Annotated in this window: 55 protein-coding genes and 5 tRNA genes (2 of these 60 only partly in view); 34 read left to right on the top strand and 26 right to left on the bottom strand. The window is 59.1% G+C overall.

The annotated features are described in order from the left end of the window. Both hypB and hypA read right to left on the bottom strand, forming a co-directional pair. Positions 1-652: the 5' portion of a hydrogenase nickel incorporation protein HypB gene (gene hypB, locus ACHH0Z_RS09375; protein ID WP_045408559.1), read on the bottom strand. 212 nt of this gene lie to the left of the window's left edge; the window shows 652 of its 864 coding nt (coding positions 1-652); its start codon is at positions 650-652; the stop codon falls past the left edge of the window. Between the two features lie 3 nt (positions 653-655). After that, positions 656-1,006, bottom strand: coding sequence for a hydrogenase maturation nickel metallochaperone HypA (hypA, locus tag ACHH0Z_RS09370; protein WP_008499580.1), 351 nt, complete (start codon positions 1,004-1,006; stop codon positions 656-658). 210 nt (positions 1,007-1,216) lie between these two features. Here hypA and hycA point away from each other — a divergent pair, with 210 nt between their 5' ends. The 9 genes from hycA (at position 1,217) to hycI (ending at position 8,996) form a co-directional block, all read left to right on the top strand. Next, a complete protein-coding gene (gene hycA, locus ACHH0Z_RS09365; protein ID WP_023294428.1) occupies positions 1,217-1,681 on the top strand; it encodes a formate hydrogenlyase regulator HycA in 465 nt (154 codons plus the stop codon). Positions 1,682-1,752: 71 nt separating this feature from the next. Next, on the top strand, positions 1,753-2,361 hold the full coding sequence (locus tag ACHH0Z_RS09360) for a 4Fe-4S dicluster domain-containing protein (RefSeq protein ID WP_045408561.1): 609 nt from the start codon (positions 1,753-1,755) through the stop codon (positions 2,359-2,361). After that, positions 2,358-4,172, top strand: a complete 1,815-nt coding sequence (gene hycC, locus ACHH0Z_RS09355; protein ID WP_045408563.1) for a formate hydrogenlyase subunit 3 — start codon at positions 2,358-2,360, stop codon at positions 4,170-4,172. Before ACHH0Z_RS09360 ends, hycC begins: the two co-directional genes overlap by 4 nt. A 1-nt stretch (position 4,173) precedes the next feature. After that, a complete protein-coding gene (locus ACHH0Z_RS09350; protein WP_045408566.1) occupies positions 4,174-5,097 on the top strand; it encodes a respiratory chain complex I subunit 1 family protein in 924 nt (307 codons plus the stop codon). Between the two features lie 15 nt (positions 5,098-5,112). Next, the gene (gene hycE / locus ACHH0Z_RS09345) at positions 5,113-6,822 is read left to right on the top strand and encodes a formate hydrogenlyase subunit HycE (RefSeq protein WP_025912384.1); all 1,710 of its coding nucleotides are present in this window, start codon (positions 5,113-5,115) and stop codon (positions 6,820-6,822) included. A 9-nt stretch (positions 6,823-6,831) separates the two neighbouring features. Then, positions 6,832-7,374, top strand: coding sequence for a formate hydrogenlyase complex iron-sulfur subunit (locus ACHH0Z_RS09340; protein ID WP_008499573.1), 543 nt, complete (start codon positions 6,832-6,834; stop codon positions 7,372-7,374). Continuing rightward, positions 7,374-8,141: an NADH-quinone oxidoreductase subunit B family protein gene (locus tag ACHH0Z_RS09335; RefSeq protein ID WP_021241938.1), complete on the top strand. Its 768-nt coding sequence runs from the start codon at positions 7,374-7,376 to the stop codon at positions 8,139-8,141. Before ACHH0Z_RS09340 ends, ACHH0Z_RS09335 begins: the two co-directional genes overlap by 1 nt. Continuing rightward, positions 8,138-8,548, top strand: a complete 411-nt coding sequence (locus tag ACHH0Z_RS09330; RefSeq protein WP_023294422.1) for a formate hydrogenlyase maturation HycH family protein — start codon at positions 8,138-8,140, stop codon at positions 8,546-8,548. The genes ACHH0Z_RS09335 and ACHH0Z_RS09330 overlap by 4 nt, the downstream gene beginning before the upstream one ends. After that, positions 8,541-8,996 carry a hydrogenase maturation peptidase HycI gene (hycI, locus tag ACHH0Z_RS09325; RefSeq protein ID WP_032664243.1) on the top strand — a complete coding sequence of 152 codons (456 nt, stop codon included), beginning with the start codon at positions 8,541-8,543 and terminating at the stop codon, positions 8,994-8,996. The genes ACHH0Z_RS09330 and hycI overlap by 8 nt, the downstream gene beginning before the upstream one ends. Positions 8,997-9,077: 81 nt before the next feature. Here hycI and ACHH0Z_RS09320 read toward each other — a convergent pair whose 3' ends face one another. Both ACHH0Z_RS09320 and ascF read right to left on the bottom strand, forming a co-directional pair. Further along, complete coding sequence (locus tag ACHH0Z_RS09320; RefSeq protein ID WP_045408569.1) at positions 9,078-10,502, bottom strand: 6-phospho-beta-glucosidase; 1,425 nt, start codon at positions 10,500-10,502, stop codon at positions 9,078-9,080. Between the two features lie 18 nt (positions 10,503-10,520). Then, positions 10,521-11,972: a PTS cellobiose/arbutin/salicin transporter subunit IIBC gene (gene ascF / locus ACHH0Z_RS09315; RefSeq protein ID WP_045408572.1), complete on the bottom strand. Its 1,452-nt coding sequence runs from the start codon at positions 11,970-11,972 to the stop codon at positions 10,521-10,523. Positions 11,973-12,185: 213 nt separating this feature from the next. On the opposite strand from ascF, the gene ACHH0Z_RS09310 reads away from it, so the two are divergent. The 4 genes from ACHH0Z_RS09310 (at position 12,186) to ACHH0Z_RS09295 (ending at position 17,125) form a co-directional block, all read left to right on the top strand. Continuing rightward, positions 12,186-13,199 carry a LacI family DNA-binding transcriptional regulator gene (locus ACHH0Z_RS09310; RefSeq protein ID WP_023325960.1) on the top strand — a complete coding sequence of 338 codons (1,014 nt, stop codon included), beginning with the start codon at positions 12,186-12,188 and terminating at the stop codon, positions 13,197-13,199. Between the two features lie 134 nt (positions 13,200-13,333). Further along, positions 13,334-13,879 carry an electron transport protein HydN gene (gene hydN, locus ACHH0Z_RS09305; RefSeq protein ID WP_008499565.1) on the top strand — a complete coding sequence of 182 codons (546 nt, stop codon included), beginning with the start codon at positions 13,334-13,336 and terminating at the stop codon, positions 13,877-13,879. A 5-nt stretch (positions 13,880-13,884) separates the two neighbouring features. Further along, complete coding sequence (gene hypF / locus ACHH0Z_RS09300) at positions 13,885-16,101, top strand: carbamoyltransferase HypF (RefSeq protein ID WP_045408576.1); 2,217 nt, start codon at positions 13,885-13,887, stop codon at positions 16,099-16,101. Position 16,102: 1 nt separating this feature from the next. Beyond that, on the top strand, positions 16,103-17,125 hold the full coding sequence (locus ACHH0Z_RS09295; RefSeq protein ID WP_023325958.1) for a HoxN/HupN/NixA family nickel/cobalt transporter: 1,023 nt from the start codon (positions 16,103-16,105) through the stop codon (positions 17,123-17,125). Between the two features lie 81 nt (positions 17,126-17,206). On the opposite strand, the gene norW is transcribed toward ACHH0Z_RS09295, so the two are convergent. Continuing rightward, the gene (gene norW / locus ACHH0Z_RS09290; RefSeq protein WP_045408579.1) at positions 17,207-18,340 is read right to left on the bottom strand and encodes an NADH:flavorubredoxin reductase NorW; all 1,134 of its coding nucleotides are present in this window, start codon (positions 18,338-18,340) and stop codon (positions 17,207-17,209) included. Next, positions 18,337-19,779 carry an anaerobic nitric oxide reductase flavorubredoxin gene (gene norV, locus ACHH0Z_RS09285; RefSeq protein ID WP_045408581.1) on the bottom strand — a complete coding sequence of 481 codons (1,443 nt, stop codon included), beginning with the start codon at positions 19,777-19,779 and terminating at the stop codon, positions 18,337-18,339. The genes norW and norV overlap by 4 nt, the downstream gene beginning before the upstream one ends. A 187-nt stretch (positions 19,780-19,966) precedes the next feature. On the opposite strand from norV, the gene norR reads away from it, so the two are divergent. Continuing rightward, positions 19,967-21,478 (top strand): nitric oxide reductase transcriptional regulator NorR, encoded by a 1,512-nt coding sequence (gene norR, locus ACHH0Z_RS09280; protein ID WP_045408584.1) that lies wholly within the window; start codon positions 19,967-19,969, stop codon positions 21,476-21,478. Here the strand turns inward: norR and gutQ are convergent. The 7 genes from gutQ to srlA form a co-directional block, all read right to left on the bottom strand. Continuing rightward, the gene (gutQ, locus tag ACHH0Z_RS09275) at positions 21,475-22,440 is read right to left on the bottom strand and encodes an arabinose-5-phosphate isomerase GutQ (protein WP_021241948.1); all 966 of its coding nucleotides are present in this window, start codon (positions 22,438-22,440) and stop codon (positions 21,475-21,477) included. The two genes, norR and gutQ, sit on opposite strands and share 4 nt — an antisense overlap. Then, the gene (locus ACHH0Z_RS09270) at positions 22,433-23,206 is read right to left on the bottom strand and encodes a DNA-binding transcriptional repressor (RefSeq protein WP_008499558.1); all 774 of its coding nucleotides are present in this window, start codon (positions 23,204-23,206) and stop codon (positions 22,433-22,435) included. The genes gutQ and ACHH0Z_RS09270 overlap by 8 nt, the downstream gene beginning before the upstream one ends. Before the next feature lie 63 nt (positions 23,207-23,269). Then, positions 23,270-23,629, bottom strand: coding sequence for a transcriptional regulator GutM (gutM, locus tag ACHH0Z_RS09265; RefSeq protein ID WP_008499556.1), 360 nt, complete (start codon positions 23,627-23,629; stop codon positions 23,270-23,272). A 92-nt stretch (positions 23,630-23,721) separates the two neighbouring features. Then, positions 23,722-24,501: a sorbitol-6-phosphate dehydrogenase gene (srlD, locus tag ACHH0Z_RS09260; RefSeq protein WP_008499555.1), complete on the bottom strand. Its 780-nt coding sequence runs from the start codon at positions 24,499-24,501 to the stop codon at positions 23,722-23,724. Between the two features lie 14 nt (positions 24,502-24,515). Next, the gene (gene srlB, locus ACHH0Z_RS09255) at positions 24,516-24,878 is read right to left on the bottom strand and encodes a PTS glucitol/sorbitol transporter subunit IIA (RefSeq protein WP_008499554.1); all 363 of its coding nucleotides are present in this window, start codon (positions 24,876-24,878) and stop codon (positions 24,516-24,518) included. A gap of 12 nt (positions 24,879-24,890) precedes the next feature. Further along, a complete protein-coding gene (locus tag ACHH0Z_RS09250) occupies positions 24,891-25,850 on the bottom strand; it encodes a PTS glucitol/sorbitol transporter subunit IIB (RefSeq protein WP_395149527.1) in 960 nt (319 codons plus the stop codon). Further along, positions 25,847-26,410: a PTS glucitol/sorbitol transporter subunit IIC gene (gene srlA, locus ACHH0Z_RS09245; RefSeq protein ID WP_003862164.1), complete on the bottom strand. Its 564-nt coding sequence runs from the start codon at positions 26,408-26,410 to the stop codon at positions 25,847-25,849. Before srlA ends, ACHH0Z_RS09250 begins: the two co-directional genes overlap by 4 nt. A gap of 251 nt (positions 26,411-26,661) precedes the next feature. Here srlA and mltB point away from each other — a divergent pair, with 251 nt between their 5' ends. The 19 genes from mltB (at position 26,662) to ACHH0Z_RS09150 (ending at position 41,105) form a co-directional block, all read left to right on the top strand. Further along, on the top strand, positions 26,662-27,762 hold the full coding sequence (gene mltB / locus ACHH0Z_RS09240; RefSeq protein ID WP_032635345.1) for a lytic murein transglycosylase B: 1,101 nt from the start codon (positions 26,662-26,664) through the stop codon (positions 27,760-27,762). A gap of 300 nt (positions 27,763-28,062) precedes the next feature. Beyond that, positions 28,063-28,716: a metal ABC transporter ATP-binding protein gene (locus ACHH0Z_RS09235; RefSeq protein WP_023294409.1), complete on the top strand. Its 654-nt coding sequence runs from the start codon at positions 28,063-28,065 to the stop codon at positions 28,714-28,716. Continuing rightward, positions 28,713-29,573 (top strand): metal ABC transporter permease, encoded by an 861-nt coding sequence (locus ACHH0Z_RS09230; RefSeq protein ID WP_021241951.1) that lies wholly within the window; start codon positions 28,713-28,715, stop codon positions 29,571-29,573. Before ACHH0Z_RS09235 ends, ACHH0Z_RS09230 begins: the two co-directional genes overlap by 4 nt. A 14-nt stretch (positions 29,574-29,587) precedes the next feature. Next, complete coding sequence (locus tag ACHH0Z_RS09225) at positions 29,588-30,472, top strand: metal ABC transporter substrate-binding protein (protein WP_021241952.1); 885 nt, start codon at positions 29,588-29,590, stop codon at positions 30,470-30,472. 130 nt (positions 30,473-30,602) lie between these two features. Next, positions 30,603-31,100 carry a nicotinamide-nucleotide amidase gene (pncC, locus tag ACHH0Z_RS09220; RefSeq protein WP_008499547.1) on the top strand — a complete coding sequence of 166 codons (498 nt, stop codon included), beginning with the start codon at positions 30,603-30,605 and terminating at the stop codon, positions 31,098-31,100. Positions 31,101-31,189: 89 nt separating this feature from the next. Next, the gene (gene recA / locus ACHH0Z_RS09215) at positions 31,190-32,248 is read left to right on the top strand and encodes a recombinase RecA (RefSeq protein WP_008499546.1); all 1,059 of its coding nucleotides are present in this window, start codon (positions 31,190-31,192) and stop codon (positions 32,246-32,248) included. 68 nt (positions 32,249-32,316) lie between these two features. Further along, on the top strand, positions 32,317-32,817 hold the full coding sequence (recX, locus tag ACHH0Z_RS09210; RefSeq protein ID WP_023325951.1) for a recombination regulator RecX: 501 nt from the start codon (positions 32,317-32,319) through the stop codon (positions 32,815-32,817). Between the two features lie 131 nt (positions 32,818-32,948). Further along, a complete protein-coding gene (alaS, locus tag ACHH0Z_RS09205; protein WP_023325950.1) occupies positions 32,949-35,576 on the top strand; it encodes an alanine--tRNA ligase in 2,628 nt (875 codons plus the stop codon). A gap of 241 nt (positions 35,577-35,817) precedes the next feature. After that, a complete protein-coding gene (csrA, locus tag ACHH0Z_RS09200; protein WP_000906486.1) occupies positions 35,818-36,003 on the top strand; it encodes a carbon storage regulator CsrA in 186 nt (61 codons plus the stop codon). Between the two features lie 342 nt (positions 36,004-36,345). Beyond that, positions 36,346-36,438: transfer RNA gene (locus tag ACHH0Z_RS09195), tRNA-Ser, on the top strand. A gap of 4 nt (positions 36,439-36,442) precedes the next feature. Next, a tRNA-Arg gene (locus ACHH0Z_RS09190) sits at positions 36,443-36,519 on the top strand. Between the two features lie 64 nt (positions 36,520-36,583). After that, positions 36,584-36,660: transfer RNA gene (locus ACHH0Z_RS09185), tRNA-Arg, on the top strand. Positions 36,661-36,689: 29 nt separating this feature from the next. Beyond that, positions 36,690-36,766, top strand: a tRNA-Arg gene (locus ACHH0Z_RS09180). A 27-nt stretch (positions 36,767-36,793) separates the two neighbouring features. After that, positions 36,794-36,870 (top strand) — tRNA-Arg (locus tag ACHH0Z_RS09175). Positions 36,871-36,987: 117 nt separating this feature from the next. Continuing rightward, positions 36,988-37,554 carry a fructose-1-phosphate/6-phosphogluconate phosphatase gene (gene yqaB, locus ACHH0Z_RS09170; protein ID WP_008499542.1) on the top strand — a complete coding sequence of 189 codons (567 nt, stop codon included), beginning with the start codon at positions 36,988-36,990 and terminating at the stop codon, positions 37,552-37,554. Further along, positions 37,551-37,979, top strand: a complete 429-nt coding sequence (locus tag ACHH0Z_RS09165; protein ID WP_021241956.1) for a YqaA family protein — start codon at positions 37,551-37,553, stop codon at positions 37,977-37,979. The genes yqaB and ACHH0Z_RS09165 overlap by 4 nt, the downstream gene beginning before the upstream one ends. An 83-nt stretch (positions 37,980-38,062) precedes the next feature. Beyond that, entirely contained in the window at positions 38,063-39,607 is a 1,545-nt protein-coding gene (gshA, locus tag ACHH0Z_RS09160; RefSeq protein ID WP_045408739.1) for a glutamate--cysteine ligase, read from the top strand. 153 nt (positions 39,608-39,760) lie between these two features. Continuing rightward, positions 39,761-40,276: an S-ribosylhomocysteine lyase gene (luxS, locus tag ACHH0Z_RS09155; protein WP_008499539.1), complete on the top strand. Its 516-nt coding sequence runs from the start codon at positions 39,761-39,763 to the stop codon at positions 40,274-40,276. Between the two features lie 64 nt (positions 40,277-40,340). Further along, entirely contained in the window at positions 40,341-41,105 is a 765-nt protein-coding gene (locus ACHH0Z_RS09150) for a helix-turn-helix domain-containing protein (protein ID WP_032638030.1), read from the top strand. Here ACHH0Z_RS09150 and leuA read toward each other — a convergent pair. The 13 genes from leuA to ACHH0Z_RS09085 all read right to left on the bottom strand — a co-directional run bounded on the left by leuA (position 41,092) and on the right by ACHH0Z_RS09085 (position 55,928). Continuing rightward, complete coding sequence (leuA, locus tag ACHH0Z_RS09145) at positions 41,092-42,747, bottom strand: 2-isopropylmalate synthase (RefSeq protein ID WP_023344781.1); 1,656 nt, start codon at positions 42,745-42,747, stop codon at positions 41,092-41,094. The two genes, ACHH0Z_RS09150 and leuA, sit on opposite strands and share 14 nt — an antisense overlap. A gap of 204 nt (positions 42,748-42,951) precedes the next feature. After that, entirely contained in the window at positions 42,952-44,499 is a 1,548-nt protein-coding gene (gene emrB / locus ACHH0Z_RS09140; protein WP_008502580.1) for a multidrug efflux MFS transporter permease subunit EmrB, read from the bottom strand. A gap of 16 nt (positions 44,500-44,515) precedes the next feature. Continuing rightward, a complete protein-coding gene (emrA, locus tag ACHH0Z_RS09135; RefSeq protein ID WP_021241959.1) occupies positions 44,516-45,688 on the bottom strand; it encodes a multidrug efflux MFS transporter periplasmic adaptor subunit EmrA in 1,173 nt (390 codons plus the stop codon). Between the two features lie 126 nt (positions 45,689-45,814). Further along, positions 45,815-46,345, bottom strand: a complete 531-nt coding sequence (mprA, locus tag ACHH0Z_RS09130; protein WP_008502578.1) for a transcriptional repressor MprA — start codon at positions 46,343-46,345, stop codon at positions 45,815-45,817. A gap of 314 nt (positions 46,346-46,659) precedes the next feature. Then, positions 46,660-47,844 carry an MFS transporter gene (locus ACHH0Z_RS09125; protein ID WP_023325947.1) on the bottom strand — a complete coding sequence of 395 codons (1,185 nt, stop codon included), beginning with the start codon at positions 47,842-47,844 and terminating at the stop codon, positions 46,660-46,662. A gap of 186 nt (positions 47,845-48,030) precedes the next feature. Further along, the gene (gene proX, locus ACHH0Z_RS09120; protein WP_045408742.1) at positions 48,031-49,026 is read right to left on the bottom strand and encodes a glycine betaine/L-proline ABC transporter substrate-binding protein ProX; all 996 of its coding nucleotides are present in this window, start codon (positions 49,024-49,026) and stop codon (positions 48,031-48,033) included. Between the two features lie 9 nt (positions 49,027-49,035). Continuing rightward, positions 49,036-50,100, bottom strand: a complete 1,065-nt coding sequence (gene proW, locus ACHH0Z_RS09115; RefSeq protein WP_008502575.1) for a glycine betaine/L-proline ABC transporter permease ProW — start codon at positions 50,098-50,100, stop codon at positions 49,036-49,038. Continuing rightward, positions 50,093-51,295, bottom strand: a complete 1,203-nt coding sequence (gene proV / locus ACHH0Z_RS09110; RefSeq protein ID WP_008502574.1) for a glycine betaine/L-proline ABC transporter ATP-binding protein ProV — start codon at positions 51,293-51,295, stop codon at positions 50,093-50,095. The genes proW and proV overlap by 8 nt, the downstream gene beginning before the upstream one ends. 330 nt (positions 51,296-51,625) lie before the next feature. Next, a complete protein-coding gene (gene nrdF, locus ACHH0Z_RS09105) occupies positions 51,626-52,585 on the bottom strand; it encodes a class 1b ribonucleoside-diphosphate reductase subunit beta (RefSeq protein ID WP_023344780.1) in 960 nt (319 codons plus the stop codon). Between the two features lie 9 nt (positions 52,586-52,594). Beyond that, positions 52,595-54,739 (bottom strand): class 1b ribonucleoside-diphosphate reductase subunit alpha, encoded by a 2,145-nt coding sequence (gene nrdE, locus ACHH0Z_RS09100; RefSeq protein ID WP_023344779.1) that lies wholly within the window; start codon positions 54,737-54,739, stop codon positions 52,595-52,597. Then, positions 54,712-55,122, bottom strand: a complete 411-nt coding sequence (gene nrdI, locus ACHH0Z_RS09095; RefSeq protein ID WP_045408746.1) for a class Ib ribonucleoside-diphosphate reductase assembly flavoprotein NrdI — start codon at positions 55,120-55,122, stop codon at positions 54,712-54,714. The genes nrdE and nrdI overlap by 28 nt, the downstream gene beginning before the upstream one ends. Continuing rightward, positions 55,119-55,358 (bottom strand): glutaredoxin-like protein NrdH, encoded by a 240-nt coding sequence (gene nrdH, locus ACHH0Z_RS09090; RefSeq protein WP_008502570.1) that lies wholly within the window; start codon positions 55,356-55,358, stop codon positions 55,119-55,121. Before nrdH ends, nrdI begins: the two co-directional genes overlap by 4 nt. 243 nt (positions 55,359-55,601) lie before the next feature. Continuing rightward, the gene (locus tag ACHH0Z_RS09085) at positions 55,602-55,928 is read right to left on the bottom strand and encodes a DUF883 domain-containing protein (protein WP_008502569.1); all 327 of its coding nucleotides are present in this window, start codon (positions 55,926-55,928) and stop codon (positions 55,602-55,604) included. 160 nt (positions 55,929-56,088) lie between these two features. Between ACHH0Z_RS09085 and ACHH0Z_RS09080 the strand changes: the two genes are divergently transcribed. After that, positions 56,089-56,137 carry the 5' end (the start) of a DUF2002 family protein gene (locus ACHH0Z_RS09080; protein ID WP_008502568.1) on the top strand. Its footprint extends 296 nt past the window's final position, so only the first 49 of its 345 coding nucleotides appear in the window; its start codon is at positions 56,089-56,091; its stop codon lies beyond the right edge, outside the window.

Raw genomic sequence — 56,137 nt, 5'->3', positions numbered from 1 at the left:
TGTCTTCGCCCTCGGTCACCGAAAGCACCGCCACCTTGTGTCGTTCACCCAGATCGAAGCTCGCCGGGCAGACGAGGTTGCCGACGTTTTCAATAAACAGGATGCCGTTATCCGCCAGCGGCAGGCGCGGGGCGGCGTCGGCAATCATCTGCGCATCCAGATGGCAGCCTTTGCCGGTGTTAACCTGAATTGCCGGGGTGCCGGTTTCGCGGATGCGCGCCGCGTCGTTTACCGTTTGCTGGTCGCCCTCGATCACCGCGCAGGAGACGCGCCCGTTGATGCGTTTGAGCGTTTCGGTCAGCAGCGTGGTTTTGCCGGAACCGGGGCTGGAGACCAGGTTCAGCGCCAGCTGTTTGCGGGTGGCAAAGCGGGCGCGGTTGCGGGCGGCGATCTGGTTATTTTTGTCCAGCACGTTGATTTCCACGTCCAGCATCTGGCGCTGGCTCATGCCCGGCGCGTGGGTACCCGCTTCGCCGTGGCCGTAATGCAGGTCGCCCGCGTCGGAACGCTGCGGCGCAAAGGTAATGCCGGTCAGGGCTGCCGCAGGGCGCGGGGCAGGGGAAAAGGGCGCGGAGCGAAACGCGGAGTGGGGACGGTGCTCATCCCCTTCTATATACAGGTTGCCTTCGGCGCAACCGCAGGTACTACACATACTTTACTCCTTCTCGATTTCGAGGCGTTGGATCTGCATGCCGTCATCCGCCACGATGCGCAGCCCGGTGCTCTGACACTGCGGACAGCGCTGTACCTTTGATGAGAGCAGGGTGACGTACTGCTGACACTGTTCGCACCAGCACTCCGCCTGCTGCTCCTCAATATGCAGTTCGCAGCCTTCCGCCAGCGTGCCGCGGCACACCAGCTCAAAACAGAAGGTCAGGGCGCTGGTCTCGACGCAGGAAAACGCCCCGACCTTCAGCCAGACGCCGGTGACGCGTTTCGCGTGGTTTTGCACAGCCTGCTGTTCGATAAGTTCCAGAGCCCGCTGGCAGAGGGTGATTTCGTGCATGACGCCTCCTCAATGAATTGCCCCGGTAATGCAATAACAGTGCCAGCTTGATTTTTGTTAAGGCGTGTCGATGTCACCGCTGTCGAAATGACACGTCGACACCGCGATGTTGACAGCGAATTTTTAATTAAATGTATTAAAAATCATAAGCATAAAAACTGGCATGGAATCTGCTTAACAGCCGCTATCTCCATTAAACGGATACCTTTTATGACTATTTGGGAAATCAGCGAAAAAGCGGAATATATCGCGCAGCGTCATCAGCAGTTACAGGACCAGTGGCACCTTTACTGCAACTCTCTGGTTCAGGGCATTACCTTGTCGAAAGCGCGTCTTCACCACGCGATGAGCTGTGCGGCGCAGGGCGATATGCGCTTTGTCCTCTTCGGCCATTTCATCATCAACGTCACCCTGGCGGATAACTTCAATAGCCACACCATCGAGTACCACCTCGAGACAAAAGACGGTGAAAAACAGTGTATTGCAAAGGCGCAGCTGATGGCTGACGGCATGGTGGACGGCCACGTCAGCAACCGCGATCGCCAGCAGGTACTGGAGCACTATCTGGAAAAAATCGCCCCGGTTTATAACGGCCTGTACACCGCCGTTGAACACGATCTCCCGGTCAACCTGAAGCAGCTGATGGACGGAAATACCTCAGCGAACGTGGCCTGACCCCCCGTGTGTCGAGAAGTGTCGACAAGACAGTTTTTCGTCAAAAATGACTATCACCAGAGGATAACCCGGTGAACCGTTTTGTAATTGCTGACTCGACGGTCTGTATTGGCTGTCGAACCTGTGAGGCGGCGTGTTCGGAAACGCATCGCCTGCATGGGCTACAGTCCATGCCGCGCCTGCACGTCATGCGTAATGAAAAAGAGTCTGCCCCGCAGCTCTGCCATCACTGTGAAGATGCCCCCTGCGCGGGTGTCTGTCCCGTGAACGCCATCACCCGCGTGGATGGCGCAGTCCAGCTGAACGAAAGCCTGTGCGTAAGCTGCAAGCTGTGCGGCATTGCCTGCCCGTTCGGTGCGATTGAATTCTCCGGCAGCCGCCCGCTGCATATTCCGGCCAATGCCAACTCGCCTAAAGCCCCGCCCGCACCTCCGGCGCCTGCACGCGTCAGCACGCTGCTGGACTGGGTGCCCGGCATCCGTGCCGTGGCGGTGAAGTGTGACCTGTGCAGCTTCGATGAACAGGGCCCGGCCTGCGTGCGCACCTGTCCAACCAAAGCGCTGATTCTGGTGAATATTCGCGACATCGCCCGCACCAGCAAGCGCAAGCGCGAGCTGACCATTAATACCGACGTCGGCGATCTTTCGCTTCTGCAGACGCTCAACGAGGGGGTGAAATGAACGCGATTACGATGATTACCAGCGCCGTGGCGTACTTTGCCGCCGCCGCCGTGCTGGCGTGGCTTCTGTCATTCCATAAAACCCTGAGCGGCTGGATCGCCGGGATCGGCGGGGCGGTCGGCAGCCTGATGACGCTGGCGGCGGGTGGGGTTGTCCTGCTCGGCGGGCAGTCCGCAGAGGCCGTGATGCCGCTGATTCGCCACACCGTTGCGATTACGCCGCTGAACGCCATCTGGCTGGTGACCTTTGGCCTGTGCGGGCTGTTTATCAGCCTGTTCAATATCGACTGGCACCGCCATCCGCACGCCAAAGCCAACGGCCTGCTGGTGAACCTGCTGATGGCGACGGCGGTGTGCACCGTGATCGCCAGCAACCTCGGCGCGCTGGTGGTGATGGCAGAGATTATGGCGCTGTGCGGCGTGTTCCTGACCGGCTGCAGCGCCTCCGGGAAAGTGTGGTTTGCGCTGGGACGCCTCGGGACGCTGCTGCTGGCGCTGGCCTGCTGGCGGGTGTGGCAGCGTTTCGGCACGCTGGAGTTCGCTGCGCTTAACGGGCATCCGCTGGGCAATGACGTCTGGCTGCTGGGCGTGATCGGCTTTGGCCTGCTGGCCGGGATTATCCCGCTGCACGGCTGGGTGCCGCAGGCGCATGCGAATGCCTCCGCGCCCGCTGCCGCGCTGTTTTCTGTGGTGGTGATGAAGGTCGGTCTGTTCGGGATTCTGGCGATGACGCTGACCGGCGGCCAGCCGCCGCTGTGGTGGGGCGTGGTGCTGCTGATTGCGGGCATGATCACCGCCTTCATCGGCGGCCTGTACGCGCTGATGGAGCACAATATCCAGCGTCTTCTGGCGTACCACACGCTGGAGAATATCGGCATCATCCTGCTCGGCATGGGCGCGGGGGTGACCGGGCTGGCGCTTAATCAACCGGCGCTGATTGCCGCCGGCTTTATCGGCGGTCTGTATCACCTCGTTAACCACAGCCTGTTTAAAAGCACCCTGTTCCTCGGCGCGGGCAGCGTCTGGTTCCGCACCGGTCATCGGGATATCGAAAAGCTCGGTGGGATTGGCAAAAAAATGCCGGTGATTTCGCTGGCGATGCTGGTCGGGCTGATGGCGATGGCCGCGCTGCCGCCGCTGAACGGCTTTGCCGGGGAGTGGGTGATCTATCAGTCCTTCTTCGCCCTCGGTCAGAGCGAGGCGTTTATCGCACGCCAGCTCGGCCCGCTGCTGGCGGCCGGGCTGGCGATTACCGGGGCGCTGGCGGTGATGTGCATGGCGAAAGTCTATGGCGTGACCTTCCTTGGCGCACCGCGTACGCGTGAGGCTGAGAACGCCTGCTGCGCACCGCTACTGATGGGCGTAAGCGTGGTCGCGCTGGCGCTGTGCTGCATTGCGGGCGGGGTTGCCGCGCCGTGGCTGCTGCCGCTGCTGGGCCACGCCATTCCGCTGCCGCTTGAGACGGCGCACACCGTCGTTTCCCAGCCGATGATTGCACTGCTGCTGATTGCCGCGCCGCTGCTGCCGTTCGTGCTGATGCTGTTCTTCAAACGCGACCGGCTCACCTCCCGCTCGCGCGGTGCCGCGTGGGCCTGCGGTTATGAACACGAACAGTCGATGGTCATCACCGCCCACGGTTTTGCTATGCCGGTGAAAGAGAACTTCGCCGCCGTGCTGAAGCTGCGCCACTGGCTGAACCCGGTGGGCTGGGTACCCGGCTGGCAGAACGCTGCCGCGCCCGCGCTGTTCCGCCGTCTGGCGTTGATCGAGCTGGCGGTGCTGGTAGTGATTGTGATTTCACGAGGAGCCTGACATGAGTCTGTTACTGGCAATTCTTCAGGCGCTGGTGCTGTTCGCCGCCGCGCCGCTGCTGTCGGGCATCACGCGCGTGGCGCGCGCCCGGATGCACAACCGTCGCGGGCCTGGCGTACTGCAGGAGTACCGCGATCTCTTCAAGCTACTTTCTCGCCAGAGCGTGGCCCCGGATGCCGCAGGCTGGGTCTTCCGCCTGACGCCGTTCGTGATGGTCGGCGTGATGCTCACCATCGCCACCGCGCTGCCGGTGGTAACGGTGGCTTCGCCCCTGCCCGTGCTTGGCGATCTGATTACGCTTATCTACCTCTTCGCCATTGCCCGCTTCTTCTTTGCGATTGCGGGTCTCGACACCGGGAGCCCGTTTACCGGCATCGGTGCCAGTCGCGAGGCGATGCTCGGCGTGCTGGTTGAGCCGATCCTGCTGCTGGGGCTGTGGGTCGCCGCGCAGGTTGCGGGTTCCACGCACATCAGCTTTATCACCGACACCATTTACCACTGGCCAGTTGCCCGCTCCCTTCCGCTGGTGCTGGCGCTGTGCGCCTGCGCGTTCGCCACGTTTATCGAGATGGGCAAGCTGCCGTTCGATCTGGCCGAAGCCGAGCAGGAGCTGCAGGAAGGGCCGCTCACCGAATACAGCGGCTACGGCTTTGCGGTGCTGAAGTGGGGCATCAGCCTCAAACAGCTGGTGGTGCTGCAGATGTTTGTCGGCGTCTTCTTCCCGTGGGGGCAGATGACGCACTTCTCCGCGGGCGGTCTGCTGCTGGCCGTCGTGGTTGCCGCCCTCAAGCTGCTGGTCGGCGTGCTGGTCATTGCCCTGTTCGAAAACAGCATGGCGCGCCTGCGTTTTGTGGAAACGTCCCGCATCACCTGGGCCGGGTTTGGTTTTGCATTTTTAGCGTTCGTCTCCTTGCTGGTGGCGTGATTAAAGAGAGTATTTATGTCTGAAGAAAAGAAAGGTCAGCAGTATCTCGCCGCGTTGCATCAGGCTTTCCCGGGCGTGGTGCTGGAGGAGTCCTGGCAAACCAAAGACCAGATCACCGTCACCATTAAGGTGAACTATCTGCCGGAAGTGGTGGAGTTTCTCTACTACCAGCAGGGCGGCTGGCTGTCGGTGCTGTTCGGTAACGACGAGCGCCAGCTGTGCGGCAGTTACGCGGTGTACTACGTGATGTCGATGGAGCAGGGCGAGAAGTGCTGGATCACCGTGCGCGTCGAGGTCGACCCGAATAAACCGGAATACCCGTCCGTCACGCCGCGCGTGCCCGCCGCCGTCTGGGGCGAGCGCGAAGTGCGCGATATGTATGGCCTGGTGCCGGTTGGCCTGCCGGACGAGCGCCGTCTGGTGCTGCCGGACGACTGGCCGGACGAACTCTATCCGCTGCGCAAAGACAGCATGGACTACCGCCAGCGTCCGGCGCCGACTACCGACAGCGAAACCTACGAGTTCATCAACGAGCTGGGCAGCAAGAAGAATAACGTGGTGCCGATCGGCCCGCTGCACGTCACCTCTGACGAGCCGGGCCACTTCCGCCTGTTCGTTGACGGCGAAAACATTATCGACGCCGACTACCGCCTGTTCTACGTCCACCGCGGCATGGAGAAGCTGGCGGAGACCCGCATGGGCTACAACGAAGTGACGTTTCTTTCTGACCGCGTGTGCGGCATCTGCGGCTTCGCCCACAGCACCGCCTACACCACCTCGGTAGAGAACGGCATGGGGATCGTGGTGCCGGAACGCGCGCAGATGATCCGCGCCATCCTGCTGGAGGTGGAGCGCCTGCACTCGCACCTGCTGAACCTCGGCCTGGCCTGCCACTTCGTCGGCTTTGACTCCGGGTTTATGCAGTTCTTCCGCGTGCGCGAAGCGTCGATGAAGATGGCGGAGATCCTCACCGGGGCGCGCAAAACTTACGGTCTGAACCTGATCGGCGGGATCCGCCGCGACCTGCTGAAAAACGACATGATCCAGACCCGCCAGCTGGCGCAGCAGATGCGCCGGGACGTGCAGGAGCTGGTGGATATGCTGCTCAGCACCCCCAACATCGAGCAGCGCACCGTCGGCATTGGCCGTCTTGACCCGGAGATTGCCCGCGACTTCAGCAACGTCGGCCCGATGGTGCGCGCCAGCGGCCACGCCCGCGACACGCGTGCCGATCACCCGTTCGTCGGCTACGGCCTGCTGCCGATGACCGTGCACAGCGAGCAGGGCTGCGACGTCATTTCCCGTCTGAAGGTGCGCATCAACGAGGTGTTCACCGCGCTGAACATGATCGACTTCGGTCTGGACAACCTGCCGGGCGGCCCGCTGATGGTGGAAGGCTTCACCTACATTCCAAACCGCTTTGCCCTCGGCTTTGCCGAAGCGCCGCGCGGGGACGACATCCACTGGAGCATGACCGGCGACAACCAGAAGCTCTACCGCTGGCGCTGCCGTGCGGCGACCTACGCCAACTGGCCAACCCTGCGCTACATGCTGCGCGGCAACACGGTCTCCGACGCGCCGCTGATCATCGGCAGCCTCGACCCGTGCTACTCCTGCACCGACCGCATGACCGTCGTGGACGTGCGCAAGAAGAAAAGCCAGGTGGTGCCGTACAAAGAGCTTGAGCGCTACAGCATCGAGCGTAAGAACTCGCCGCTGAAATAAGGATTCGTCATGTTTACCTTTATCAAAAAAGTGATCAAAACCGGCACGCAGACCAGCCGCTATCCGCTGGAGCCGATGCCGGTCGACAAAAACTTTCGCGGCAAGCCGGAGCACAACCCGCAGCAGTGCATCGGCTGCGCGGCCTGCGTCAATGCCTGTCCGTCGAATGCCCTGACGGTGGAAACGGATCTCAAAACCGGCGAGCTGGCCTGGCAGTTTAACCTTGGACGCTGCATCTTCTGCGGCCGCTGCGAGGAGGTCTGCCCGACGGTCGCCATTCGCCTGTCGCAGGAGTACGAGCTGGCGGTGTGGAAGAAAGAGGATTTCCTGCAGCAGTCGCGCTTTGACCTGTGCCACTGCCGCGTCTGCCAGCGCCCGTTCGCCGTGCAAAAAGAGATCGACTACGCCATCGCGCTGCTGCAGCACAACGGCGACGCGCGCGCGGAACATCACCGCGAAAGCTTCGAAACCTGCCCGGCGTGCAAGCGTCAGAAATGCCTGCTGCCGTCCGACCGCATTGATATCACCCGCCACATGAGAGAGGCCAGCTGATGGAAAACCTACTGGGCCCGCGCGACGCGAACGGCATTCCGGTGCCGATGACGGTGGACGAATCCATCGCCAGCATGAAGGCGTCGCTGCTGAAAAAAATCAAACGCTCGGCCTACGTCTACCGCGTGGACTGCGGCGGCTGCAACGGCTGCGAGATTGAGATCTTCGCTACGCTGTCGCCGCTGTTTGATGCCGAGCGCTTCGGCATCAAAGTGGTGCCGTCCCCGCGTCATGCGGACATCCTGCTGTTCACCGGGGCCGTCACCCGCGCCATGCGCTCGCCCGCGCTGCGCGCCTGGCAGTCCGCGCCCGATCCGAAAATCTGCATCTCGTACGGCGCCTGCGGCAACAGCGGCGGCATCTTCCATGACCTCTACTGCGTCTGGGGCGGCACCGACAAAATCGTGCCGGTGGACGTCTACATTCCGGGCTGCCCGCCGACGCCCGCTGCGACGCTGTACGGCTTCGCGATGGCGCTCGGCCTGCTGGAGCAGAAAATCCACGCGCGCGAGCCGGGCGAACTCGACAACCAGCCGGCCGCCATTCTGCACCCGGACATGGTGCAGCCGCTGCGGGTGAAGGTTGACCGCACGGCGCGCAGGCTGGCGGGGTACCGCTACGGGCGCCAGATTGCCGATGATTATCTGCGCCTGCTGAGCCAGGGCGACCACCAGGTGGCACGCTGGCTGGAGGCGGAAAACGATCCGCGCCTCAATGAGATTGTGGCGAACCTGAACAGCATCGTCGATGAGGCGCGTATCCGATGAGTGAAACGGTGGTGTTCAGCCAGCTGAGCCGTAAGTTTATTGATGAGAACGATGCCACGCCGGATGCGGCGCAGCAGGTGGTCTATTACAGCCTGGCGATTGGGCATCACCTCGGGGTGATTGACTGCCTGGAGGCCGCGCTGAGCTGCCCCTGGCCGGAATACCTGGCGTGGATTGCCACGCTGGAGGAGGGCAGTACGGCGCGGCGCAAAATGGAAGGCGTGCCGAAGTACGGCGAGATCGTGATCGATGCGAACCACATTGCCATGCTCGCAAACGCCTTTGACGCGGCGCTCGGCAGGCAAACCCCCGAGCAGCAGGCGTGGAGCAAAACGCTGCTCGGCATGCTGCATGATATTCATCAGGAGAGCGCCATCTACCTGATGGTGAGGAGATTACGTGACTGACGTTTTACTGTGTGTCGGCAACAGCATGATGGGCGATGACGGCGCGGGTCCGCTGCTCGCAGAGATGTGTGCCGCCAACCCGCAGGGCGACTGGGTGGTGATTGACGGCGGCAGCGCGCCGGAAAACGACGTGGTGGCCATCCGCGAGCTGCGCCCGGACAGGCTGTTAATCGTCGATGCCACCGATATGGGGCTCAACCCCGGCGAGATCCGCCTGATTGACCCGGACGATATCGCCGAGATGTTTATGATGACCACCCACAATATGCCGCTGAACTACCTCGTGGATCAGATCAAAGGTGACGTGGGCGAGGTGCTGTTTTTGGGCATTCAGCCGGACATTGTCGGGTTTTATTACCCGATGACGCCGCCGGTGAAAGAGGCGGTGGACGTGGTGTATTCACGGCTTGCCGGGTGGGTTGGGGATGGAGGTTTTTCTCAGCTCTGAGCAGCGCCCGGTGGCGCTACGCTTACCGGGCCTACGGTTTTGTAGGCCGGGTAAGGCGAAGCCGCCACCCGGCAAAACAGGCTACTCGAGATCCGCCCCGTTACTCGCAATCACCTTCTTATACCATCCGAACGATTTCTTGCGTTTCCGCTCCAGCGTGCCGTTCCCGGCGTCGTCGCGGTCGACGTACACAAACCCGTAACGCTTGCTCATCTCCCCGGTTGAGGCCGAGACAAGGTCAATGCAGCCCCAGGTGGTGTAGCCCATCAGCGGTACGCCGTCCTCAATCGCGTCGCCCATCGCGCGGATGTGCTCGCGCAGGTAGCTGATGCGGTAGTCGTCGTTGATCTCGCCGTTTTCATCGATGACGTCCTTCGCGCCGAGGCCGTTTTCCACCAGGAACAGCGGCTTCTGGTAGCGGTCGTACATCATGTTCATGGTGATACGCAGGCCGAGCGGGTCGATGCCCCAGCCCCATTCGCTCACCTGGATGTGCGGGTTGCGCAGGGACTTCACGATGTTCGCCGCGCTGGTGTTGCCCGCGTTCATGTCCGCCGAGGCGCAGCGCGAGGCGTAGTAGCTAAACGAGACAAAATCGACGGTATTTTTCAGCAGTTCGTCATCGCCCGGGTCTTTCACAATTACCACGCCTTTCTCGCGGAACACGCGGGCAGAATAGGCCGGATAGCGGCCGCGCGCCTGCACGTCGATAAAGAACAGGTTCTCGCGGTCTTTCTCCAGCGCCATCCACACGTCTTCCGGCTTGCAGGAGTAGGGGTAGAAGTTACCGCCCGCCAGCATGCAGCCGACCTGGTTTTCCGGGTTTACCTCGTGGGCAATTTTGGTCGCCAGCGCGCTCGCCACCAGCTCGTGGTGCGCGGCCTGGTATTTCACCTGGTCTTCGTTTTCGCCTTCCTCAAACACCAGTCCCGCCCCGGAGAACGGGCTGTGCAGCATAATGTTGATTTCGTTGAAGGTCAGCCAGTATTTCACCAGCCCGTTAAATTCTTCGAAGCAGGTGCGGGCGTAGCGGGCAAAGAAATCGACCATCTTGCGGTTGCGCCAGGAGCCGTACTCCGTCACCAGGTGCATCGGCACGTCAAAGTGGCAGAGGGTCACCAGCGGCTCGATGTTGTACTTTTTGCACTCCTCGAACACCGCGCGGTAAAAGGCAATGCCTTCTTTGTTCGGCAGCGGCTCGTCGCCGTTCGGATAGAGGCGGCTCCAGGCGATCGAGGTGCGGAACACCGTAAAGCCCATCTCCGCCATCAGGGCGATGTCCTCTTTATAGCGATGGTAAAAATCAATCGCCTCGTGGCTCGGGTAGAACTCGTCGTCACGCAGCGAGAAACGCTTTTCCTTACCGAGCTTCACCGCCAGGCGATTCGCGCCGTGGGGGATCATATCGACCGTCGTCAGCCCTTTGCCGCCTTCACGGTAAGCCCCTTCGCTCTGGTTGGCGGCAAGCGCGCCGCCCCATAAAAATCCTTGTGGAAAAACAGACATTCTTACCTCGCTTTCAATTTATGCTTTTGCTGCGTTGTTCTGTACCGGTGCGGTCTGCAGGGCGCGCGCTTTTTCAGCCTCGTCTTCGACCGGAATATCCTCAAAGCCCAGTATCAGGGTCAGAATAAACGACAGCACCACTGCCAGACCCATCACGCCAAACACCCAGACGATGGTCATCGGGTTGGCCGGGTCGAAGAACTGCACGCTGGTGAATAGCCCCGGCGCCGCCATCGAGTGGCTGGCGAGACCGGCCATACCGGCGACCGCCCCGCAGATAAAGCCGCTGATCAGGCTCGCAATCAGCGGACGTTTCAGACGCACCGCCACGCCGTACAGCGCCGGTTCAGAGATCCCCGCCATAATGGCGGAGGCCGCTGCCGCCAGCGCCGTCTGGCGCAGCTCCGGGTTTTTGGTTTTCCAGGCCACCGCCAGCGACGAGCCGCCGAGCGACAGGTTAGCGCCGATTTCCGACGGCATGACCATCCCTTCCTTGCCCGTTTCGGCGATGGTCTGAATGATGGTCGGCGTAAACACGCGGTGCATCCCGGTCATCACCAGCAGCGGCCAGAGTGCGCCCATGATGGCGACGGAGAGCCAGCCCAGATAGCCGTGAATGGTGTAGACCAGCGCGGAGATGGCGCTACCGATCCAGATCCCGAGCGGGCCAATCAGCACGATGGCGAGCGGGGCGGCAATCAGCACGATCAGCATCGGCTTCAGGAAGTTTTTGGTTACCGCCGGGGTAATGCGATCTACCCAGCGTTCGATGTACGACAGGCACCAGGTCATCACCAGTGCCGGGATGACGGTGTAGGTGTATTTCACCGCCGTCACCGGAATAAAGGCGAACTCAACGTGTTCGCCCTGCGCGGCTTTCGCCATCAGCTCGATAAAGCTCGGGTGTACCAGCACGCCCGCGATGGCGATCGCCAGCGACATATTGGTTTTGAACTTCACCGCCGCCGAGGCCGCTACCATCAGCGGCAGGAAGAAGAACGCGCCGTCGCCGATGACGGTCAGAATGGTGAGCGTCGGCGCGCCTTTTGGCAGCACGCCGGTCATCTCAAGGATCATCGCCAGCAGCTTGACCATTGAACCGCCGATGATCGCCGGGATCAGCGGGGACATGGTGCCGATCAGTGCGTCGAGGATCCCGGCACCAATGCGGCGTAAGGTCAGTTTCTGCGGACCTTCCGGTACGGCAGGCTGCAGGCTGGTTGGCAACAGACTCACCACTTCGCGGTACGCCTGTGAAACGGTGTTGCCAATAATGACCTGACACTGGTTGTCATTGCGCACCACGCCGAGCACGCCGCTGATGCTTTTCAGGCGCGCAACGTCGGTGAGGGTTTCGTCTTTCAGAACGAAACGCAGTCGCGTCATGCAGTGGGTGACGGCGACGATGTTCTCTTTGCCGCCCAGCGCGCTGATAACGTCGTTCGCCAGCGCAGCGTAATTTTTGGCCATCGGATGTGATCCTGTTATCGTTGTGTGAAATGTAGGAAACCGGTTCCACATAATCATCATGAGTTTCTTTTGATGAAACAAGATCGCTTTTTGAACATTTTTCTTTTTCGTGATTCAGATCGCAATGAGATGCCGAAAGCGTGATGTCGCCGCTGCGACAATTTTTCTGCAGTGCAGTACACTGCCCGCATGAGTTTCGGATGGAAAAAAAACATGACCACGATGCTGGAAGTGGCGAAGCGGGCAGGCGTTTCGAAAGCGACGGTGTCCCGGGTGCTGTCGGGTAATGGCTACGTCAGCCAGGAGACCAAAGACCGGGTGTTTCAGGCCATTGAAGAGAGCGGCTATCGCCCAAATTTGCTGGCGCGCAACCTGGCGACCAAACGCACCCAGACCCTGGGGCTGGTGGTGACGAACACCCTTTATCACGGCGTCTACTTTAGCGAACTGCTGTTTCACGCCGCGCGCATGACCGAAGAGAAAGGGCGACAGCTGATCCTCGCGGACGGCAAGCACAGCGCCGATGAGGAGCGCGAGGCGATCCAGTATCTGCTGGATATGCGCTGCGACGCGGTGATCATCTATCCGCGTTTTCTGAGCGTGGATGAGATGGATGCGATCGTCGAGAAGTGCGAGCAGCCCATTATGGTGCTCAACCGCCGCCTGCGGAAAAACAGCAGCCACAGCGTCTGGTCCGATCATAAAGCCTCCAGCCAGGACGCGGTGTCACAGCTGATTGCGAAAGGGCATCGGGAGATCGCCTTTATCACCGGCTCGATGGATTCCCCCACCGGGGTCGAGCGTCTCTCCGGCTACAAGGACGCGCTGGCGCAGCACGGTATTCCGCTGCGCGAGGGGCTGATCGCGCAGGGGAAGTGGAACCCCGCCAGCGGCGCGGCGGCGGTGTCCGACCTGCTTGCGCGCGGTGAGCGCTTTACGGCGCTGGTGGCGAGCAATGACGATATGGCCATCGGTGCCCTGAAGCAGCTGCACGACAGCGGCGTGGCCACGCCGGACGCGGTGTCGGTGATCGGTTTCGACGATGTGGCCATCGCGCCCTACATCGTGCCGTCGCTCTCCAGCGTACGCATTCCGGTAACGGAGATGATTCAGGAGACCATCAGCCGCCTGATCTTCATGCTCGACGGCGGCGAGTTTAAATATCAGCAAACCTTCTCCGGCGAGCTTGTCCTGCGCGACTCGGTTATTGACGGCCCACACCGCTGATGTCGACAGCTGTCATCGTCATAAGTGACGATGACAGCGCCGCTGCGATTTTTAAAGTTCTATAAAATCAATGTGTTAATTATTGGCACGGTTTATGAATATCTCCGCGCATAACTGTAATGCTGGAGAAGCAGATGAACCGTTTTATTATGGCCGATGCCAGTAAGTGTATTGGTTGCCGTACCTGTGAAGTGGCGTGCGTGGTTTCCCATCAGGCGGAGCAGGACTGCGCGTCGCTTACCCCTGACACCTTCCTGCCGCGCATCCACGTCATCAAAGGCGTGAATATTTCTACCGCCGCCATCTGTCGCCAGTGCGAAGACGCACCGTGCGCGAACGTCTGCCCGAACGGGGCGATTAAACGCGAGAAAGGCTTTGTGCACGTGATGCAGGAGCGCTGCATTGGCTGCAAAACCTGCGTGGTTGCCTGCCCGTATGGCGCGATGGAGGTGGTGGTCCGTCCGGTCGTGCGCAACAGCGGCATGGGGCTGAGCGTGCGGGCGGAGAAAGCCGAAGCCAACAAGTGCGACCTGTGCTACCACCGTGAGGCCGGCCCGGCCTGTATGGAAGCCTGCCCGACGCACGCGCTGGTCTGCGTGGATCGCGACAAGCTTGAGCAGATGAGCGCCGAAAAGCGCCGTCGCGCGGCGTTCGACACCTCGTCATCACTGCTGTTCTGAACCGTATGAGCAGCAACGGCGTTCAGCTGCGGGTGCGCGGCAAGGTGCAGGGCGTGGGGTTTCGTCCCTTCGTCTGGCAGCTGGCGCAGGCGCTTCAACTGACCGGTGACGTCTGCAATGACGGAGAGGGCGTGCTGGTGCGCCTCGCGGGTAATGGGGGGGCCTTTACCGCGAGGCTGCATCAGGACTGCCCGCCGCTGGCACGCATTGATCGCGTGGAAGCGCAGCCGTTTACCTGGGCGCACGTGCCGGAGGACTTTACCATCCGCCACAGCGGGGCCGGGACGATGGACACCCAGATTGTCCCCGATGCCGCGACCTGTCCGGCGTGTCTGGCTGAGATGGGCGACCCACGCGAACGCCGCTATCGCTATCCGTTTATCAACTGCACCCACTGCGGGCCGCGGTTTACCATTATCCGCGCCATGCCCTACGACCGCCCGGCCACGGCAATGGCGCCGTTCCCGCTCTGCGGGCCGTGTGAAGCAGAGTACCGTAATCCTGCCGACCGCCGTTTTCACGCCCAGCCGGTCGCCTGCCCGGACTGCGGACCCGCGCTGGCGTGGCGTGCGGGCGACATGACCGCTGAGCGCGAGGCTGCGCTGCGCGCGGCGGTGGCGATGCTGAAAAGCGGCGGTATTGTTGCGGTTAAAGGGCTGGGCGGCTTTCACCTCGTCTGCGATGCGCGTAACCCGCAGGCGGTCGCGACGCTTCGGTCACGCAAGCAGCGCCCGTCGAAGCCGCTGGCGGTAATGATCCCACATGCGGATGACCTGCCGGAGACGGTTCAGGCGCTGCTACGCTCACCCGCCGCACCCATTGTGCTCACGCCAAAAGCCTGGCTGCCCGCGCTCCCGGAAGGTATCGCACCCGGTCTGGATTCCGTGGGCATCATGCTTCCTGCGAACCCGCTGCAGCATCTTCTGATGATGGACTGCCAGCGCCCGCTGGTGATGACCTCCGGCAACCTCAGCGGCAGACCGCCTGCCGTCACCAACCGCCAGGCACTGGATGAGCTCAGCGGCATCGCGGACGGCTTCCTGCTGCATAACCGCGATATCCTGCAGCGGATGGACGATTCGGTGATGGATCGGGACGGTGCGATGCTGCGTCGCGCGCGCGGCTTTGTGCCCGATGCCATCACGTTGCCTGCCGGGTTCGACAATATCCCCGCCATGCTGTGCACCGGGGCGGAGATGAAAAACACCTTCTGCCTGGTGCGTGGGAACCAGGCGGTGCTGAGCCAGCATTTTGGCGATCTCGGTGACGAGGGTGTGGAAGCGCAGTGGCGTTCGGCGCTGTCGGTGATGCAGGACATTTACGCCTTTCAGCCGACGCGCGTGGTGTGCGATGCCCATCCGGGGTATCGCGCTCGCCAGTGGGCGCAAGCGCAGGCGTTGCCCCTTGAAGAGGTACACCACCATCACGCTCACGCGGCGGCGTGCCTGGCCGAAAACGGCTGGCCGCGCGAGGGCGGAGACGTTATCGCCCTGACGCTGGACGGGATCGGCATGGGGGAAAACGGCGCGCTGTGGGGTGGAGAGTGCCTGCGGGTCAGCTATCTCGAATACGCGCATCTGGGTGGCCTGCCTGCCGTTGCGCTGCCGGGCGGCGATCTGGCGGCGCGGCAGCCGTGGCGCAATCTGCTCGCCCACTGCCTGGCGTTTGTGCCTGACTGGCAGCAGTACCCGGAAACCCACGCGGTGCAGCGCCAGAACTGGCCGCTGCTGGCGACGGCGATCCAGCGTGGCCTCAACGCGCCGCGGGCCTCGTCCTGCGGTCGCCTGTTTGATGCAGTCGCCTGCGCGCTGGGTATCGAAACCCAATCCTGGGAAGGTGAGGCCGCCTGCCGGCTGGAAGCCCTGGCATCGCAGTGCGCGGGTGTCGACCATCCGGTGACGCTGGACGCGGATAATCTCGCGCTTTTCTGGCAGCAGTGGCTGAGCTGGCAGGCGGAGCCCTGCGCGCGCGCCTGGGCGTTTCACGACGCGCTGGCAAAAGGGCTGGCGCAGCTCGCCGCGTTTCACGCCCGGCGCCTGTCGCTGTCGACAATCTGCCTCAGCGGCGGGGTATTGCACAACCGTCTGCTGCGCGCGCGTCTGCGTCATTATCTTTCTGACTTTACGCTTCTTTTTCCTTCGCGCCTGCCCGCAGGTGACGGAGCGATCTCCTTCGGGCAGGCGGTGGTCGCCGCAGCCCGGTCATGTTTACAAAGGACTTAAAATGTTACGACTGTTACGCAATGAACCTCGCGCCGCGCTCCTGCTGCTGGCTCTGGTAATGGCAAACCTGCTGGCCTGGGGATGGGCATGGCACACCTTTAGCGGCAGCACGGCGCTGATGGCGGCAAGCCTGCTGGCGTGGTGCTACGGACTGCGTCACGCGGTGGACGCTGACCACATTGCCGCCATTGATACCGTGACGCGTAAGATGATGCAGCAGGGCAAACGCCCGTCCGGCGTGGGGGCGTGGTTCTCGCTGGGCCACTCCACCATCGTGGTGCTGGCCTCCATTGCCATCGCCGCTACCGCCACGGCGTTTCAGAAGAACATGGCGTGGTTCCACGAAACCGGCAGCCTGATTGGCACCGCCGTTTCCGCGACCTTCCTGCTGGCGATGGCGCTGGTGAATATGGTGATCCTGCGCGGCGTCTGGCGCAATTTTCAGGCGCTAAAACGCGGCAGGCCGGTGCAGGACGACATCACGCTACCTGCTCAGGGCGGGGTGATGAACTGGCTGTTTGGCAAGACCTTCCGCCTCGTCAATAAAAGCTGGCAGATGTACCTGGTCGGTTTCCTGTTTGGTCTCGGCTTTGATACGGCCACCGAGATCGGCGTGCTGGGGATCTCTGCCGCCAGCGCGTCCAGCGGAATGTCGGTGTGGTCAATCATGATCTTCCCGGCACTCTTCGCCAGCGGCATGGCGCTGGTGGATACCCTCGACAACCTGCTGATGGTGGGTGCCTACGGCTGGGCGTTTAACAAACCGCAGCGCAAGCTTTACTACAACATGACCATCACCGGCACCTCCGTGGTGGTGGCGCTGTTTATCGGAGGGCTGGAAGCGCTGGGTCTGCTGATGGATAAATTTGCCCTCAGCGGCGGCCTCTGGGATCTGATTGGCGCGGTGAACGACAATCTGGGCAACGCCGGATTTGTCGTCGTGGGTCTGTTTGTCGCCTGCTGGCTGATCTCCATGGCGAATTACCGCTGGCGCGGCTACGACGCGCTGGTGGTACGTTCCTGAACGACCCAGTCCGGTGGCGCTCCGCTTGCACGGGTCTGCATGTAGGCCGGGTAAGCGGAGCGCCACCCGGCAACCGGAGGGTTAAGCAGGGAGCGATTTCAGCAGGGCGAAGGCCTCCTTCATCCTGTCCTCACTGACGACAAAGGCGCGCATCTGACCGTCGGTATCGGTGCCGCGCGCCACCATGCCCTGCGGCGAAAGGGCAATCTGCCAGTCCAGATCCTGACGCTGCGTTTCACCTGCGAGATGCAGCGGCACTTCCGGCGTTTTCACTTTGACCAGCATGGCGGGTAATTTCACCGGGGCGTTGCCGCCGAGCAGGTTTTTCGCCAGGCACATGGCGCTTAACTGAATCGGTTGCAGGAACGGCAGCACCTGGCCGTTAATTTCCGCGCAGTCGCCCAGGGCATACATGTCCGGCTGGGTGGTTTGCAGGTAGCTGTTAACCTTCACGCCGCGGTTGATTTCGGCGCCTGCGCGGTGCGCCAGCGCCGTTTCCGGGCGCAGCCCCGTCGCCGCAATCACCACATCCACCTCCACGCTGCGGCTGCGGTCGAGCGTCACACGTATGCCGCTGCCGGTTTTGCTCAGGCTCTGCAGCTGCGATTTCAGCAGCAGATGCACGCCCATGTCGGTCAGACGATGCTGTAAGCGACTGCTCACTTCCGCGGGCATCAGCGCTGACAGAATGCTCGCCGCGTGGTCGACCAGGGTCACGGATTTACCCGCACGGCAGAAGTCCATCGCCAGCTCGGTACCGATCAGCCCGCCGCCGACAATCATTACCCGCGTGGCGTCGCGAAGCTCCGTTTCGCTCGCCTGATACGCCTGCTGGCTGTTGAGCGTGACCATCAGCTCGCGGCCCTCAACCGGCGGCACAAACGCGGAGGCACCCGTGGCCAGCACCAGCTTGTCGTAGTGCCAGGTTTTATCTTTCGCTTTCACCAGACGGGCGTTGGCGTCGATATCGGTAACCCAGGTGTACGGAAACAGACGCAGGTTAAACTGTTCTGCGAACGCCCCCGCCGTCTGGCGGGTGAGATCGTCTGCGCGCTGGTTCTGGCTAATGACGTGGCTTAAATCAGGCTTGTTGTACTCGTCCATGCTGTCGGCGGCGATCAGCGTCAGCGGCACGTTAGCGTCCTGCTTGCGGATATTTTTCACCAGCTGGCGGGCGGCAAAGCCCGAGCCGATAATGACGATACCGTGGCTCATTTTGCCTCCGTTGCCAGTTCATCAAAGACGTCTTTCCCGAGGGAACATTCCGGGCAGAGGAAATTGTCCGGCACCTCGCTCCACGGCGTGCCCGGGGCGACATCCAGCAGCGGCTCGCCCCGTTCCGGGTCGTAAATCCACTGGCACACGCTGCACTGCATGCAAGGACCGAGGTCGGCAGCGGCGGCTTCAGCTACGGCTTCCGGCGCAACCGCCGCGGCGGGGGCGGTTTCCGGCAGCGGTGCGAGCGCCCACTGACGGGCAATGTCGCGGCCGTGCTGGCGGCAGATTTCCAGGGCGTCGATATCCGGCCGCCATTTCGCCTTCAGGCTCATCGACATCTCAAACCCTGCATCCTGTAAACGGGTGGAAAGGCGGTCGACCGCACCGCCGCTCCAGCCGTGGGAGCCAAAGGCGCTGGCGCGCTTGTTGCGAAAACGCAGGCCGGTCATCTCTTCGACCAGACCGGCAATCTTCGGCATCATCACGTTGTTCATGGTGGACGTACCCACCAGCACGCCCTTGGAGCGGAAGACGTTGGTGAGGATCTCGTTTTTATCGCTGCGCGCCACGTTGAAGATTTTCACCGCCACGTTCGGGTCCACTTCGTTGATGCCCTGGGCAATGGCGTCCGCCATCATGCGGGTGTTGTTGGACATGGTGTCGTAGAAGATCGTGATGCGGTCTTCCTGATAATCCGCCGCCCACTTCAGGTATAGCTCCACGATCTGGGTGGGGTTTTCACGCCACACCACGCCGTGGGAGGTGGCAATCATCTCCACCGGCAGGTTAAAGCCGAGGATCTCGGTGATTTTAGGCGTCACCAGACGGCTGAACGGGGTGAGGATGTTGGCGTAGTAGCGCTGGCACTGTTCGAACAGCTCGGTCTGATCCACCTCGTCGTTGAACAGACGTTCATCGCAGTAGTGCTGGCCGAAGGCGTCGTTGCTGAACAGCACCGCGTCGCCGGTCATGTAGGTCATCATGCTGTCCGGCCAGTGAAGCATCGGCGTTTCCACGAAGATCAGCTGCTTGCCGTTGCCGATATCCAGCGCGTCGCCCGTTTTCACGGTGTGGAAGTTCCACTCCGGATGGTGGTGGTGACCGTTGATCGAGTCGATGGCGTTGGTGGTACAGTAGATCGGGGTGTCCGGAATATACGACATCAGCTCGGTCAGGGCCCCGGCGTGATCCTCCTCCGCGTGGTTGACGATGATGTAGTCGATGGCGTTCAGATCGATTTCGCCGCGCAGGTTCTGCACGAACTCGCGGCTGAACTTGTGATCGACGGTATCGATCAGCACATTTTTACCTTCACGAATGAGATAGCTGTTGTAGCTGCTGCCGCGCAGCGTTTTATATTCCGTCCCGTGGAAATCGCGCACTTCCCAGTCACGTTGACCCACCCAATGAATGTTATTTTTAACCAGAATAGACATAGCAAACCTCAGCGTAATATCGCGTTTTCAAATAGGATGGTTTGCTTATATCAAGCCGCGTGCCAACTTTTAATCTATTGATTTTTATAGGTTAATGCTTTGACGATCCGAAATGGGTAGTCATTATGACTATTAAAAACAGTGTCACTATGACAACATGCATTGTCAAAATGACAGCGAGGCAGAGATGAGCTTTTCCGTAGACGTGCTGGCGAAAATCGCCATTGAACTGCAAACCGATATTGGTCATCAGGACCGCTTCCAGCGGCTGATCTCCACGCTGCGCCACGTGCTGGCGTGCGACGCCTCGGCGCTGCTGCGCTACGAGGGGCGGCAGTTTATTCCCCTGGCCATCGACGGCCTGGCGAAGGACGTGCTCGGGCGGCGCTTTACCCTTGAAGGCCATCCGCGTCTGGAGACCATTGCCCGCGCGGGTGACGTGGTGCGCTTCCCGGCGGACAGCGATCTGCCCGACCCATATGACGGGCTGATTCCAGGACAGGAGAGCCTGAAGGTGCACGCCTGTATTGGCCTGCCGCTGTTTGCCGGGCAGAATCTGATTGGGGCGCTGACCCTCGACGGCCTTTCGCCGGACCAGTTCGATACCTTCAGCGATGAGGAGCTTCGCCTGATTGCCGCCCTGGCCGCCGGGGCGCTGAACAATGCGCTGCTGATTGAACAGCTGGAGAGTCAGAATATTTCTCCCGGCAGCCCGGCGGCGTTTGAGCAGGTGACGCACACGGAGATGATTGGCCTCTCGCCGGGCATGGCGCAGCTCAAAAAAGAGATTGAGATTGTTGCCGCGTCCGATTTGAACGTGCTGATCTTCGGGGAGACCGGCACCGGCAAGGAGCTGGTGGCGAAGTCGATTCACGAAGCGTCGCCGCGCGCGGTCAGTCCGCTGGTGTACCTCAACTGCGCCGCGCTACCGGAAAGCGTGGCGGAAAGCGAATTGTTTGGCCACGTCAAAGGGGCGTTTACCGGCGCCATCAGCAACCGCAGCGGCAAGTTCGAAATGGCCGATAACGGCACGCTGTTTCTGGATGAAATTGGCGAGCTTTCCCTGTCGCTCCAGGCCAAACTCCTGCGCGTATTGCAGTACGGCGATATCCAGCGCGTGGGGGACGACCGCAGTCACAGAGTGGACGTTCGCGTGCTGGCGGCAACCAACCGCGACCTGCGTGAGGCGGTGCTGGCCGGACAGTTCCGCGCCGACCTGTTCCACCGCCTGAGCGTGTTTCCGCTTACCGTGCCGCCGCTGCGCGAGCGCGGGGACGACGTGGTGCTGCTGGCGGGCTATTTCTGCGAACAGTGCCGTCTCAGGATGGGGCTTTCCCGCGTGGTGTTAAGCCCGGGGGCGAGGGCGCATCTGCTGAGCTACGGCTGGCCGGGCAACGTGCGCGAGCTGGAGCACGCGATTCACCGCGCGGTGGTGCTGGCGCGAGCGACGCGTTCGGGTGATGAAGTGGTTATACATGCCCGGCATTTTGCGCAGCATGATGAAATTGCGTCTATTGCGCAGGCTGTACCAGAGAGAGCGAATGAAAATCTGCGTGACGCGACAGAGGCGTTTCAGCGTCAGATGATTACCCGCGCGCTGGATCAGAACAACCGCAACTGGGCGGCGTGCGCCCGGGCGCTGGAGATGGACGTCGCCAACCTGCACCGGCTGGCGAAGCGTCTCGGGCTGAAGGGTTAGATAATCCCGGCCTGATAGAAATCCTGCAGGTTGATGGCACCGCACAGCCTGCCGGTGTCATCCACCACCGGTGCGGCGGTGATTTTGCGCTTCATCAGCACCTCTTTGGCTTCAATGGCGCGGCTCTCGGCGTTCAGCGTCAGCCCGCCCTGGGTCATGGCGTCCGACACGTCTGTTTCCAGCTTACCGCCGCCCACCAGCCAGCGGCGCAGGTCGCCGTCGGTGAACACGCCTTTGACGTATCCGTCGTCATCGCACACCGCCACCAGCCCCAGACCGGTACGGCTCAGCTCCAGCATCGCGTCCATGACGCTGGTATTGAGCTTGACCTGCGGAATCGCATCTTCTGTGCGCATCAGGTGGTGGACCTTGTTGAGCAGGCGTGCCCCGAGCGCCCCCGCCGGATGCGAGCGGGCGAAATCTTCTTCGTTAAAGCCGCGCGCCTGCATCACCGCCATCGCCAGCGCGTCGCCCATCATCAGGGTATTCACGGTGCTGGAGGTGGGGGCGAGGTGCATCGGACAGGCTTCACGCTCAACGGAAATATCCAGCGTCGCTTTGGCGGCCAGCGCCAGGGGCGAGCGGGATTTCCCGGTCATCGCCAGCAGGGCGACCGATTTTTCCTGCAGGCGTGGAATAATCAGGTCCAGCTCTTTCGCCGAACCGGAGTAGGAGATAAACAGCATCACATCGCGGCTCTCAATCATTCCCAGATCGCCGTGCAGCGCTTCGGCAGGGTGCACGAAGAAGGCCGGGGTGCCGGTGCTGGCCAGCGTCGCGGCAATCTTTTTGCCGATATGGCCGGATTTACCGATGCCCGCCACGATCACTTTGCCTTCGCAGTGGATAATGGTGTTGGCCGCGCGGACAAAATCCTCGCCCAGACGTTCCGGCAGGCGGCTGGCTTCCTGCAGCTCCAGCATCAGCGTCTGGCGGCCCGTTTCTAACAGAAAATCACTCATCTCTCTCTCCGGTTACGATCACGTCGATGCCTTTCTCTTCCAGCGCTTTTTTGAACGCCGGATCGATACCCGCGTCGGTAATCAGCTTATCAACGCTTTCAAGGCTACAGACAATGTTGGGGCTTTTGCGGCCAAACTTCGACGAGTCTGCCATCAAAATCACTTCCCGCGCGGCGTTGCACATGGCTTTACTGACGCTGAACACCTCGTTAAACGTCGTGACGCCCGCGTTCAGGTCGATGCCGTCGGTACCCATAAACAGTTTATCGAAGCTGAAGTGGTCGAAGGCGTTCTCCGCCAGCTGCCCGTGGAACGACGCGGATTTTTTACGGAAGGTGCCGCCGGGCATCAGGATGGTCTGCTCGCAGTCGTTCTCCGACAGGGCGTTGACGATGTGCAGGCTGTTGGTCATCACCGTGATGTTGTTAAAGCGGCTGAGCAGGGGGATCATCTGCAGGACGGTACTGCCGGCATCCAGAATGATCGAGTCGCCATCGTGGATAAATTTAACGGCGGCTTCGGCAATCAGCGCTTTCTGGTGGGTATTGATCAGCGTTTTGTGGTCGATAGGCGGGTCCGCTTCGTCTTTATTGAGCACCACGCCGCCGTAGGTTCGAATGACGGCGCCAGAGTTTTCGAGCAATACGAGGTCCTTGCGTATCGTCGTGCCGGTGGTGTCAAAGTAGTGGGCCAGATCCTCTACCGAGCATTTTCCCTGCTTTTGCAGATGCTCAAGAATGGCCGCCTGCCGCTGACGAGGTTTCATAGGCGCTTCGTTCCTTAGGTTGCGAAATGATAATTTCGCAAGTCTATATCTTTCACAACGAAATTATCCATGTTTCAGATTAAGCGCTAATGATAGTGCATTCTGACAAAGTGGATCATGGGGAAAGATCACATCGGGCTGCAATTCCTGCAGCGAAATGCCGTTGATTGCCTGGATTTTCACCGGACGGGCAAAGACGGTCATGCCGCGCATGATGAGGGAATCGCAGACCTTGTTGTTTTCATCCAGCGCAACAGCCACGACGACCCGCGGCTTGAAACGTCCACCGGAACGCCCGACGCCCACGCGGCCTTTCTGGCACAGGGCGTCAAACGCGCGGTTAAACCGATGGATTTGCCAGCCGCCAAACGCCATCTGGCAGAGCCAGGCGAGGGCGGCGACGGTGATGAGTGCGGTGACCATATCGGCTCCTTTAATTGCCGGGTGGCGGCTGCGCCTTACCCGGCCTACGGGGATTATAGCCCCGGTAAGCGCAGCGCCACCGGGGAATGAACTCAGAACATCACCTGCCCACCGGTGACGTTAATCGACTGTCCGGTGCAGTACGAGGCTTTCGGGCTGGCGTAAAACAGCAGCATGTTCAGCACGTCCTGATAGTCGCACCCGCGCTTGAGCGGCACTTTATCGATGTAGTACTGCTCCACTTCTTCCGCTTTAATACCGAGCTTTGTGGCGTACTGCGGCAGCAGGGACTGGAACATCGGCGATTTCAGCAGATTGCCCAGCATCAGCGAGTGGACGGTAATGCCGTATTCGGCCAGATCCAGCGCCAGAGACTGCGTCAGCCCCACGCCGCCAAACTTCGCCGCGCTGTAGCCGGAGTTGTGCTTGCTGCCCACTTTCCCCGATTTTGAGTTGATCTGAATGATGCGCCCCTGAATGCCGTCGCGGATCATCAGACGGGAAAACTCGCGGGCGCAGAGGAAATAGCCCACCAGATTGACCTGCAGCGAGCGGTCAAAATCCCCCAGCTCGAAGTCGCTGATAAAGGCCGCTTTCGCAATGCCGGCGCTGTAAACCAGCAGGTCGGTACGCCCAAAAATGTCGTCCACGCCGCGGGCGAGCGCCATCACGCTCTGCTCGCTGGTGGCGTCGGCGCCAAACCCGTACGCCATTCCTTCACCAAACTCGGTGTTGATGGTGTCCGCCACGCGGGCGGCCTTTTCACTCTGAATATCCACTACCGCCACGCGGTAACCCTCAGCGGCAAGCCCACGGCAGAGGAACTCGCCTAAGGTTTGTCCCCCACCAATGACAACGGCAACCTGACTCATGTCTATCTCCTTAATTACGCAACAAATTTTAACGTGCAGCCTGGGGTGACAGCCTGCGGAACCGGGCCCGCTACGTGAACCGTGCCGGGATATTCCGCCTGCGGCTGGCCGTCGAAACGCAGGGTGATGTGGCCCAGCTCGCGCAGGTTTTGTTCAGCGACGTCGCCGACGGCGGTCACGGCATAGCGCGCCTCGCCCAGCTCCAGCTGGCTCCCGGCCTTCAGCTCACCGTTCAACTCGCCGTGGCAGTGGATAAAGCAAAACTCTTCGATATCCGCAGGCGCCCCTTCGCGAAAGGTGATCAGCATCTGGTCGCTCAGCGCATCCGCCGCGCTCTGGCCGATGCGGGTAATGGTGGTCTGGTAAATCACGGTCATGGCAGGAACCTCTTATTGATAAATAAAGCCGGAGACAAACCAGGCAATCAGCACCGTCGGCGCACCCGTCAGGAAGAGGCTGACCAGCACGGACGGCACGCCCACGCGCACGGTGTCCTGGCGTGCTTCCGCCAGCGACAGCCCCACGGGGATGAAGTCGCACGCTGCCTGGGCGTTAATGGCAAACAGGGCGGGCAGGGCGAGGTGCGGAGGAATATTCCCCAGACCAATCTGTACGCCAATCAGCACGCCGATAACCTGAGCAATCACCGCGCCCGGGCCGAGGAACGGCGACAGCAGCGGGAAGGAGCAGATCAGCGCCAGCGTCACCAGCCCAAGCGGGTGGCTGGCGAGCGGGGCGAGGCCGTGGGCAATCCAGTCGCCCAGGCCTGAGGCCATGATGATGCCGATCAGCGCCGAGACGAACGCCATAAACGGCAGAATGGTCTTCAGCACCGTGTCGATGGTGTCGCGCCCGGACTGGAACAGCACCGCCACGGCGGACCCCATCCCCATCCCGACCTTCGCCAGCAGGCCGTCGCTCTGCTCGGTAATTTTCTTGCTGGTGTCGTACTCGCGCGGGGCCGATTTTTGCGGTGCAGACGTCCCCTTCACCAGGGTGATGTTGTCTTCCTTCACGCCTGACACATAAATATCTTCAACGATGTACTGCGCCAGCGGGCCGGATTTCCCGGTGGAGTGAATATTTACCGTCGGAATGCGGCGCTTCGGATAGATGCCGCAGCGCAGCGTGCCGCCGCAGTCGATCACCGCCACGCCAATTTCCGCTTCCGGCGGTTCGCCTTCCTTGAATCCGTCGACCGCTTCCCAGCCGGTCAGATCGCGCAACGTGTCGACGATCGCCGGGCGCGTGCCCGCGGTGATGTACACAATCTTTTTGCCTTCGGTGGCGTCGAACTCCAGCGGGCCGCCCCAGCCGCCTGTGCCTTTCTCAATGCGGATCCGGTTCATGCTGTTGCTCCTGAAAGATGGACTTTCTGTTCAAGCTGGATGCCCATTTTTTTCTCGAAAATAGCGGTGGTGAGGTCGGTCACCCAGCCGCGGAAGAAGTTGGTCACCAGACCGACCAGCAGGTAGCTCACCGCCAGCGGGCCGAGCGGCAGGCCAAGCGTGGTAAGGCCGCTGGCGATCCCGAGATAGACAAACAGTTCGCCGGGGTTGATGTGCGGGAACAGGCCGTTCATCGAATGGCAGCTGTAGGAGGCGGCGGCGTAATAGCTCGGCTTGTACTTCTCTGGCATAAAGCGGCCGAGGCTTAAGGTCATCGGGTTGCAGAACACGAAGGTGCCGATAAAGGGCAGTATAAGGTAGCGGGACAGCGGGTTTCCGGCGCAGCGCTGGGCGAAGCGCTCAATGCGCTGCTGGCCGATAAAGTTAATCAGCGCGTTCATGATCACCAGCAGGCTGATCAGCAGGGGCAGGATCCCGGTCACCATGCCGGTGAACACTTCTCCGCCTTTCTGAAACAGCCCGATGAACCACTCGGCGCCGTGGGTGATGGTTTCTATCATTCTTCTCTCCTGTAGGGCGTTTGTTTTTGTCTATCTGTGGATAATAATAATCACTTTGAAAGGTTTTAAAGTGTTAGTTAGGTCTCACAATGAAAGAAAAATGGATTATTTTGAAAGATAATTGACGTGGTGAATGATTTTCGGGGGAAAAAAGCATGGATTTGCGTTGGGGAGGTGCGTACCGCTTCCTTGAGGTGTTGCGGATGCTTTACCATACTGGGTTCTTATCGAACCCGTTAAATGGATGTCTCATGTTCAAGCGTCGTTATGCAGCGCTGTTGCCTGCGCTTATTCTGCTGTCTGCCTGTAGTAGCAAACCTAAGACCGAAGCCGTTCAGCAAACGGCGGGCGCGCCTTCCGGAGGATTCCTGCTGGAGCCGCAGCACAATATGATGCAGATGGGCGGCGACTTCGCGAATAACCCGGCGGCCGAGCAGTTCATCGATAAAATGGTGACTAAGCACGGCTTTGACAGACAGCAGCTGCACGAAATTTTGTCTCAGGCCAAGCGTCTGGACTACGTGCTGCGCCTGATGGACAGACAGGCGCCGACGGCCCAGGTGCCGAGCGGGCCAAACGGGGCGTGGCTGCGCTATCGCAAACAGTTCATTACCCCGGACAACGTGCAAAACGGCGTGGCGTTCTGGAATCAGTATGAAGATGCGCTTAACCGCGCGTGGCAGGTGTACGGCGTGCCGCCTGAAATTATCGTCGGGATTATCGGCGTGGAAACCCGCTGGGGCCGCGTGATGGGCAAAACCCGCATTCTGGATGCGCTGGCGACGCTCTCCTTTAACTACCCGCGCCGCGCGGAGTATTTCTCTTCCGAGCTGGAAACCTTCCTGCTGATGGCGCGCAACGAGCAGGACGATCCGCTCGATCTGAAAGGGTCGTTTGCCGGCGCGATGGGCTACGGCCAGTTTATGCCGTCCTCCTATAAGCAGTATGCCGTCGACTTTAACGGCGATGGCCATATCAACCTGTGGGATCCGGTGGATGCCATCGGCAGCGTGGCGAACTACTTCAAAGCGCACGGCTGGGTGCCGGGTGGCCAGGTGGCGGTGCAGGCGAACGGTCAGGCGCCGGGGCTGGAAAACGGCTTCAAAACCAACTACAGCATTTCGCAGCTGTCCGCGGCAGGCCTAACGCCAACGCAGCCGCTGGGCAATGCACAGCAGGCGAGTCTGCTGCGTCTCGATGTCGGAACGGGCTATCAGTACTGGTACGGGCTGCCGAACTTCTACACCATCACCCGCTATAACCACAGCACCCACTATGCGATGGCCGTGTGGCAGCTGGGGCTGGCGGTATCGCAGGCCCGCGTGCCGGCGGCGTCACCGTTTAGTCAGTAAGTTACCCCGACGGGTAGGCCGGGTAAGGCAACGCCGCCACCCGGCATGGCTGCGCACACGGTGCGGCCTGATGCCCTCTTCCACGGGAGAGGGCGTTTTGCAGAAACATTTCGCCACACTCCCTTTTCAACCCTGCCATTTACATCCTAACCACCTTTCATTATTGTTATGTTATAACATTTAAATTGGTGCCGAGATGTCAACGTCCCTTTTCTCTCTTTCTGCGCCGGTTCGGCTTTTGCTGGCGCTGGTGCTTATCGTCTTTCTCGGCCTGGCCGTGCGCTGGGCGGTGGCATTGCCATGATCGTGATGAATGAACTGGTTGCGGGTTACGACCACCAGCCCGTCACGCGTGCGCTTTCGGGCGTCATTGAACGCGGCAGCATGACCGCCATTGTTGGGGCCAACGGCTGCGGCAAATCCACGCTGCTGAAAACGCTCGCCGGTTTTATCCCACCCGTAAGCGGCGGTTTTCGCTGGCAGGGGAAGCGCCCGGTGATTGGCTGGCTAGCACAGCGTCACGCGCTGGAGGCGCAGTTTCCGCTGACCGTGCGCGATGTCGTCAGCATGGGCTGCTGGCCGGGCATTTCGCTGCTTTCCGGGTTTCGTCGCGAAACGCGGTTGCGTATTGCCAGCGCGCTTGAGCGGGTCGGGCTGGAATCCATGGCATCATCCACCATTGATGAGCTCTCCGGCGGCCAGTTCCAGCGCATGCTGTTTGCCCGCGTCCTGGTACAGCAGGCGCCGCTGGTGATGCTGGACGAGCCCTTTACCGGCATCGATGAAGCCACCTGTAACGTGCTGATGGATGTGATGCTGGAGATGTATATGCAGGGGCAAACGCTGCTCGCGGTACTGCACGACAGCGAGCGCGTGTCGCGCCACTTCCCGCAGACGTTGCGGCTGGATGCTGACGTGCCTCAGTGGAAAACCGAGCGGGTGAGGGTGGCATGATCTGGCACACATTCTTCCAGCCGTTCATCGAGTACGGCTTTATGCGCCGCGCGCTGGTGGTTTGCCTGGCGCTTTCTATCAGCACCACCGCGCTCGGCGTATTCCTCCAGCTGCGCCGGATGAGCCTGATGGGCGATGCCCTTTCTCACGCTATTTTGCCGGGCGTCGCCGTGGGATACCTGCTCAGCGGCCTGTCGCTGCTGGCAATGAGTATCGGCGGTTTTGTCGCGGGCATTACCGTGGCGCTGCTGGCCGGTCTGGTCAGCCGACGCACGCCGCTTAAGGAAGATGCCAGCTTTGCCGGATTTTATCTTGGCTCACTGGCGCTGGGGGTCACGCTGGTATCGCTTCGTGGGTCGAATGTCGATCTGCTGCATCTGCTGTTTGGCTCCATCCTCGCCGTGGACAACGACGCCGCGCTGTTTGTCACAGGCGTGTGCATGTTCACTCTCATCGTGCTGGCGATGTTTTATCGCGGCCTGGTTACCGAAGCGTTTGACACCGCCTGGCTACAGGTGAACGCCCGCTGGCTGCCCGGCCTGCTGCACGGACTGTTTCTGGCGCTGCTGGTTCTTAATCTGGTGGCCGGTTTTCAGGTGCTCGGCACGCTGATGGCCGTCGGTCTGATGATGCTGCCGGCCGTGGCGGCACGCTGCTGGGTACGCACGCTACCGGCGTTACTCCTGATGGCGGGCATCAGCGGTATTGTCTGCGCGTGGCTGGGGTTGAGCCTCTCCTGGGCGATGAGTCTCCCGGCCGGGCCATCCATTGTGCTCACCGCCAGCGCGCTGTTCTTTATTTCCATTTTATTGGGTACGCGAAGCAGGCTCGCTGGCAGTCTGCGGGCGTATTTTTAACGCAAGGGGAAACGATGAAACGTACAGGACTAGTAGTGGCAGTGGCGCTCGCGCTGGGGATGATGTCGCAGGGCGTGATGGCGAAAACGCTGAATGTGGTCACCAGCTTCTCGATACTGGGGGACATCACCCAGGAGGTGGGCGGCGATCATGTGAAGGTGACGACGCTGGTGGGGCCGGACGGCGATCCGCATACCTTCGAACCGTCGCCGAAGGACAGCGCGGCGCTGAGCAAGGCCGATGTGGTGGTGGTGAACGGTCTGGGGCTGGAGGGCTGGCTTGACCGCCTGGTGAAAGCCTCCGGGTTCAAAGGGCAACTGGTCGTCGCTTCAACAGGCGTGAAAACGCACACGCTTGAGGAAGATGGAAAGACCGTGACCGATCCGCACGCGTGGAACAGCGCGGCGAACGGGGCGTTATATGCACAAAATATTCTGAACGGGCTGGTGAAAGCCGATCCGCAGGACAAAGCCGCGCTGGAAGCCTCCGGTAAACCCTATATCACGCAGCTCAACCAGCTGGATAGCTGGGCCAAAACGCGGTTTAGCCAGATCCCGCAGGCGAAGCGCAAGGTGCTGACCAGCCATGACGCCTTCGGCTATTTCAGCCGCGCTTATGGCGTAACCTTCATGGCACCTCAAGGACTCTCTTCAGAGAGCGAGGCCAGCGCGGCGCAGGTTGCTGAGATCATCAATCAGATCAAAGCCGACGGCGTAAAAACCTGGTTTATGGAAAACCAGCTCGATCCGCGTCTGGTGAAGCAGATTGCCTCAGCGACGGGCGCGCAGCCAGGGGGAGAACTTTATCCGGAGGCCTTGTCGGCAAAAGGCGGCGTGGCAGACACCTACGTCAAGGCGTTCCGCCACAATGTGAATACCCTCGCCGACAGCATGAAATAACCTCTTCCACGGCCGGTGCGTTTGCACCGGCTTTTTTCTGAAGCCCCCTCGTAAAACCTGAAGCGCATCCCCACATCTGACGAGAAAGTGCTATCTTGTGCAGCACGTTTTTCTGATGCCTGGAGCGAGAATGACTGACCATGAATTGATGCAGCTTAGCGAGATCGTTGGCCTGGCGCTTAAGCAGCGTGGGGCGACAATGACCACCGCGGAATCCTGCACCGGCGGCTGGGTGGCGAAAGTGATTACCGATATTGCCGGCAGTTCCGCCTGGTTTGAACGCGGTTTTGTGACCTACAGTAACGAAGCTAAGGCACAAATGATTGGCGTGCGTGAAGCCACGCTGGAACAGCATGGCGCGGTCAGTGAACCGGTGGTCATTGAAATGGCCATTGGCGCGCTCAAGGCGGCGCGGGCAGATTACGCGATTTCCATTAGCGGCATCGCGGGGCCGGACGGCGGCAGCGACGTGAAGCCTGTTGGCACCGTCTGGTTTGGGTTTGCCACGTCTAAAGGGGAAGGGATCACCCGCCGGGAGTGCTTCAGCGGCGATCGCGAAAGCGTGCGCCGTCAGGCAACGGAATATGCGTTAAAAACGCTCTGGCAACAATTTCTACAAAACACTTGATACTGTATGACCATACAGTATAATTGCACCAACAGAACAGAAATCCACGGTGAAGCACAGTCGCTTCTCCCGGCATGACAGGAGTAATAATGGCTATCGACGAAAACAAACAGAAAGCGTTGGCGGCAGCACTGGGCCAGATCGAAAAGCAATTCGGTAAAGGCTCCATCATGCGCCTGGGTGAAGACCGTACCATGGATGTGGAAACGATCTCCACCGGTTCGCTTTCTCTGGATATCGCGCTGGGCGCGGGCGGCCTGCCAATGGGCCGTATCGTAGAGATCTACGGGCCAGAATCCTCCGGTAAAACTACCCTGACGCTGCAGGTGATTGCTGCGGCACAGCGCGAAGGTAAAACCTGTGCGTTCATCGATGCCGAGCACGCGCTGGATCCTGTTTATGCGCGTAAGCTGGGCGTGGACATCGACAACCTGCTGTGTTCTCAGCCGGACACCGGTGAGCAGGCCCTGGAAATTTGTGACGCGCTGGCGCGCTCCGGTGCGGTTGACGTTATCGTTGTTGACTCCGTTGCCGCACTGACGCCAAAAGCGGAAATCGAAGGTGAAATCGGCGACTCTCACATGGGCCTCGCGGCACGTATGATGAGCCAGGCGATGCGTAAGCTGGCCGGTAACCTGAAGCAGTCCAACACGCTGCTGATCTTCATCAACCAGATCCGTATGAAAATTGGTGTGATGTTCGGTAACCCGGAAACCACAACCGGTGGTAACGCCCTGAAATTCTACGCGTCTGTCCGTCTGGATATCCGCCGTATCGGTGCGGTGAAAGAGGGTGAAAACGTCGTCGGTAGCGAAACCCGCGTGAAGGTGGTGAAGAACAAAATCGCTGCACCGTTCAAACAGGCTGAGTTCCAGATCCTCTACGGTGAAGGGATCAACTTCTACGGTGAACTGGTTGACCTGGGCGTGAAAGAGAAGCTGATTGAAAAAGCGGGCGCCTGGTACAGCTACAACGGTGACAAGATTGGTCAGGGTAAAGCGAATGCTATCTCCTGGCTGAAAGAGAACCCGGCTGCGGCGAAAGAGATTGAGAAGAAGGTGCGCGAGCTTCTGCTGAACAACCAGGACTCCAAACCTGATTTCGTAGTCGATGCTGCGGATGCTGAAGAAACCAACGAAGACTTTTAAGTCTCTCGTGTAAAGATGAAGGGCTGCTGATGCGGCCCTTTTTGCATTTCTGATTCTACAGGTTTTTTATGAGTGAACCGACATCACGCCGACCCGCCTACGCGCGCTTGCTGGATCGTGCGGTGCGCATCCTGGCCGTGCGTGACCACAGTGAGCAGGAGCTGCGGCGGAAGCTGTCGGCTCCGGTGATGAGTAAAAACGGGCCGGAAGAGATTGATGCCGCGGCGGAAGACTACGACCGCGTGGTGGCCTGGTGCTATGAGCATCATTACCTGGACGACGATCGCTTTGCTTCCCGCTTTCTCGCCAGCCGCGGCCGCAAGGGGTACGGCCCTGCGCGCATCCGGCAGGAGCTGAACCAGAAAGGGGTGGCCCGGGAGTCCATCGAAAAAGCGATGCGCGAGTGCGAGATTGACTGGTGCGAGCTGGCAAAAGAGCAGGCGATTCGTAAGTACGGCGAACCGCTGCCGCGTGAATTTTCAGAAAAAGTCAAAATCCAGCGCTTTTTGCTCTACCGCGGCTTCCTGATGGAAGATATTCAGGATATCTGGCGTAATTTTGCCGATTGAACGCATGCGGGATTTTACTTCCCACTAAAGAAAACTTATCTTATTCCCACTTTTTCCAGTAGCTGGTCTGTCCAACGGTTTACCGATACAGGCTGGCTACGACATTTCGTTAGCTTGATTTCAGGATAATTATGAGCAAGAGCACCGCTGAGATCCGTCAGGCGTTTCTCGATTTTTTCCATAGTAAGGGACACCAGGTTGTTGCCAGCAGCTCCCTGGTACCGAACAACGATCCGACTCTGCTGTTTACCAACGCCGGGATGAACCAGTTCAAGGATGTGTTCCTTGGTCTCGACAAGCGTAATTATTCCCGCGCCACAACCTCACAGCGTTGCGTGCGTGCGGGCGGTAAACACAACGACCTGGAAAACGTCGGTTACACCGCGCGTCACCACACCTTCTTCGAAATGCTGGGTAACTTCAGCTTCGGCGACTACTTCAAACACGATGCCATCCAGTATGCGTGGGAACTGCTGACCGGTGAAAACTGGTTCAACCTGCCGAAAGAGCGTCTGTGGGTTACCGTCTATGAAACCGATGACGAAGCCTACGAAATCTGGGAAAAAGAGGTCGGTATCCCGCGCGAGCGTATCATTCGCATCGGTGATAACAAAGGCGCGCCATACGCGTCTGACAACTTCTGGCAGATGGGTGACACCGGTCCTTGCGGTCCGTGCACCGAGATCTTCTACGATCACGGCGACCACATCTGGGGTGGCCCTCCAGGCAGCCCGGAAGAAGACGGCGATCGCTACATTGAGATCTGGAATATCGTCTTCATGCAGTTCAACCGTCAGGCCGACGGTACCATGGAGCCGCTGCCGAAGCCGTCCGTTGATACCGGTATGGGTCTGGAGCGTATTGCCGCGGTATTGCAGCACGTTAACTCCAACTATGAGATTGACCTGTTCAGCACTCTGATCAAAGCCGTTGCGGAAGTCACCGGCGCGACCGACCTGAACAACAAATCGCTGCGCGTTATCGCAGACCACATTCGTTCCTGCGCGTTCCTGATTGCCGACGGCGTTATCCCATCGAATGAAAACCGTGGCTACGTGCTGCGTCGTATCATTCGTCGTGCTATCCGTCACGGCAACATGCTGGGCGCGAAGGACACCTTCTTCTATAAACTCGTTGGGCCACTGATTGGCGTGATGGGGTCAGCGGGTGACGAGCTGAAACGCCAGCAGGCGCAGGTTGAGCAGGTTCTGAAAACCGAAGAAGAGCAGTTTGCCCGTACGCTGGAGCGCGGTCTGGCGCTGCTGGACGAAGAGCTGGCGAAGCTTAAGGGCGACACCCTGGACGGCGAAACCGCTTTCCGCCTGTACGACACCTACGGCTTCCCGGTTGACCTGACGGCGGACGTTTGCCGCGAGCGTAACATTAAAGTTGACGAAGCGGGCTTCGAAGCCGCGATGGAAGAGCAGCGCCGTCGTGCGCGCGAGTCCAGCGGTTTCGGTGCAGACTACAACGCGATGATTCGCGTTGATAGCGCGTCTGAATTCAAAGGCTATGAGGCGCTGGAACTGACTGGCAAAGTGACCGCCCTGTTTGTTGACGGCAAAGCCGTGGACAGCATCAGCGCAGGTCAGGAAGCCGTAGTCATTCTGGACAAAACGCCGTTCTACGCCGAATCCGGCGGCCAGGTTGGCGATAAAGGCGAACTGAAGGGCAATGGTTTCAGCTTCAGCGTCAGCGACACCCAGAAATACGGTCAGGCGATTGGCCACCAGGGCAAACTGGTTTCCGGTTCTCTGAAAGTGGGCGAGGGCGTCCAGGCTAACGTTGATGAAGCTCGCCGCGCGCGCATTCGTCTGAACCACTCTGCAACCCACCTGATGCACGCTGCCCTGCGCGACGTACTCGGTACCCACGTTGCACAGAAAGGTTCTCTGGTTAACGACAAAGTGCTGCGCTTCGACTTCTCGCATTTTGAAGCGATGAAGCCGTCTGAAATCCGCGCGGTGGAAGATCTGGTGAACGCGCAGATCCGTCGTAACCTGCCAATCGAGACCCACATCATGGATCTCGAAGACGCGAAGAAAAAAGGTGCGATGGCGCTGTTTGGCGAGAAATACGACGAACGTGTTCGCGTGCTGAGCATGGGCGACTTCTCTACCGAACTGTGCGGCGGTACACACGCCTCGCGCACCGGTGACATCGGCCTGTTCCGCATCGTTTCCGAGTCGGGAACGGCGGCAGGCGTGCGTCGTATTGAAGCGGTGACCGGTGAAGGCGCGATTGCCAGCCTGCATGCGCAGAGCGATCAGCTGCACGACATCGCGCAGCTGCTGAAAGGCGATAGCCAGAACCTGGGCGAGAAAGTGCGCGTTGCGCTGGAACGCACGCGTCAGCTGGAAAAAGAGCTGCAGCAGCTGAAAGAGCAGGCTGCGGCGCAGGAGAGTGCAAACCTCTCCAGCAAGGCTGTAGACATTAAGGGCGTCAAACTGCTGGTCAGCGATCTGGCGGGCGTTGAGCCTAAGATGCTGCGTACTATGGTCGACGATCTCAAGAACCAGCTTGGTTCTACCGTTATCGTGCTGGCGACAGTGGCAGAAGGTAAGGTTTCTCTGATTGCGGGCGTCTCTAAGGATGTGACTGACCGCGTAAAAGCAGGGGAACTGATTGGTATGGTCGCTCAGCAGGTGGGCGGCAAGGGTGGCGGTCGTCCGGACATGGCGCAAGCCGGTGGTACGGATGCGGCGGCACTTCCTGCGGCATTAGCCAGCGTTGAAAGCTGGGTAAGCGCGAAACTGTAATAACTACAAAGCACAAGCAGACGCCATAGCGGTAACGTTATGGCGTCTTGTTCACTGTGCTATCGATAACGATAAAGTCAGGTTGAGTTTGTGTATATCGGCTAAACTTACGTTTAACAGAATGTGATGCCGTGACTGCTTACACTTTACGTGTTTGTCATCGCTTACTTTTTGGCGTTATATGATGGATAATGCCGGGATACAAGAGACCCGACTCTTTTAATCTTTCAAGGAGCAAAGAATGCTGATTCTGACTCGTCGAGTTGGTGAGACCCTCATGATTGGGGATGAGGTCACCGTGACAGTTTTAGGGGTAAAGGGTAACCAGGTACGTATTGGTGTTAACGCTCCTAAAGAAGTATCTGTCCACCGTGAAGAGATCTACCAGCGTATCCAGGCTGAAAAATCCCAGCAGTCCAGTTACTGATATTGTCGCGTCTCGCTGTCGGGCGAGACGCAACCCTCCCGCTATTTTTCCTGCTCAAAGTTACCGTTTAATTTCAATCGCTCTCTTTTTGACCACTCCGCTACCCTTATCTCGTCCCAACACTGTTCTTTCCGCATCAGTTTTCTGCGAAGATGCCTGCAAAATCCGCTTATAAAACACCCTCTTTGCGGATTTTACATGCGAATTGCGTGTGATTTGTGCAAACGATAAAAGCTTTTGGAAAATTGTTTGACTTATAAGTCCCAGAAAGTAATATATGCGCCACGCAGCGACGAGAAGCTCTTGACGAGTTGCTCGAAGCACTCGAAAGAGGCGTTGTGTGGTGAGGTGGCCGAGAGGCTGAAGGCGCTCCCCTGCTAAGGGAGTATGCGGTCAAAAGCTGCATCCGGGGTTCGAATCCCCGCCTCACCGCCATTTTGCATCCGTAGCTCAGCTGGATAGAGTACTCGGCTACGAACCGAGCGGTCGGAGGTTCGAATCCTCCCGGATGCACCATCTATTACTTCATATTGCTTTAGAAGTGATATGAACATCGAGCAGTACAGTAGTAAATCCCGATGCATCCGTAGCTCAGCTGGATAGAGTACTCGGCTACGAACCGAGCGGTCGGAGGTTCGAATCCTCCCGGATGCACCATTTACTATTTCTGAAAGCAGTACCCTGATGCATCCGTAGCTCAGCTGGATAGAGTACTCGGCTACGAACCGAGCGGTCGGAGGTTCGAATCCTCCCGGATGCACCATTACTGTTTCTAAAAGCATTTCCCGATGCATCCGTAGCTCAGCTGGATAGAGTACTCGGCTACGAACCGAGCGGTCGGAGGTTCGAATCCTCCCGGATGCACCATCTTCTCCTTCTTTGTTTATTCCTTCGACGTTCCGTCAGCAATCACTCTCTCTGTCAGCGACAAAAACCACCATTTACGATAAAGTAATGCTTTGTTAATCGGTTAGCGAGAGCACGATGTACGCACAGTATGACGGTTTGATCTTCGATATGGATGGTACCCTCCTGGACACCGAACCCACGCATCGTCAAGCCTGGACCGACGTCCTGGGCCGCTACGGCATGCGTTTCGACCTTCAGGCGATGATCGCCCTCAACGGCTCCCCCACCTGGCGTATTGCGCAGGCCGTGATTGAACTGAATCAGGCCGATCTCGACCCGCACCTGCTCGCGCGCGAAAAAACCGATGCGGTAAAAGCCATGCTTTTAGATACCGTACGTCCGTTACCACTGATTGATGTGGTAAAAGAGTGGCACGGGCGTCGCCCGATGTCGGTGGGGACGGGCAGCGAAAGCGCGATTGCAGAAGCCTTGCTCAATCATCTTGGCCTGCGCCACTATTTTTCTGCCGTGGTCGCCGCCGATCATGTTAAACGTCACAAGCCCGCACCGGACACCTTCCTGCTTTGCGCAGAATTAATGGGCGTCCCGGCGGCAAAGTGCGTCGTGTTTGAAGATGCCGATTTCGGGATCCAGGCCGCGCGTGATGCCGGAATGGATGCGGTGGATGTACGCTTACTGTGAGTGACGCGCTGTCACTTGCCTCATTATTCGCCAGCAGTTTTCTCAGCGCCACGCTGTTACCGGGCAATTCGGAAGTGGTGCTGGTGGCGATGCTGTTGTCCGGCGTGAGTCAGCCCTGGCTGCTTGTAGTAATAGCAACAATGGGTAATAGCCTTGGAGGGCTGACTAACGTTATTCTTGGGCGTTTCTTTCCGCTGCGTGAAAAATCGCGCTGGCAGGAAAAGGCAGTCGGCTGGCTAAAACGCTATGGCGCTGCCACGCTGTTATTAAGCTGGATGCCTGTAATAGGCGATTTACTGTGTCTGCTGGCGGGATGGATGCGCATCTCCTGGGGACCGGTGCTCTTTTTTTTGTGCCTTGGCAAGGCGTTGCGCTATGTTCTCGTGGCGTGGGCAACACTACAGGGTATGACGTGGTGGCACTAATTGGTGGAATGAATACGCGACCTTCAATCGTCAACCATTACAATTATGCTGAGTAACATTACTTTGACAGGCGGGAGGTCAATTTGATCCCGGACGTATCTCAGGCGCTGGCCTGGCTGGAAAACCACCCTCAGGCATTGAAGGGTATTCAGCGTGGTCTTGAGCGTGAAACGCTGCGCGTTAACGCGGACGGCAGTTTAGCGACGACGGGTCACCCGAAGGCGTTAGGCTCGGCGCTGACACATAAATGGATCACAACCGATTTCGCTGAAGCGCTGCTGGAGTTCATCACCCCAGTAGAGGGTGATATTGATCATATGCTGACGATTATGCGCGATATCCATCGCTACACTGCGCGCAATCTCGGCGATGAGCGTATGTGGCCCCTCAGCATGCCGTGCTATATCGAGCAGGGGCAGGAGATTGAGCTGGCACAGTACGGCACGTCAAATATCGGCAGGCTGAAAACGCTCTACCGTGAGGGGCTGAAGAACCGCTACGGCGCGTTGATGCAGACCATCTCTGGCGTGCACTACAACTTCTCGCTGCCAATGGCGTTCTGGCAGGCGAAATGCGGTGAAACGGATAAAGACGCCATCTCAGCAGGCTACTTCCGCCTGATCCGAAACTATTACCGTTTCGGCTGGGTGATCCCGTATCTGTTTGGTGCCTCCCCGGCGATCTGTTCTTCGTTCCTGCAGGGGAAACCGACCACGCTGCCGTTCGAGAAGACCGACTGCGGAATGTACTATCTCCCGTACGCCACCTCTCTGCGTCTGAGCGATCTCGGCTATACCAATAAATCGCAAAGCAATCTCGGTATTACGTTTAACGAATTGCACGAATATGTGGCAGGATTGAAGCGGGCGATCAAAACCCCGTCGGAAGAGTACGAAAAAATCGGCCTCGAAAAAGACGGTAAGCGTCTGCAGATCAACAGCAATGTCCTGCAGATTGAAAACGAGCTGTATGCGCCAATTCGTCCTAAGCGCGTAACCCGCAGCGGCGAAACCCCGTCGGATGCGCTGCAGCGCGGCGGGATCGAATACATTGAAGTGCGCTCGCTGGATATCAACCCGTTCTCACCGATTGGCGTTGATGAACAGCAGATTCGCTTCCTGGATCTGTTTATGGTCTGGTGCGTGCTGGCGGATGCGCCGGAAATGAGTTCAGACGAACTGCTCTGCACCCGTACAAACTGGAACCGCGTGATTCTGGAAGGGCGTAAACCGGGCCTGACGCTGGGTATCGGCTGCGAAACGGCACAGTTCCCGCTGACGAAAGTCGGCAAAGATCTGTTCCGTGACCTGAAGCGTGTTGCCCGGACGATGGACACCATCGACGGCGGCGACGCGTATCAACAGATTTGCGACCAGCTGGTGGCGTGCTTTGATAACCCGGAACTGACGTTCTCAGCGCGCATTCTGCGTTCTATGATTGATCAGGGCATTGGTGGTACGGGGCGCTCACTCTCGGCGGAGTACCGTGAAATGCTGATCCAGGAGCCGTTAGAAATCCTGAGCGAATCAGATTTTGTCGCGGAACGCGAAGCGTCCGTTGTGCGTCAGAAAGAGGTTGAAGCGGCGGATACCGAGTCGTTTGAGGCGTTTCTGGCGAAGCAGGCTTAAGCAGAAAAGAAAAAGGCCACATCGCTGTGGCCAAAATATACATCTCTGAATTCAGGGATGATGATAACAAATGCGCGTCTTTCATATACTCAGACGCGCATTCTGTAGAAGAGTTCAGTTTATTTTAAAAAAAATCACTATCGGAGGTGACGTATGCCGTTATTAGATAGCTTTACTGTCGACCATACCCGTATGGAAGCACCTGCAGTCCGCGTGGCGAAGACCATGCACACCCCGCACGGCGACACGATCACCGTCTTCGATCTGCGTTTCTGCGTGCCAAACAAAGAAGTGATGCCGGAGAAAGGCATTCATACGCTGGAGCACCTGTTCGCTGGCTTCATGCGTGACCACCTGAACGGCAACGGCGTTGAGATCATCGATATCTCTCCGATGGGCTGCCGTACCGGTTTCTACATGAGCCTGATTGGTCAGCCTGAAGAGAAACGTGTTGCAGATGCCTGGAAAGCGGCCATGGAAGACGTGCTGAAGGTGAAAGAGCAGAACCAGATCCCTGAGCTGAACGTTTACCAGTGCGGCACCTACCAGATGCACTCTCTGGAAGAAGCGCAGGAGATCGCGCGCCACATCATCGAACGCGACGTTCGCGTGAACAGCAACGAAGAGCTGGCCCTGCCGAAAGAAAAACTGCAGGAACTGCACATCTAGTATTGTGCCTGTGGATGCCCGGTGGCGCTTCGCTTACCGGGCCTACATTGTGTTGGTGCCTCCTTTGACCACAACCTTAACCTTCTCATTTACCCACCGACCCCTCGTTCCGTTTGCCCATGATTACGTTCATGGTGACAGCGAACCCTGGCACAAGCACGACTGCGCGCAGCTGCTGCACACCCTGAGCGGCGTGGTAAGGGTGGATACCGCATCGGGCTGTTGGGTTGTGCCTCCCGGTCGCGGCGTCTGGCTGCCTGCGGGCACGCAGCATTCCCTGCGCATTACCGGCAACGTTGCGGCGCGAACGCTGTTTATCGATCCGCTGGCGCGGGCCGATCTTCCCGCCACCTGCCAGATCGTGCAGATCGCGCCGCTGCTGCGCGAGCTGATCCTCGTCTCCCTTGCGTTGCCTGAATCGTACTCACCCGGAAGCCGGGATGAACGCGTCTATGAACTGATTCTCGATGAAATCCGCACTATGCCGGTGCTGCCGTTTCACCTGCCGGAGCCGGAAAGCGAGGCGCTACGTCGCCTGTGCCTGCAAATCCGACAAAACCCGGGGGAAAGCTGGAGCAGCGCGCAGGTTGCGAGCATGATGAACATGAGCGAGCGCACGCTGAACCGTCATTTTCAACAGCAGACGGGTTTAAGCTACGGCGAGTGGTTGAGAAGGGCGCGTCTGCTGGAAGCCTTAGTGCGGCTGGCGCAGGGCCAGCCGGTATTGCGCGTGGCGCTGGATCTGGGGTATGGGAGCCACAGCGCCTTTACGGCAATGTTCCGTCGGGTGATGGGCGTCTCCCCCAGCGATTACTTTAAGAACGACTGACGGCGTTAAAGAGCGCCTGAAGCGACGCGCGCGCCACGTCGCTATCAATGCCCACGCCCCAGCGGCTGCTGCCGTCCTGGAACAGGCAGCGAATGTACGCCACCGAGCGGCTGTCGCTGCGTTCGCCTAACGTATGCTCGTGATAATCCTTAATCACGAACGGGGCGTTGACCCAGCGGCTCAGGCCGTGAGCGGCGGCGGAGAGCAGACCGTTGCCGTGACCTTCCAGCTGGCGCGTTCCTCCCTGTGTGGCGACGCAGGCCGTCAAACGCAGCTGGCCGTCCTGCTGGCTGTCGCTGCGGTAGGATTGCAGCGCATAATGCGGCGTGGCCACCAGACCGTAGCGGGTGCGAAACAGCTGCCACAGCGCATTTTGCGTCATCTCTTTTCCGTGACGGTCGGTTTCCTGCTGCACGTGCTGGCTGAAATCCTGCTGCAGGGCGCGGGGCAGTTTCAGACCATGATTCTGTTCGATCAGCCACGCGCTGCCGCTTTTCCCTGACTGGCTGTTCACGCGGATCACCGCTTCGTAGGTGCAGCCGATATCCTGGGGATCGACGGGCAGGTAAGGCATCTCCCAGCGATCGCCAGGCCTGCGGGCATCAAAGCCTTTTTTGATTGCGTCCTGGTGCGAGCCGGAGAAGGCGGTATAGGCCAGCCGTCCTGCCCACGGATGGCGCGGGTGCACCGGCAGCTGATTGCAGGTTTCCACCACTTCCACCACCCGGTTCATATCGCTAAAGTCCAGAGTCGGGCTGATACCCTGGCTGTAGAGGTTCATCGCCAGCGTCACCAGGCAGACGTTGCCCGTGCGCTCGCCGTTACCGAACAGACAGCCCTCCACGCGGTCAGCCCCCGCCATTACGGCCAGCTCCGCGCAGGCGACGCCGGTACCGCGGTCGTTATGCGGATGCACGCTGATGCAGACATCGCGGCGGCGGCTGAAGTGGCGACAGAAGTACTCGATCTGGTCGGCATAGACGTTCGGCGTGCTCACTTCGACGGTGGCGGGTAAGTTGATCACCATCGGGCGTTCGTCGCAAGGCTGCCAGATCTCCGCCACGGCTTCACAAATCTCCAGCGCAAATTCCGGCTCGGTAAAGCAGAAGGTTTCCGGAGAGTATTCGTACTGCCAGCGGGTTTCAGGGTTCTCTTCACAAAGCTGGCGGATAAGCCGCGTGGCGCGGGTGGCCAGCTCAACGATTTGCGCTTTCTCCATGCCGAATACCAGGCGGCGGAACAGCGGAGCGGTGGCGTTATACAGATGCACGGTCGCCTGCTTCGCGCCGCGCAGGGATTCAAAAGTGCGATGGATGAGATCTTCCCGTGCCTGAGTGAGCACCTGAATCGTCACGTCATCCGGGATGCGGTTCTCTTCAATCAGCTGGCGAACGAAATTGAAATCCGTCTGCGAGGCGGAAGGAAAGGCAACTTCAATCTCTTTAAACCCGCAGCTTAACAGCAGGTCCCAGAACTGCAGCTTGCGCGTGCTGTCCATCGGTTCGGCCAGAGCCTGGTTTCCGTCGCGCAGGTCGGTCGAGAGCCAGCGCGGCGCGCGGGTGATGCGTTGCTCCGGCCAGCGACGGTCGGGCAGGGAAAGGGTGGGAAAGGGTTGGTACTTGTCGGCGGGTGTGTTCAGCATGATGCGCTCCTGTTGTCTTTTCACTATCGTGAATCGATTTCAGGCGCGCTGCTTTATCGGCACTGACAATGGCTGTCGCGTTCTGGACACAGTGCGGTTTTTTGCCGGATGGCGGCTCCGCCTTATCCGGCCTACGTTCGTAGGCCCGGTAAGCGTAGCGCCACCGGGCAACCGTCGCACAGAACGAGCAACCTGCGCACAAGACTAGTGCGCGCCGCCACCGCCACCACCGGCACCAAACGGCGGTCTGGCAAACCACACCAGCCCCAGCAGGACGATAAAGATCCCTGCCGATATCCAGAAAATTTCGTTGGCCGAGATAATCAGTCCCTGGTTGGTGATCTGCTGGGCAATCCAGCCGGACGCCTGCTGCTCCGTCATCCCCATTCCCTGCAGCTGACTGTACATCTGCTGTGCGTTAGGGTTGAACGGGTTCACCGCTTCGGTCAGCTGCGCGTGGTGCATTGATTCGCGGTTTGTCCACAGGGTGGTGGTGATCGACGTCCCGATAGAGCCCGCCAGCGTACGGGTGAAGTTCGACAGGCTCGACGCGGCCGCCAGACGCTCGGGCGGCAGGCCAGAGAGCGTGATGGTGGTCAGCGGCATAAAGAAGCACGCCACCGCAAAGCCCTGAATGAACTGCGGCCACGCCGAGGCGCCAAAGTCCATTCCCGGCTCAAAGGTATACGCACGCCAGTAGAAGCACACCGCGTACATGATGAAGCTGAACGTCACCAGCCGACGCATGTCGAGCTTATGGGCGAAGCGGCCAATAATCGGCGACAGCAGGACCGGGATCACCCCGACAGGTGCCGACGCCAGACCCGCCCAGGTGGCGGTATAGCCATACACCTCCTGCAACAGCTGCGGCAGCAGAACAATCGCGCCGAAGTAGAGCATATAGGCGAGGCTGATACACAGGCAGCCGATGGTGAAGTTTCGCGACTTAAAGAGCGAGAGATCGACGATCGGGTTGTCGTCCGTCAGCTCCCAGACGATCAGGAAGCTTATCGACACCACCGCGACAATGGTCAGGATGATGATCTCCTGCGAGTTGAACCAGTCGAGCTCTTTACCGCGGTCGAGCATGATCTGCAGACTGCCGATACCCAGGATCAGCAGCGCCAGCCCGATGCTGTCGATACGGCGCTGTTCGGTGCGCGTCTCTCGTCCCCGCAGCGACTGCAGCGTCATCAATACCACGACGGCGCCAATCGGTACGTTGATGAAGAAGATCCAGCCCCAGTGGTAGTTATCGCTGATGTACCCGCCCAGAATCGGTCCGCAGATAGGCGCGACGATAACGGTCATCGACCAGAGTGCCAGCGCGACGGAACGTTTTGCGGGAGGGTAGTTGCTCAGCAGCAAACTCTGGGAGAGCGGGATCAGCGGCCCCGCGACAATCCCCTGAATGACGCGGAAGAAAATCAGCATCGTCAGGCTGCTGGACATGCCGCACGCCCACGAGGCCAGAACAAACGCCACCGTGGACCAGAGGAACAGCTTCACCTCACCGACGCGCTTTGCCAGCCAGCCGGTGATCGGAATGGAGATGGCGTTTGCCACCCCAAACGAGGTAATGACCCAGGTCCCCTGGCTCAGCGACGAGCCAAGGTTACCGGCGATGGTCGGGATCGCCACGTTTGCGATGGTGGAGTCCAGCACCTGCATGAATGTCGCCAGCGACAGCGCGATGGTCATAATGACCAGCTGCGCGCCTTCCAGCGGTTTTTGCGGCTTTTGCTGTTGCATAACGCTCACCTTCGGATTAACCGGCGTTTGCCTTCACGATGTCATCGATCAGCTTGTTGACCGGATCGAGGCTAATTTCACGGGCGTTACTTTCATAAACCGGGCTGCTACGCACCTGGCTTGCCAGGATCTGACCGTCGCGGTTGGCGGTGTCAACCGTCACCAGCGTGGAGAGGCCGATACGCAGCGGGTGATCCGCCAGCTGTTTGGCATCCAGTTCGATACGCACGGGCAGACGCTGTACGACTTTGATCCAGTTACCGGTGGCGTTCTGCGCAGGCAGCAGGGAGAAGGCGCTGCCGGTCCCCATATCCAGACCCACCACTTTGCCGGTGTACTTCACGTCATCGCCATAGATGTCGCTGACAACCGTCGCGGTCTGGCCGATACGCATATGCGCAAGCTGCGTCTCTTTAAAGTTGGCATCGACCCACAGGTTGTCTGCCGGCACGACCGCCATCAGCGGCGTGGTTGGGCTGATCTGCGCCCCTGGCTGGACGGAACGACGGGAGACATAGCCGGTCATTGGGCTGACGATTTTAGTACGCTGCAGGGCAAGCCACGCGTTGCGGACTTCAGTCGCTGCCTGCTGAACGGCAGGCTGGTTTTCCAGGCTGGTGCCCAGCACCATCGCCTGGTTGGCGTTGTACTGCTGAATGGCCACGTCCAGCTGTGCCTGAGCGCTGGCGACGGCGTCGCGGGCGTGCTGCAGCTCTTCACGGCCAATCAGGTTGGCGGTGCCGAGCGGCACGCGGCGGTTCAGATCGCTCTGCGCCTGCGCGAGTGCGGTTTTCTGCACGTCGATGTTGGCCTGCAGCTGCTTGCTGTTGATCATCAGCTGGCGGGTCTGACGAACGCTGGAGGCCAGCGCGGTCTGCGCTTTTTCAAACGCCTGCTGGGCGTCGGTTGGATCGAGCGTCACCAGCACATCGCCTTTTTGCACAAAGTCGGTATTGTCAGCCCAGACTTTCGTCACGCTGCCCGACACCTGCGCCATAATTTGTACCTGGTTCCCTGCCACGTACGCGTCGTCAGTCTCTTCAGCATGACGCAGTACTAAAAACCAATAGATCCCATATGCCACGGCAATAATGATAAAGAGCAAGGTCAACAGAAGAAGGGCGCTCTTACGTTTGCCTTTCTTGTTGGCCGGTTGCTGCGGGGTAGTGCTCTCCGCATTTGCGCTCATTGTTGTTCTCCACGATCTTCTTATTTTCACATCGGCTGAGCCGACCTGTTGTCAGAAAGGCCAGCAGTGTGACGTGCTGGCCTGTCGGTTTTCTTATAAATCTGGATTGTTGAGCGTGTCGTCGCGTTAGCGCAGCGCCTCAAGAACGGCGCCTTCTTCATCCATCTGGTCCAGACGGGTGAGCAGCTTGCGAGTGATGTGCTCAAGCTGGTCGCGCTCGGCGGTGCTGAGAGCGGACCAGAGTTTGTGCAGGCAATTGTGCTGAGGTGGCAGCACCTCGCGCAGGAATTCGTGACCTTTATCGGTCAGTTGCAGATGCAGGCAGCGGCGATCGTTATCGCTTTCACGGCGCTCAATCCAGCCGCGCTTTTCCAGCTCATCGGCAATTCGGGTGGCGTTTGTGCGGGAGGAGCCCAGCGCGCAGCTCAGCTCAGAAGGCTGAATGCTGTGGTTTTCCTGAGACTCCAGCGTGATCAACGCCATAAACAATGTCTCGTTAATCCCTTGAGCTTTCAGCATTTTATTGCGGTTTTCCAGTAGCTTACCCTGCATGTGCATGCACAGGCGAGTCAGCAGGATTTCCTGATACGGGAAGTCCTCATGGCGACTGGCGCGGAATTTAAGCATTTGTTCAATGGGCGTAAACGAACTATCCATTTGGGCATAACCTCATTAATTACAGCCGATATAGTAACGATAGTGACAAATAATGTAAATGAATTATTTGTGCGGTTATATCCGACAAATTAATGTCACCATCAGAAAGCGCCGGGTAAGTCCGTGACCCGGTGAGCACAGAAAGCGTAGGGGATGAACCCGCTGAAGAGAGGATGTGAGGACGGGGGTCTGAACTATTCATGCCGATTGTAAATATGTCACCCACATTAAAATTTCTGGGATAAATGATTACGTTTACATTAACAGAGTGAGGGGCCCCTTTACACCCTAAGAGGCCCAAAGCAATGTAAAACTTAGTGAATTGCATCCTGGCGATGGTACCCGCGCCACCATACAAGCAGGTTAATCGTGGCGACGATGGCGCCAATTGCACATACCCCTGACCAGCCAGCATGCTGCCACGCCGAGGCGGAAATGAGCGAGCCCGCCGCGCCGCCAATAAAGTAGCTGGTCATGTACCCGGCCGTCAGGCGGTTACGCGCCTCCGGCTTCACGCGATAGATGACGGTCTGATTGGTAATGTGAACGCCCTGCACGGTGAGATCGAGTACCAGGATACCGACGATCAGCGCCAGCACCGAGACGTGCCCATACCAGATTGCCGCCCAGGAGAGCAGAAGTAACACCAGCCCCGCGGAGGTTGTCAGATGGGATTTGCCCTTGTCGGCCAGCCCGCCTGCGGGGCGCGCGCCCAGTGCGCCTGCGGCACCGGCCAGGCCGAACAGGCCAATCACCCCTTCGGAATAATTAAACGGCGGCGCGGCCAGCAGAAACGCCATCGACGTCCAGAGAATGCTGAAGTTGGCGAAGGTGAAGCAGCCCAGCAGGGCGCGGGTGCGCAGAAGTTTATCCTGGGTAAACAGGCTGAAAACGGAGGCCAGCAGCTGCGGGTAATTCAGGTGATTTTCCTGCTTCACTTTTGGCAGCCCGCGCCACAGCGCCAGCGCCATGACGACCATCAATACGCTCGCCACCCAGTATACGGTGCGCCAGCCGCCGAGGCTTGCCAGCAGCCCGGCGACGGTACGCGCCAGCAAAATCCCCAGCAGCAGGCCGCTCATGATGGTGCCCACCACCTTGCCACGTTTTTCCGGTGAGGCGAGGGTCGCGGCGAGCGGCACCAGGATTTGCGCCACCACGGAGAACAGCCCCGTCAGCGCGGTACCGATAATCATCATCGTCAGCGACTGGCTGCTGGCGGTGATCAGCATCCCGCCGGCGGCCAGAAGCGTCATGGAGACGATCAGCATCCGGCGTTCAAACATATCGCCAAGCGGCACCAGGAACAGCAGCCCGGCGGCATAGCCGAGCTGGGCGGCGGTGACGATAAAGCCTGCGGAACTGGCGGAGAGATTGAACGCGCGGGCGATGGTGTCGAGAAGAGGTTGTGCGTAGTAGTTACTGGCGACCGCCAGACCCGTTGCCACGGACATTAAAAGGATGAGTGCGGGGCTAAGCCCTTGAGTGGTTTTTGTCATTAGTTTCAGGAATCGTTAGTGAAGTGATTATTTTTCCGGAAACCATAATAGCCAATGATTGTGAATGTGGGGGGATTGTTACGTGCTGGATTGTGCGGTTTAGGTCGGGTGCGGTCTGATCCCCTCACCCCGGCCCTCTCCCAGTGTGTACGATCCGGGGAGAGGGTTAGGGTGAGGGAAAAGGTTTTATTTCTGCGCCGCCAGCGCCGCTTTCACCCAGCCGTCAAACTGCTGCTGGTGGGCCTTGATCCAGCCGTCGACGTGGCCTTTAACATCCGCCTCAGACGATTTGCCCGCGTGCATCATCGCGTTCTGGGCGTTGATGTCCGCCAGCGGCAGCTTCATCATCGAGAACAGCTTCGCCGCCGCCGGGTTTTTCTCCGCCCAGGCTTTGTTCGCCACGATATGCATGGTGTTCACCGGGAAGCCGTAGTTCATGCCGTTCGGCAGTTTGGTGTCGATATCTTTCTGCTCGCCCGGCAGGGAGGAGAACGGCACCTGCAGCCACACCACGTCTTTACCCGGCTTCAGCACGTCGCTCACCCAGTACGGCGTCCAGGTGTAGTAGATCACCGGTTTACCCTCTTTGAAGCGGGCAATGGTGTCGGCCATCATCGCTGAATAGTTGCCGTGGCTCACGTCGACCGTTTTCGCCAGATCGAACGCCTTGTTCTGGTGGTTAATCACCGCTTCGCAGCCCCAGCCCGGCGAGCAGCCCATCATGTCGGCCTTGCCGTCACCGTTGGTGTCAAACAGTCTGGCGATCTTCGGATCCTTCAGCTGTTCGATGTTGGTGATGTGGTACTGGTCGGCGGTTTTCTTGTCGATCAGGTACCCCTGCGCCGCGCCGGTGACAAAGGTGCCTTCACGGTAGAATTTCTTGTCGCCACCGGCGGCGGCATACATGTCGTCATGCAGCGGCTGCCAGTTTACGGCGGTAAAGGTGGCGTCACCGGAGGCAATCGAGGTGTAGCCCACGTTGTAATCCACTTCGCTCGGCGTGTTAACCGTATAGCCCAGTTTTTCCAGCGCCCGGCTGACCAGCAGGGTCTGGAAGCTCTCTTCCGAAATAGTGCTCTGCACCGGCTGCACGGTAATGCCTTTGCCCGGCAGGTCAGCTGCGAACGTGCTGGTGGAGACAAGGGTGGCAAACGCTGTGGCAAAAAGTACGTTATGTCGCATCGTTGTTCCTTATTTTCTAAAGGGGCGGGTGAGTAACCCAACAGGGCCGGTGGAATACCAGCGACGGTTGCCGCGACTGCGTGAATCGCGACCGACGGCCTGGGTCAGGCGGTCAAGAATAATGGCGAGGATCACAATCCCGACGCCGCCGACGGTAGCCAGCCCCATGTCGAGACGGCCAATGCCGCGCAGCACCATCTGACCGAGACCGCCAACGGCGATCATCGAGGCAATCACCACCATCGAAAGGGCCAGCATCAGCGTCTGGTTAACGCCCGCCATGATGGTCGGCATCGCCAGCGGGAGCTGAACCTTAAACAGCATCTGGCGCGGGCTGGCACCGAACGAGCGTGACGCTTCGATCAGGTCCGCAGGCACCTGATTGATCCCGAGAATGGTCAGACGAATAATCGGCGGCAGGGCAAAGATAATGGTGACCACCACGCCCGGCACGTTGCCGATGCCGAACAGCATCACAATCGGCACCAGATAGACGAACGCCGGAGTGGTCTGCATCGCATCCAGCAGCGGGCGAATTATCTTCGCGGCCCGCGGGCTGCGCGCCAGCCAGATCCCCATCGGCAGGCCGATGACGATGCAGAAGAGCAGGGCGGTCAGCACCAGCGCCAGGGTGATCATCGCCTGCGACCAGGCCCCAATCGCGCCGATGGCAATCAGCGAAATCAGCGTGGCGACACCCATCCCGGCGCTGCCAAACTGCCAGGCGATCAGGGAGAACAGGATAATCGCCACCGGTGCCGGCATGCCCAGCATCAGCTGCTGGAAGCCGTTCAGGATGTAATCCACCGGGATGCGGATCCCCTGGAAAACCGGGCGGAAGTGCGTGACCACCCAGTCGATCCCCTCCGTGACCCAGCTGTCCAGCGGGATCAGCGTCTTGTGGAACGGATCCATAATATTGAAGTGCTCTGGCGCAGGCGCGGGTGCGCTGTTCAGCCAGTCCGCCGCACCGCCACCGTCGGCGGGTGCTGGCGTGGAACCCCACGCGTCGGCGGATTGCGCAGCGTTGTCCGCCGCTTCAGTGGTGCCCCACGGGTTAGTTTGATCAGCCATTATTTGCCCCCTCGCGATCTAAAGCCTGCAGCAGCATCCGTTTGGAGATGATGCCGACGTACTGTTGTTCCTCACCCACGACCGGTACGGCGCAAGGCGCCTGCCCCACGTGAGAGAGCAACTCGCTGAGCGGCGTTTCGGCGTCCACGGCAAGCGGAGCGTCAATTAACGCCGCATCGATGCCCTGGTTTTCGCTGAGCGCGGTTTTCAGAGAATCGATGGAGACAACACCGACAAATTTATTGCCGCGTTCAACCAGATAACCATATTCACGGTCTTCGTCCTGCAGCAGCTTCAGCGCGGAGCGCGGGCCGAAGCCAGGCGTTTTACGGATAATGCCGTTTGGCGTTCGACGGGCAATATCTTTGGCGCTAAAGACCTGGCTAATATCCACGCCGCGGAAGAAGGTGCGCACATAATCATTTGCCGGATTATTGAGAATTTCATCCGGCGTGCCGACCTGCACCACTTCACCATTTTGCATAATGGCAATACGGTCGCCAATACGCATGGCTTCATCCAAATCGTGGGAAATAAAGACAATGGTCCGCTGATGTTTCGCCTGTAATTTTACCAGCTCATCCTGCATCTCGGTGCGAATTAACGGATCGAGGGCAGAGAAGGCTTCGTCCATTAATAAAATGTCTGGATTAATGGCTAATGCGCGGGCTAATCCCACGCGCTGACGCATGCCGCCGGAAAGTTCATCCGGGTACGCATGCGCATAATTTTCCAGCCCAACCTGACGCAGGGCGTCAAGGGCTTTTTCCTGACGTTCCTGCGCGGGTGTGCCGGCTAATTCCATACCGAAAGCGGTATTATCCAGCACCGTCATATGTGGCATCAGCGCGAATGACTGGAATACCATCGCAATCTTCTTTCTGCGCACCTCGCGAAGCTCGGCGTCTGATATTCTGGCGATATCCACGCCGTCAATCAGCACCTGTCCGCGGGTGGGTTCAATCAGGCGATTGAGAAGGCGAACCATAGTGGATTTACCCGAACCGGATAATCCCATGATGACAAAAATCTCGCCTTCTTCAATGGCCAGACTGGCGTCTTTAACGCCAAGCGATAGCCCGGTTTTTTCCAGAATTTGCTCTTTCGAAAGGCCTTTCTCAATATATTTGAATGCGCGCTGAGGATGCTCGCCAAATACTTTATAAAGATTTTTCACTTCTAATTTAATTGCCATGCAATAGAGAGTGTCCTGTTATTTGTTTATGTCGATATGATTACCATGGTAAATTGTTAACGGGCATAACCCTAACATACTGAGAATCTGAGACAACCCTGGGTTTGCTTATGGCGTAAATTTTCAGGGAGGCGAAACGGCTGAATTTCCCATGAGTAAAGGGCTGAGCGGGATTTGAATTTTTCTCAATTTTTTGCTGCGGCATCGGGGAATTTCGCCTGAATCGGGTGATTCAGGCGAATAGGGCACGGAAATGACAGTGTAGTTGCTTTGTAAATATTGGAGAGGAAATTGTTGGGTTTATATTAAATTAACGAACGTTAACGTTCATTAAAAATCCCAGTCCTCATCCTCGGTTTCCACCGCTTTGCCCATCACGTACGACGAACCCGACCCGGAGAAGAAATCGTGGTTTTCGTCGGCGTTGGGCGACAGCGCGGAGAGAATCGCCGGGTTAACCTCCGCCAGTTCCGGCGGGAACAGCGCGTCGTAGCCGAGATTCATCAGCGCCTTGTTGGCGTTGTAGCAGAGGAAGGCTTTCACGTCCTCCTCCCAGCCGGTGCCGGCGTACAGTTCCTCGGTATAGCTCAGCTCGTTGTCGTACAGATCCATCAGCAAATCGAGCGCAAACCCTTTAAGCTCCTCGCGCTCCGCGTCGCTGACCTTTTCCAGCCCTTTCTGATATTTATAGCCGATGTAATACCCGTGCACCGCTTCATCCCGGATGATGAGGCGAATCAAATCGGCGGTGTTGGTGAGCTTGCCGCGGCTTGACCAGTACATGGGCAGCCAGAAGCCAGAATAGAAGAGGAATGATTCCAGAAACACGCTGGCGATCTTCTTCTTCAGCGGCTCGTCGGCCCGATAATACGTCAGCACCAGCTCCGCCTTTCTTTGTAACGACTCGCTCGCTTCGCTCCAGGCGTAGGCCGCGTCCACGTCTTTGGTCTGGCACAGCGTGGAGAAAATCGAGCTGTAGGAGCGGGCGTGCACCGCCTCCATAAAGCTGATGTTCGACATCACCGCCTCTTCGTGCGGCGTCAGCGCGTCACCCATCAGAGCCGGTGCGCCAACGGTATTCTGAATGGTGTCCAGCAGCGTCAGGCCGGTAAAGACGCGGATCGTTAGCTGCTGCTCGGTGTGGCTCAGGGTTTGCCAGGCCGGAATATCGTTGGAGAGCGGGACCTTTTCCGGCAGCCAGAAGTTGCTGGTCAGGCGGTTCCACACTTCCAGATCTTTCTCGTCCTGGATCTTGTTCCAGTTAACGGCGCTCACGCGTGACAGTTTCATCCTTTCTCCTTACAGCGCGCAGGACACGCAGCCTTCGATTTCGGTGCCTTCCAGCGCAAGCTGGCGCAGGCGAATGTAGTAGAGCGTCTTGATACCTTTCTTCCACGCGTAGATCTGCGCTTTGTTGATGTCCCGCGTGGTGGCGGTATCCGGGAAGAACAGCGTCAGCGACAGCCCCTGATCCACGTGTTTCGTCGCCTCGGCGTAGGTATCGATGATTTTTTCCGGGCCAATCTCGTATGCGTCCTGATACAGCGCCAGGTTCTCGTTGATCATAAACGGGGCAGGGTAGTAAACGCGTCCGGTTTTGCCTTCTTTGCGAATTTCAATCTTCGACACGATCGGGTGAATGCTCGACGTGGCGTGGTTGATGTAGGAGATAGAGCCGGTTGGCGGCACCGCCTGCAGGTTCTGGTTGTAGATGCCGTAGCGCATCACGTCATCACGCAGCTGCTGCCACATCTCGCGCGTCGGCAGAACGATCCCGGCGCGGGCAAACAGCTCCCTTACTCGCGCCGTTTTCGGCTGCCAGTCGCCTTCCAGATACTGGCTGAAATACTCTCCGCTGGCGTAGCGCGACTGTTCAAAGCCCGCGAAACGCTGGTTGCGCTCGCGCGCCAGCATCATCGAGGTATGCAGCGCGTGCCAGGTGACGGTGTAAAAATAGAGGTTGGTGAAGTCCAGCCCTTCCGGGCTGCCGTAGGCGATGCCTTCCCGCGCCAGGTAGCCGTGCAGGTTCATCTGCCCGAGGCCAATGGCGTGCGACGCGGCGTTGCCCGCCTCGATGGACGGCACGCTGCGGATGTGGCTCATGTCCGACACCGCCGTCAGCCCGCGAATGGCGGTTTCTATCGTGCGGCCAAAGTCGGGGGAATCCATGGTGTGGGCGATATTCAGCGACCCGAGGTTGCAGGAGATGTCTTTGCCGATCTCCGCGTAGTCCAGATTCTCGTCATAGCGGGAGGCGCTGTTGACCTGCAAAATCTCCGAGCACAGGTTGCTCATGTTGATGCGTCCGGCAATCGGGTTTGCGCGGTTCACCGTGTCCTCGTACATGATGTACGGATAGCCGGACTCAAACTGAATTTCGGCAAGCGTCTGGAAGAAATCGCGGGCGTTGATGGTTTTTTTGCGGATGCGATCGTCTGCCAGCAGCTCGTCGTACAGCTCGCTTATCGCCACGTCGCCAAAGGCTTTGCCGTAAATCCGCTCGACGTCATACGGCGAGAAGAGCGCCATGTCGGCATTCTCTTTAGCCAGCTTAAAGGTGATATCCGGGATCACCACGCCCAGCGACAGGGTTTTTATGCGGATTTTTTCGTCGGCGTTTTCGCGCTTGGTATCGAGGAAACGCAGAATGTCGGGGTGGTGCGCGTGCAGATAAACCGCGCCCGCGCCCTGACGCGCGCCAAGCTGGTTGGCGTAGGAGAAGGCATCTTCCAGCATCTTCATGACCGGGATCACGCCGGAGGACTGGTTTTCGATGCGCTTAATCGGCGCGCCCGCTTCACGCAGGTTCGAGAGCATAAACGCCACGCCGCCGCCGCGTTTGGAGAGCTGCAGCGCCGAGTTCACCGCGCGGCCTATCGACTCCATATTATCTTCAATGCGCAGCAGGAAGCAGGAGACCAGTTCACCGCGCTGGGCTTTGCCGCAGTTGAGAAAGGTCGGCGTGGCGGGCTGGAAGCGGCCGGAGAGGATCTCGTCGGTGAGCTGTTGCGCCAGCGCTTCATCGCCCTGCGCCAGGGTCAGCGCGACCATCACCACGCGATCTTCAAAGCTTTCTAAGTAGCGCTTACCGTCGAAGGTCTTCAGGGTGTAGCTGGTGTAGAACTTCCACGCGCCAAGGAACGTCTGGAAACGAAAGCCGCTGGCGTGGGCGCGTTCAAACAGCTTCACGACGAAGGCGCGTGCGTAGCGGGTGAGGACGCGTGCGTCGTAGTAACCTTCGTTAACCAGGTGGTCGAGACGTTCATCCTGGCTCGCGAAGGTCACGCTGTTGGGCCGCACGTGGGCGGCAAAAAAGGCGTCCACCGCCTCACGGTCTTTATCAAACTGAATGCGTCCCTCCCGGTCATAGAGGTTAAGCATCGCGTTTAATGCGTGGTAATCCGGCGTCGCCTGTATTACCCGTTCTGCGGTTGTCGTTGCCAAAATTCGTTCACTCCTTTACGCACGTTTTCGACGTCCTGCTGCGTCCCCATCAGCTCAAAGCGATAGAGATACGGCACGCCGCATTTTTGAGAGATGACATCTCCGGCGCGGCCAAAGGCATCGCCGAAATTGCGATTGCCCGCCGCGATCACGCCTCGGATTAGCCCGCGGTTATGCGGATCGTTCAGAAAGCGGATCACCTGGCGAGGCACAGCGCCCGCCGTACCGCCGCCGCCGTAGCTGGGCACCACCAGAATGTACGGTTCTCCTACCCGGATGCGCTCCCGCTCGTTAAGGGGAATGCGCACCGCAGGCAGCCCGACGCGCTCCATAAAACGGAGCGTGTTTTCCGAGCTGCTGGAGAAGAAGACCAGCCGAATCATGCCCGTGCGGCCTGCGCGGCGATGCGGTTGATCATGTCCGGACGGAAGCCAGACCAGCTGGTCTCCCCGGCCACCACCACCGGAAGCTGACGGAAACCCTGCGCGCGAAGGGTATCGGCGGCCTCGGGCTGCTGGTCAATATTCACCATCTCAAACGCCACGCCGCGGCTTTCCATCGCCCGTTTGGTCGCGTGGCACTGAACACAATCGTTACGAGTGTAAATAATAATGCTCATGATTCGTATTTCCATTTAAAATGAGAGAGCGGCGCGAATCATCGCGTCAGGTTGTGTGTATCTTGCTAAAAGGAATACTAGATGTAGTTGTCTTAAGTTTCAACCATACAAGATATGGGAAATTTAGATTGATGATGCCCTGATGATGAGCACAGCGGGGCAGGGGGTGTTGTACGGGTTTTTCAGGCTTGCGGGCATTAAAAAGCCCCGGCGCCAGCGGCGACCGGGGCTAATGGCTCGCGCTTACTTACGCAGGCTAAGCAGAGCGCCGACGAAGATCCCGACTGCCGCTACCGTGCCGAGCGTGCAGAGCGGTTTTTCGCGCACGAAGGTCGTTGCGCAGCTGACGGCATCGCAGGCAGCCTGTGTGGTACGCGTGCGGCCATTTAGGCGTGCGCGGGTTTCACGGAGCAGAGACTGAGCCTTACGTTTTGCGGCATCCGCTTCGTCCTTCGCGTCACTTCCCCAGGATTTCAGCACCTCTTCCAGCGTGTCTGCTAATTGGCTGACATCATTACGAATATCCTGAGCGTCGTCGTTAATATCGTTTCGGTTCGGTCTGTTAAACATACGATCCTCCGTAATTTTGTGTTCCCGTTCAGTTTAGTTCAGAAATTTAATATCTGAAGCGCATCACGCGATATCCGCCAGTTTATGGACTATTCTGAAAGCCCTGCTAATGCTGAATACTGTAAGGTTGCCGGGCAGGAAAAGATAACGAGGAAAAGATATGTATTTACGACCTGACGAGGTGGCACGCGTTCTTGAAAAAGAGGGAT

The organism is Enterobacter cloacae complex sp. 2024EL-00227 (assembly GCF_043945315.1).
Taxonomy (GTDB): Bacteria; Pseudomonadota; Gammaproteobacteria; order Enterobacterales; family Enterobacteriaceae; genus Enterobacter; species Enterobacter roggenkampii.
Note: the sequence above shows the minus strand (reverse complement) of the source record. Positions and strands in the feature narration are given on the sequence as shown.

Coding starts and splice junctions, on each gene's coding strand:
- hypA (WP_008499580.1), bottom strand. CDS start 1,006: ATGCACGAAATCACCCTCTGCCAGCGGGCTCTGGAACTTATCGAACAG.
- hycA (WP_023294428.1), top strand. CDS start 1,217: ATGACTATTTGGGAAATCAGCGAAAAAGCGGAATATATCGCGCAGCGT.
- hycC (WP_045408563.1), top strand. CDS start 2,358: ATGAACGCGATTACGATGATTACCAGCGCCGTGGCGTACTTTGCCGCC.
- ACHH0Z_RS09350 (WP_045408566.1), top strand. CDS start 4,174: ATGAGTCTGTTACTGGCAATTCTTCAGGCGCTGGTGCTGTTCGCCGCC.
- hycE (WP_025912384.1), top strand. CDS start 5,113: ATGTCTGAAGAAAAGAAAGGTCAGCAGTATCTCGCCGCGTTGCATCAG.
- ACHH0Z_RS09340 (WP_008499573.1), top strand. CDS start 6,832: ATGTTTACCTTTATCAAAAAAGTGATCAAAACCGGCACGCAGACCAGC.
- ACHH0Z_RS09335 (WP_021241938.1), top strand. CDS start 7,374: ATGGAAAACCTACTGGGCCCGCGCGACGCGAACGGCATTCCGGTGCCG.
- ACHH0Z_RS09330 (WP_023294422.1), top strand. CDS start 8,138: ATGAGTGAAACGGTGGTGTTCAGCCAGCTGAGCCGTAAGTTTATTGAT.
- ACHH0Z_RS09320 (WP_045408569.1), bottom strand. CDS start 10,502: ATGTCTGTTTTTCCACAAGGATTTTTATGGGGCGGCGCGCTTGCCGCC.
- ascF (WP_045408572.1), bottom strand. CDS start 11,972: ATGGCCAAAAATTACGCTGCGCTGGCGAACGACGTTATCAGCGCGCTG.
- ACHH0Z_RS09310 (WP_023325960.1), top strand. CDS start 12,186: ATGACCACGATGCTGGAAGTGGCGAAGCGGGCAGGCGTTTCGAAAGCG.
- hydN (WP_008499565.1), top strand. CDS start 13,334: ATGAACCGTTTTATTATGGCCGATGCCAGTAAGTGTATTGGTTGCCGT.
- hypF (WP_045408576.1), top strand. CDS start 13,885: ATGAGCAGCAACGGCGTTCAGCTGCGGGTGCGCGGCAAGGTGCAGGGC.
- ACHH0Z_RS09295 (WP_023325958.1), top strand. CDS start 16,103: ATGTTACGACTGTTACGCAATGAACCTCGCGCCGCGCTCCTGCTGCTG.
- norW (WP_045408579.1), bottom strand. CDS start 18,340: ATGAGCCACGGTATCGTCATTATCGGCTCGGGCTTTGCCGCCCGCCAG.
- norV (WP_045408581.1), bottom strand. CDS start 19,779: ATGTCTATTCTGGTTAAAAATAACATTCATTGGGTGGGTCAACGTGAC.
- norR (WP_045408584.1), top strand. CDS start 19,967: ATGAGCTTTTCCGTAGACGTGCTGGCGAAAATCGCCATTGAACTGCAA.
- gutQ (WP_021241948.1), bottom strand. CDS start 22,440: ATGAGTGATTTTCTGTTAGAAACGGGCCGCCAGACGCTGATGCTGGAG.
- ACHH0Z_RS09270 (WP_008499558.1), bottom strand. CDS start 23,206: ATGAAACCTCGTCAGCGGCAGGCGGCCATTCTTGAGCATCTGCAAAAG.
- gutM (WP_008499556.1), bottom strand. CDS start 23,629: ATGGTCACCGCACTCATCACCGTCGCCGCCCTCGCCTGGCTCTGCCAG.
- srlD (WP_008499555.1), bottom strand. CDS start 24,501: ATGAGTCAGGTTGCCGTTGTCATTGGTGGGGGACAAACCTTAGGCGAG.
- srlB (WP_008499554.1), bottom strand. CDS start 24,878: ATGACCGTGATTTACCAGACCACCATTACCCGCATCGGCCAGAGCGCG.
- ACHH0Z_RS09250 (WP_395149527.1), bottom strand. CDS start 25,850: ATGAACCGGATCCGCATTGAGAAAGGCACAGGCGGCTGGGGCGGCCCG.
- srlA (WP_003862164.1), bottom strand. CDS start 26,410: ATGATAGAAACCATCACCCACGGCGCCGAGTGGTTCATCGGGCTGTTT.
- mltB (WP_032635345.1), top strand. CDS start 26,662: ATGTTCAAGCGTCGTTATGCAGCGCTGTTGCCTGCGCTTATTCTGCTG.
- ACHH0Z_RS09235 (WP_023294409.1), top strand. CDS start 28,063: ATGATCGTGATGAATGAACTGGTTGCGGGTTACGACCACCAGCCCGTC.
- ACHH0Z_RS09230 (WP_021241951.1), top strand. CDS start 28,713: ATGATCTGGCACACATTCTTCCAGCCGTTCATCGAGTACGGCTTTATG.
- ACHH0Z_RS09225 (WP_021241952.1), top strand. CDS start 29,588: ATGAAACGTACAGGACTAGTAGTGGCAGTGGCGCTCGCGCTGGGGATG.
- pncC (WP_008499547.1), top strand. CDS start 30,603: ATGACTGACCATGAATTGATGCAGCTTAGCGAGATCGTTGGCCTGGCG.
- recA (WP_008499546.1), top strand. CDS start 31,190: ATGGCTATCGACGAAAACAAACAGAAAGCGTTGGCGGCAGCACTGGGC.
- recX (WP_023325951.1), top strand. CDS start 32,317: ATGAGTGAACCGACATCACGCCGACCCGCCTACGCGCGCTTGCTGGAT.
- alaS (WP_023325950.1), top strand. CDS start 32,949: ATGAGCAAGAGCACCGCTGAGATCCGTCAGGCGTTTCTCGATTTTTTC.
- csrA (WP_000906486.1), top strand. CDS start 35,818: ATGCTGATTCTGACTCGTCGAGTTGGTGAGACCCTCATGATTGGGGAT.
- yqaB (WP_008499542.1), top strand. CDS start 36,988: ATGTACGCACAGTATGACGGTTTGATCTTCGATATGGATGGTACCCTC.
- luxS (WP_008499539.1), top strand. CDS start 39,761: ATGCCGTTATTAGATAGCTTTACTGTCGACCATACCCGTATGGAAGCA.
- leuA (WP_023344781.1), bottom strand. CDS start 42,747: ATGCTGAACACACCCGCCGACAAGTACCAACCCTTTCCCACCCTTTCC.
- emrB (WP_008502580.1), bottom strand. CDS start 44,499: ATGCAACAGCAAAAGCCGCAAAAACCGCTGGAAGGCGCGCAGCTGGTC.
- emrA (WP_021241959.1), bottom strand. CDS start 45,688: ATGAGCGCAAATGCGGAGAGCACTACCCCGCAGCAACCGGCCAACAAG.
- mprA (WP_008502578.1), bottom strand. CDS start 46,345: ATGGATAGTTCGTTTACGCCCATTGAACAAATGCTTAAATTCCGCGCC.
- ACHH0Z_RS09125 (WP_023325947.1), bottom strand. CDS start 47,844: ATGACAAAAACCACTCAAGGGCTTAGCCCCGCACTCATCCTTTTAATG.
- proX (WP_045408742.1), bottom strand. CDS start 49,026: ATGCGACATAACGTACTTTTTGCCACAGCGTTTGCCACCCTTGTCTCC.
- proW (WP_008502575.1), bottom strand. CDS start 50,100: ATGGCTGATCAAACTAACCCGTGGGGCACCACTGAAGCGGCGGACAAC.
- proV (WP_008502574.1), bottom strand. CDS start 51,295: ATGGCAATTAAATTAGAAGTGAAAAATCTTTATAAAGTATTTGGCGAG.
- nrdF (WP_023344780.1), bottom strand. CDS start 52,585: ATGAAACTGTCACGCGTGAGCGCCGTTAACTGGAACAAGATCCAGGAC.
- nrdI (WP_045408746.1), bottom strand. CDS start 55,122: ATGATTCGGCTGGTCTTCTTCTCCAGCAGCTCGGAAAACACGCTCCGT.
- nrdH (WP_008502570.1), bottom strand. CDS start 55,358: ATGAGCATTATTATTTACACTCGTAACGATTGTGTTCAGTGCCACGCG.
- ACHH0Z_RS09085 (WP_008502569.1), bottom strand. CDS start 55,928: ATGTTTAACAGACCGAACCGAAACGATATTAACGACGACGCTCAGGAT.